This window comes from Chryseobacterium sp. D764 (assembly GCF_019317325.1).
Classification (GTDB): domain Bacteria; phylum Bacteroidota; class Bacteroidia; order Flavobacteriales; family Weeksellaceae; genus Chryseobacterium.
The window spans coordinates 4,710,073-4,767,743 of record NZ_CP079219.1; the positions used below are offsets into that span (position 1 = coordinate 4,710,073).

At 37.0% G+C, this 57,671-nt stretch carries 39 protein-coding genes (2 of these 39 only partly in view); 22 read left to right on the top strand and 17 right to left on the bottom strand.

The window, feature by feature from the left end:
- Positions 1-643: the start of an OmpA family protein gene (locus tag KYG33_RS21485; RefSeq protein WP_077415367.1), read on the bottom strand. 686 nt of this gene lie to the left of the window's left edge; 643 of the gene's 1,329 nt are visible here — the first part of the coding sequence; the start codon lies at positions 641-643; its stop codon lies beyond the left edge, outside the window.
- A 118-nt stretch (positions 644-761) separates the two neighbouring features.
- Positions 762-2,237: a proline--tRNA ligase gene (proS, locus tag KYG33_RS21490; protein WP_077415886.1), complete on the bottom strand. Its 1,476-nt coding sequence runs from the start codon at positions 2,235-2,237 to the stop codon at positions 762-764.
- 144 nt (positions 2,238-2,381) lie between these two features.
- Here proS and KYG33_RS21495 point away from each other — a divergent pair, with 144 nt between their 5' ends.
- A complete protein-coding gene (locus KYG33_RS21495; protein WP_077415365.1) occupies positions 2,382-3,485 on the top strand; it encodes a prolyl-tRNA synthetase in 1,104 nt (367 codons plus the stop codon).
- 29 nt (positions 3,486-3,514) lie between these two features.
- Positions 3,515-4,924, top strand: a complete 1,410-nt coding sequence (locus KYG33_RS21500) for an OmpP1/FadL family transporter (RefSeq protein WP_180565464.1) — start codon at positions 3,515-3,517, stop codon at positions 4,922-4,924.
- Between the two features lie 57 nt (positions 4,925-4,981).
- Here the strand turns inward: KYG33_RS21500 and KYG33_RS21505 are convergent, their stop codons facing one another.
- Entirely contained in the window at positions 4,982-5,707 is a 726-nt protein-coding gene (locus KYG33_RS21505) for a ZIP family metal transporter (protein WP_219073278.1), read from the bottom strand.
- Positions 5,708-5,709: 2 nt separating this feature from the next.
- Positions 5,710-6,435: a class I SAM-dependent DNA methyltransferase gene (locus KYG33_RS21510; protein ID WP_219072390.1), complete on the bottom strand. Its 726-nt coding sequence runs from the start codon at positions 6,433-6,435 to the stop codon at positions 5,710-5,712.
- A gap of 137 nt (positions 6,436-6,572) precedes the next feature.
- Between KYG33_RS21510 and KYG33_RS21515 the strand changes: the two genes are divergently transcribed.
- Positions 6,573-7,739, top strand: coding sequence for a class I SAM-dependent RNA methyltransferase (locus KYG33_RS21515; RefSeq protein WP_077415356.1), 1,167 nt, complete (start codon positions 6,573-6,575; stop codon positions 7,737-7,739).
- A gap of 254 nt (positions 7,740-7,993) precedes the next feature.
- Here KYG33_RS21515 and KYG33_RS21520 read toward each other — a convergent pair whose 3' ends face one another.
- Together KYG33_RS21520 and KYG33_RS21525 are read right to left on the bottom strand one after the other, a co-directional pair.
- Entirely contained in the window at positions 7,994-8,800 is an 807-nt protein-coding gene (locus KYG33_RS21520) for a helix-turn-helix domain-containing protein (protein WP_219072391.1), read from the bottom strand.
- Positions 8,801-8,839: 39 nt separating this feature from the next.
- The gene (locus KYG33_RS21525) at positions 8,840-9,853 is read right to left on the bottom strand and encodes an SDR family NAD(P)-dependent oxidoreductase (RefSeq protein ID WP_219072392.1); all 1,014 of its coding nucleotides are present in this window, start codon (positions 9,851-9,853) and stop codon (positions 8,840-8,842) included.
- A gap of 207 nt (positions 9,854-10,060) precedes the next feature.
- Between KYG33_RS21525 and KYG33_RS21530 the strand changes: the two genes are divergently transcribed.
- A complete protein-coding gene (locus KYG33_RS21530) occupies positions 10,061-11,065 on the top strand; it encodes a glycosyltransferase (protein WP_180565470.1) in 1,005 nt (334 codons plus the stop codon).
- Positions 11,066-11,669: 604 nt separating this feature from the next.
- Here the strand turns inward: KYG33_RS21530 and KYG33_RS21535 are convergent.
- Positions 11,670-12,899, bottom strand: coding sequence for an aminotransferase class I/II-fold pyridoxal phosphate-dependent enzyme (locus KYG33_RS21535; RefSeq protein WP_077415348.1), 1,230 nt, complete (start codon positions 12,897-12,899; stop codon positions 11,670-11,672).
- 157 nt (positions 12,900-13,056) lie between these two features.
- On the opposite strand from KYG33_RS21535, the gene KYG33_RS21540 reads away from it, so the two are divergent.
- Entirely contained in the window at positions 13,057-13,515 is a 459-nt protein-coding gene (locus tag KYG33_RS21540; RefSeq protein WP_105684683.1) for an Lrp/AsnC family transcriptional regulator, read from the top strand.
- 14 nt (positions 13,516-13,529) lie between these two features.
- On the opposite strand, the gene KYG33_RS21545 is transcribed toward KYG33_RS21540, so the two are convergent.
- The 5 genes from KYG33_RS21545 to KYG33_RS21565 all read right to left on the bottom strand — a co-directional run bounded on the left by KYG33_RS21545 (position 13,530) and on the right by KYG33_RS21565 (position 21,127).
- Positions 13,530-14,261 (bottom strand): hypothetical protein, encoded by a 732-nt coding sequence (locus KYG33_RS21545; RefSeq protein ID WP_219072393.1) that lies wholly within the window; start codon positions 14,259-14,261, stop codon positions 13,530-13,532.
- A gap of 18 nt (positions 14,262-14,279) precedes the next feature.
- Positions 14,280-15,383 carry a serine hydrolase domain-containing protein gene (locus tag KYG33_RS21550; protein WP_219072394.1) on the bottom strand — a complete coding sequence of 368 codons (1,104 nt, stop codon included), beginning with the start codon at positions 15,381-15,383 and terminating at the stop codon, positions 14,280-14,282.
- Between the two features lie 218 nt (positions 15,384-15,601).
- The gene (locus KYG33_RS21555) at positions 15,602-16,630 is read right to left on the bottom strand and encodes a bestrophin family protein (protein WP_077415340.1); all 1,029 of its coding nucleotides are present in this window, start codon (positions 16,628-16,630) and stop codon (positions 15,602-15,604) included.
- Positions 16,631-16,837: 207 nt separating this feature from the next.
- Entirely contained in the window at positions 16,838-18,910 is a 2,073-nt protein-coding gene (locus tag KYG33_RS21560; RefSeq protein WP_077415338.1) for a thiamine pyrophosphate-dependent enzyme, read from the bottom strand.
- A 75-nt stretch (positions 18,911-18,985) separates the two neighbouring features.
- Positions 18,986-21,127: a S8 family peptidase gene (locus KYG33_RS21565; protein ID WP_077415336.1), complete on the bottom strand. Its 2,142-nt coding sequence runs from the start codon at positions 21,125-21,127 to the stop codon at positions 18,986-18,988.
- Between the two features lie 262 nt (positions 21,128-21,389).
- On the opposite strand from KYG33_RS21565, the gene dnaE reads away from it, so the two are divergent.
- The 4 genes from dnaE (at position 21,390) to KYG33_RS21585 (ending at position 35,137) form a co-directional block, all read left to right on the top strand.
- Positions 21,390-26,057: a DNA polymerase III subunit alpha gene (gene dnaE, locus KYG33_RS21570; RefSeq protein ID WP_077415334.1), complete on the top strand. Its 4,668-nt coding sequence runs from the start codon at positions 21,390-21,392 to the stop codon at positions 26,055-26,057.
- 347 nt (positions 26,058-26,404) lie between these two features.
- Positions 26,405-29,683, top strand: coding sequence for a fibronectin type III domain-containing protein (locus tag KYG33_RS21575; protein WP_219072395.1), 3,279 nt, complete (start codon positions 26,405-26,407; stop codon positions 29,681-29,683).
- Between the two features lie 127 nt (positions 29,684-29,810).
- Positions 29,811-32,639 carry a T9SS type A sorting domain-containing protein gene (locus KYG33_RS21580; protein ID WP_219072396.1) on the top strand — a complete coding sequence of 943 codons (2,829 nt, stop codon included), beginning with the start codon at positions 29,811-29,813 and terminating at the stop codon, positions 32,637-32,639.
- 173 nt (positions 32,640-32,812) lie between these two features.
- Entirely contained in the window at positions 32,813-35,137 is a 2,325-nt protein-coding gene (locus KYG33_RS21585; protein WP_077415328.1) for a GEVED domain-containing protein, read from the top strand.
- Between the two features lie 180 nt (positions 35,138-35,317).
- Here KYG33_RS21585 and KYG33_RS21590 read toward each other — a convergent pair whose 3' ends face one another.
- Both KYG33_RS21590 and KYG33_RS21595 read right to left on the bottom strand, forming a co-directional pair.
- Positions 35,318-35,476 carry a hypothetical protein gene (locus tag KYG33_RS21590; RefSeq protein WP_175627214.1) on the bottom strand — a complete coding sequence of 53 codons (159 nt, stop codon included), beginning with the start codon at positions 35,474-35,476 and terminating at the stop codon, positions 35,318-35,320.
- A gap of 43 nt (positions 35,477-35,519) precedes the next feature.
- Entirely contained in the window at positions 35,520-36,347 is an 828-nt protein-coding gene (locus KYG33_RS21595) for an ion transporter (protein ID WP_077415326.1), read from the bottom strand.
- 249 nt (positions 36,348-36,596) lie between these two features.
- Here KYG33_RS21595 and KYG33_RS21600 point away from each other — a divergent pair, with 249 nt between their 5' ends.
- The 3 genes from KYG33_RS21600 to KYG33_RS21610 all read left to right on the top strand — a co-directional run bounded on the left by KYG33_RS21600 (position 36,597) and on the right by KYG33_RS21610 (position 39,451).
- Positions 36,597-37,445 (top strand): hypothetical protein, encoded by an 849-nt coding sequence (locus KYG33_RS21600; protein ID WP_257468862.1) that lies wholly within the window; start codon positions 36,597-36,599, stop codon positions 37,443-37,445.
- 129 nt (positions 37,446-37,574) lie between these two features.
- A complete protein-coding gene (locus tag KYG33_RS21605) occupies positions 37,575-38,672 on the top strand; it encodes a Nif3-like dinuclear metal center hexameric protein (RefSeq protein WP_077415322.1) in 1,098 nt (365 codons plus the stop codon).
- Positions 38,673-38,674: 2 nt separating this feature from the next.
- Entirely contained in the window at positions 38,675-39,451 is a 777-nt protein-coding gene (locus KYG33_RS21610; RefSeq protein WP_077415320.1) for a zinc ribbon domain-containing protein, read from the top strand.
- Positions 39,452-39,773: 322 nt separating this feature from the next.
- Here the strand turns inward: KYG33_RS21610 and KYG33_RS21615 are convergent, their stop codons facing one another.
- Positions 39,774-41,552: an AMP-dependent synthetase/ligase gene (locus KYG33_RS21615; RefSeq protein ID WP_077415318.1), complete on the bottom strand. Its 1,779-nt coding sequence runs from the start codon at positions 41,550-41,552 to the stop codon at positions 39,774-39,776.
- A gap of 357 nt (positions 41,553-41,909) precedes the next feature.
- Between KYG33_RS21615 and KYG33_RS21620 the strand changes: the two genes are divergently transcribed.
- Together KYG33_RS21620 and KYG33_RS21625 are read left to right on the top strand one after the other, a co-directional pair.
- Positions 41,910-43,049, top strand: a complete 1,140-nt coding sequence (locus tag KYG33_RS21620; RefSeq protein WP_077415316.1) for an acyl-CoA dehydrogenase — start codon at positions 41,910-41,912, stop codon at positions 43,047-43,049.
- Positions 43,050-43,071: 22 nt separating this feature from the next.
- A complete protein-coding gene (locus KYG33_RS21625) occupies positions 43,072-43,437 on the top strand; it encodes a hypothetical protein (RefSeq protein ID WP_077415314.1) in 366 nt (121 codons plus the stop codon).
- Positions 43,438-43,700: 263 nt separating this feature from the next.
- Here the strand turns inward: KYG33_RS21625 and KYG33_RS21630 are convergent, their stop codons facing one another.
- On the bottom strand, positions 43,701-44,645 hold the full coding sequence (locus tag KYG33_RS21630; protein WP_219072398.1) for a hypothetical protein: 945 nt from the start codon (positions 44,643-44,645) through the stop codon (positions 43,701-43,703).
- 392 nt (positions 44,646-45,037) lie between these two features.
- Positions 45,038-46,633 carry a peptide chain release factor 3 gene (locus tag KYG33_RS21635; protein WP_219072399.1) on the bottom strand — a complete coding sequence of 532 codons (1,596 nt, stop codon included), beginning with the start codon at positions 46,631-46,633 and terminating at the stop codon, positions 45,038-45,040.
- A gap of 290 nt (positions 46,634-46,923) precedes the next feature.
- Here KYG33_RS21635 and KYG33_RS21640 point away from each other — a divergent pair, with 290 nt between their 5' ends.
- From KYG33_RS21640 to KYG33_RS21675, 8 genes are all read left to right on the top strand, one after another.
- A complete protein-coding gene (locus tag KYG33_RS21640; protein WP_219072400.1) occupies positions 46,924-47,754 on the top strand; it encodes a CPBP family intramembrane glutamic endopeptidase in 831 nt (276 codons plus the stop codon).
- Between the two features lie 29 nt (positions 47,755-47,783).
- Positions 47,784-48,371 (top strand): RdgB/HAM1 family non-canonical purine NTP pyrophosphatase, encoded by a 588-nt coding sequence (gene rdgB / locus KYG33_RS21645; RefSeq protein WP_411267033.1) that lies wholly within the window; start codon positions 47,784-47,786, stop codon positions 48,369-48,371.
- Positions 48,372-48,439: 68 nt separating this feature from the next.
- The gene (locus KYG33_RS21650) at positions 48,440-49,354 is read left to right on the top strand and encodes a ribonuclease Z (protein ID WP_077415302.1); all 915 of its coding nucleotides are present in this window, start codon (positions 48,440-48,442) and stop codon (positions 49,352-49,354) included.
- A 7-nt stretch (positions 49,355-49,361) separates the two neighbouring features.
- The gene (locus KYG33_RS21655) at positions 49,362-50,132 is read left to right on the top strand and encodes a DUF2400 domain-containing protein (protein ID WP_410500282.1); all 771 of its coding nucleotides are present in this window, start codon (positions 49,362-49,364) and stop codon (positions 50,130-50,132) included.
- An 11-nt stretch (positions 50,133-50,143) separates the two neighbouring features.
- The gene (locus KYG33_RS21660) at positions 50,144-50,698 is read left to right on the top strand and encodes a DUF1003 domain-containing protein (RefSeq protein WP_077415300.1); all 555 of its coding nucleotides are present in this window, start codon (positions 50,144-50,146) and stop codon (positions 50,696-50,698) included.
- A gap of 204 nt (positions 50,699-50,902) precedes the next feature.
- Positions 50,903-53,263, top strand: coding sequence for a choice-of-anchor L domain-containing protein (locus KYG33_RS21665; RefSeq protein ID WP_180565478.1), 2,361 nt, complete (start codon positions 50,903-50,905; stop codon positions 53,261-53,263).
- A 168-nt stretch (positions 53,264-53,431) separates the two neighbouring features.
- A complete protein-coding gene (locus KYG33_RS21670; RefSeq protein WP_219072401.1) occupies positions 53,432-57,016 on the top strand; it encodes a choice-of-anchor L domain-containing protein in 3,585 nt (1,194 codons plus the stop codon).
- Between the two features lie 276 nt (positions 57,017-57,292).
- Positions 57,293-57,671, top strand: the 5' end (the start) of a protein-coding gene (locus tag KYG33_RS21675; RefSeq protein ID WP_077415294.1) for a choice-of-anchor L domain-containing protein. Its footprint extends 1,979 nt past the window's final position; 379 of the gene's 2,358 nt are visible here — the first part of the coding sequence; the start codon lies at positions 57,293-57,295; its stop codon lies off the right edge, out of view.

Here is a 57,671-nt window from a genome sequence, read left to right on the forward strand (position 1 = left end):
CGTTAAATTGTTCTCTTATTTCTCTTGCTCCTTCAGAAACATTTTCTCTTGCTGTAGCAACACCTTCTGCGATGTTATCTTTAGCAGTAGAAGTTACCGAAGAAACTGTTTCTTTCGCCTGGCCAAACCAATTTTCAGCTCCTAATCCAAAGGAAGCCAAAGAAAGACCTGCTGGCAATAAGGAAGAAATAATGCCTTTCTGATCGTTCAGCAAGCTGGAAATACCTGAAGCACCTAAATTATTGTCTGCCGCATATTTTCCAACCGTGCCTACCGTAGCTCCAGTCACCAGGTTTAACAAAGAACCTGCAGAGGTATTGCTTACTCCTGAAAAACTGGCAATGGAATTTACCAATCCGCTTATTTTATCTCCAAAAATTGAAGACAACAAGTTAGAAATAATAGGGTTGCTAGATGAACCACCTAATAAATTTCCTAAAATTCCACTTGAAGAGGCTTGTGTAATAGCTTCCACAACGCCAGGCTTATCTGCACTATTGGCTAATCCACCTACTACAGCAGGTAATAATCCACCAATTGCTTTAGAAATACCGGATTCACTTTCTCCAAACTGCGAAGCAGCCTGTGAAACTAAAGCGGGACCTAATTGTCCTTTAATTAAATCAATGACATTTAAAGACATAATAATAAATTTTTTTGATTAATGTTGAGATAAATTTAAACAAAAATCCGTCCAAATGTCACTTTTTTTTGAATATTTCTTTAAAAATTAACGATTTTTTTCTAAATCATTAAAATTTTTAATAAGCTTTTGCGAATAATACACGTCTCTTAGAAGGTTTTCCTGAAATCAAAGACATTCCTTCTTCTATATCATCATCTAAAGGAATACATCTGATTGTTGCCTTTGTTTCATCCTTGATCTGTTCCTCTTCTTCAGCCGTACCATCCCAGTGAGCATAGATGAAACCTCCTTTCTCTTCCAGAACTGTTTTGAACTCTTCATAAGTATCAACTTTCGTCATATTATTTTTTCTGAATTCAAATGCTTTATTATAAAGGTCCTGCTGAATAGTTTTTAATAACTCTTCAATATAAGAATCCAGACCTTCAATAGAACGAACTTCTTTCGTCAGATTATCTCTTCTCGCGATTTCCACAGATTTATTTTCCAGATCTCTTGGTCCCATTGCGATTCTAACAGGAACTCCTTTCAATTCATATTCTGCAAATTTCCATCCTGGTTTGTTCTGAGTATCATTATCAAATTTCACAGAAATACCTTTAGCTCTCAGTTTAGCCTGAATATCCAAAGCTACTTCACTGATTTGCTCTAGCTGCTCTTCTCCTTTAAAGATCGGAACAATCACTACCTGAATAGGTGCCAGAGTAGGTGGCAATACCAATCCGAAATCATCAGAGTGCGTCATAATCAAAGCTCCCATCAAACGAGTTGATGTTCCCCATGATGTAGCCCATGCATGTTCTATTTTTCCTTCTTTATTAGTGAATTTTACGTCAAATGCTTTTGCAAAATTCTGCCCTAAGAAGTGAGATGTTCCTGCCTGTAAAGCTTTTCCATCCTGCATTAAAGCTTCAATACAATAGGTTTCATCAGCTCCTGCAAATCTTTCAGATGGAGTTTTCAACCCTTGAATTACCGGCATTGCCATAAAGTTTTCTGCAAAATCTGCATATACTTTATTCATCTTTTCTGCTTCTTCAACAGCTTCATCTTTCGTAGCGTGAGCGGTGTGGCCTTCCTGCCATAAGAATTCTGCCGTTCTTAAGAAAAGACGTGTTCTCATTTCCCAACGAACAACATTCGCCCATTGGTTGATCAATATCGGTAAGTCTCTGTAAGACTGAATCCAGTTTTTGTAGGTATTCCAGATAATTGCTTCCGAAGTAGGACGAACGATAAGTTCTTCTTCCAATTTTGCATCCGGATCCACGATCAGTTTAGATGGATTGTCCGGATCTGTTTTTAATCTGTAGTGGGTAACAACAGCACATTCTTTTGCAAAACCTTCTGCATTTTTTTCCTCAGCCTCAAACAAGCTCTTGGGCACAAAAAGCGGGAAGTATGCGTTAACGTGACCTGTTTCTTTGAATTTTCTATCCATTTCATCACGCATTTTTTCCCAGATCGCATAGCCATACGGTTTGATCACCATACATCCACGCACGCCTGAGTTTTCAGCTAAATCAGCTTTTACAACCAGCTCATTATACCATTTGCTGTAATCTTCGCTTCTTGAGGTTAATTTTGCCATTATTTTTTTTAATTTTTTTAACTTTTGTACATTATTGTTATCTAAAAATAAAAATCTATTTTTGATAGATTTTTTTACCAGTATTTTGGTACATTTTTGGTACAGATTGCAAATATAATTTAAATTAAAAATTTTTACGTTATCATGAAAAGAAATATACATAAAAATTTGCTTGGTCTGCTAAGATCCAAAGGGGTGTTGGCTATATCAGGCGGATTATTACTTGTGTCTTGTGGTGCTCAGATGGGAGGGTATAGCGAGACGGATGGGGTGTATTACGACCCCAATAAGGATACGCTACCTGAAGGAGTTATCATCAATGATAGCGGAAACAGAGTAGGAGAATACTATGACTATTATCAGGATTCCAATGTTATTCAAAATGCACAGACGAATTCCCGAGAACAGCAAAACAGATATAATGACTGGAGCAATACCAATCCGAATTGGAACTCCAACGCTACAGATTCAGACTGGGGACTTTATGCAGGTTCTCAAACCAACTATTATGACAACTCATGGGGATCTCCTTGGGGATGGTATGGTGGTTATAGCCCGTATTGGGGTTGGGGTATGAACCGTGGCTGGGGCTGGGGTGCTAGTATGTCCTGGGGGTGGGGCGGATCATTCGGCTGGGGCTGGGGAGGCTCTTACGGATGGGGAAGCCCATACTGGGGATATGGTGGATATTACGATCCATTCTGGGGCGGTTACGGAAACCCTTACTGGGGATACGGAGGCGGTTACTGGGGTGGTGGCTACTACAACAGACCAGTGTATAGAAGAAGCGGTGCTAGTGGAGGAGGATTCCAGAATACAGGTGTAGCAAACGCAGTATACAGAACCAATACGGCTAATTCAGGCTTCAGAAATACTAATGGCGGTTTCAGAAACGGAAATAATGGCGGTTTCAGAGATTCTAATTCAAATGGCGGTTTCAGAAATAGTAATGGAGGATTTAGAAACACAGATAATGGTGGCTTCAGAAATTCCAACTCAAATGGCGGTTTCAGAAATACACAGTCCAATGGTGGATTCCGTAATACAGCACCACAGACAAGACCTAACTATAATTATCAGCAACCACAGCCTAGAAACAACAATAGTGGAGGCTTCAGATCTAATGATTCAGGAGGTTTCAGATCTAGTGGCGGCTTCAACTCCGGTGGCGGCGGCTTCAGAGGCGGTTCTTCTGGCGGCGGTGGCGGAATGAGATCCGGAGGCGGAGGAAGAGGTGGATTCAGATAATTTTCAAACGAATAAACTATTAAAAAATAATGTTAAAAAAATCTTTAGTATTAATGAGTATTTCTGCTGCATTTTATGCACAGGCTCAGGATGTTTCTGTGATAAGAAATACCGTGGATGTTTACTCAAGTACTCCTATGGTGGGATCGGCTAAGTTCAATGCAATGGCTGGATCTAATGGTGCGCTAGGTGGTGATGCAAACTCTTTGCTTACCAACCCGGCAGGTTTAGGGGTAGCTATTTCAGGAGAGGTTTCAGGAACTTTATCTATTTTAGGCAATAAAAACAGCAGCTCTTTAGCTGGATCTACCATAGACTATAGCAAAACTAAGGGAGACCTTGGAAATGCAGGCGGGATCATTGCTTTCCCACTGATGACAGAAACCGGATGGAAGTTTATTAATATCGGTATTAATTTCTCCAATCAGTCTCTTGATAATGTCATTCAGTCACCGGGTAATAACAATGTTGTCTACGCCTTTGATAAAGATGATATAACCAAGGATGCTGCATTGGCAGGACATATATATGAAAGATATGGTAATCTGTCAAAGATGAGCTTTGGGGTAGGAGCCAATTATAATCATAATTTATATTTAGGGGCGGGTTTCAATTTTTTCAATGCTTCAGTTGATCAATATGATACTTTATTTTACCGAAATCTTGCCAATAATTCTACGGAAGGATTCAGTAAGCAGGATACTCCTTATACAGAAAGATCTTCAGGTTTTTCTGCTTCATTAGGGGTGATCGGAAAACTAAGTCCTAATTTCAGAGTGGGAGCATCCCTTGAGACTCCTACATTCTGGACAATAGACAGAAATTATTATTTCTATAACGATCCTGTTTACGGGGACGATATGGGTGCTGAAAACAGAAAGTTTACTTCACCGCTTAAAGCAACAGTGAGTGCTGCATTTGTAGCAAGTAAAAACTTCTCTTTGAACGTAGATTATACCCTTGGACTTACAAAGCCTGATTATAAAGTATACGGCGGTGCAGAAAGATCATTAAATGATTTCTTTAAAGAGAATTACAAAAACCTTTCTGAAGTAAGAGTAGGAGCTGAGTACAGAGTACAGCAGTTCAGACTGAGAGGAGGTTATGCTTACCAGTCAAGTCCTTTTGATGCACTTACGATCAGTAGATTTAATGATGCAGGAAGCGTAGGAGATCAATCATACAGCAACATGATGCTAAGCGATAGAAATACGCTTTCTTTCGGTATCGGGTATGATTTCAAATCTTTCTATGTAGATGCATCTTATCAGAATATCTCATCTAAGTATACTAACCCTTTTATGAGAGGATATATGGACGGAAATTCTGATTCATCTTATTATTCTGCTAACAACATTTTTGAAAGTGATGCATATGCAGCAAGTGAGGTTAAAAATAACAGAAATAATTTCTTCCTTACAGTAGGATGGAAGTTCTAAGCTTTACATAAGCTATATACAATAAAAAAGCTCCGGATTCCGGAGCTTTTTTATTTTTTAATGAGAATGGGCAACAGGATGTTGGTGGAAGAGATGCATCATTAATGCAAGTGAAACTCCTAAAACAACCAGTCCGATCTTTACCCAGTCAATATTGTGATTTTTATTGCTTTCAAAAATGATCACTGATGAAATATGAAGGAAAATTCCCCCTACGATAGCCAGAAAATAGGGCTGAAGATCAGGATTGAAATAGTTTCCTAGCAACATTCCCATTGGAGAAGCCAGAGCAAATAAGGCTACAATGAGAATAGAGGGGTACGATGAAGAACTTTTTGATTCTCCTTTTCTGTTAAATAAAAATGCTCCCAGAATAAATGAAATAGGGAGATTGTGAAACACAATTCCCCAAAGATAAGGAGACATCTCGTGTTCTTCATTGGCAAGAGGAATTCCTTCAATGAAAGCATGAATAAACAATCCTACCATTAAAGCAGCAGGAAGAATATTATGTTCATTATGATGGTGGAAATGTCCATGTTCAAAACCTTTGGTAAGAGCCTCCAGAATCATCTGTAGAAGAACTCCTGCGATTACAAATATCCCAAGATTATTGCTCCCTGCAGAAGTGTAAACCTGTGGGAAAACCTCGTTGAGACAGATTGTAATCAAAAAACCGGCACTTAGTATCAGTAGATTTTTGGCCAGTTTTTCTTTTTTACCAAAGTGTTTTCCCAGAAATACTCCTGTTATTACACTTAGAATCAGTAAAAGTACTGTTATCATTATTTTTTCTTAAATAAATTGATACAACGCGGGGAATTTTCTTTATTAAATTCATTCAGCTGATAATCTCCCCAGATTTTTATTCTTTCAAAACCACATTCCGAAGCATAGTTGTGAATAGCTTCCAATGTATGAAGCTTTACCTTTTCAAAGAAATGAAACGGCTTACCATCAGCTTCAAAACGGATATCTTTGATGACATGTCTGCCTTCGATTTTTTTCAGGATTTTAAAGTCTATATTATCGCGGGTGATTGCTGTTTCCGGTACTAAAGTATTTCTTACATATTCTTCATTCAGATAATCCAGTACAAAATATCCTCCGGGATTCAATGCATTGTAAACAGACTGGAATACCTTTTTATCATCATTTTCATTGTCAAAATACCCAAAACTTGTAAATAAATTGAATACAGCATCCATAGGGTCTGCATCAATTGGATTTCTCATATCATGAACTTCAAAAATCAAGGTTTGATTTTCATACTGTTTGTCAGACTCTATGCTTTGTCTAGAAAGGTCAAGACCCAAAACATCATACCCTAATTTATTAAGAAAAACAGAGTGTCTTCCCTTTCCGCAGGCAAGATCTATGATTTTCGACTGAGGCGGCAACTGAAGGTCCGCTGTGAGCTTTTTAATGAAGTTTTCAGCTTCAGTATAGTCTCTGTTGCTATAAAGCAAATGATAATAAGGGGTATCAAACCAAGATTCAAACCATTCCATAATGCAAAAATAACTAAATTTGTGCGGTTAAAAGCAAAGTATTTTACAACATTAAGAGATTGAAAATTTCAATTGGACAAGGAATTGGATAGCTAATCTTTTAATTATTAAAGCTTTAAATCTTTTAATTCATACTTATGGATACAGAAAATATTAAAATACAGATAAAGACATTCTTCGGATTGGAGCAGATTCTGGCAGAAGAAATCAAAAAATTGGGTGGTAGGAATGTTGAAATTAAAAACAGGGCAGTAAATTGTGAAGGAGATCTTGGTTTTCTTTACAAGATCAATTACTCTGCGAGAACAGCATTGAAAATACTGGTTCCGATTCATGAGTTCAAAGCTTTTAATCAACATCAGTTCTACGATAGATTGTTCAAATTTGAATGGGAAAACTTCATGAATGTTGATCAGTCTTTCTCTATTGATGCTACAGTAAACTCTGAAACATTCAAGCATTCTCAGTTTGTGACTTTAAAAATGAAGGATGCGATCGTGGATTATTTCCAGGAAAAATTCAAAAGACGTCCGAATGTGGAAACAAGAAATCCGGATATCAAATTCCATCTTCATATTGACAGAGAATTGGTGATGATTTCAATGGACTCTTCCGGTGATCCTTTATTTAAGAGAGGGTACAGAAGAGAGCAGGGAGAAGCGCCTATCAATGAGGTTCTTGCAAGCGGAATGCTTCAGCTGGCAGGCTGGGACGGAAAAGGAAATTTCCTTGATCCTATGTGCGGTTCAGGAACATTATTGATTGAAGCAGCAATGATTGCGATGGATCTTCCGGCTCAGATCTTCAGAAAGAGATTCGGCTTCCAGAACTGGAATAACTATGATGCAGAATTGTTTTCGAAAATCAAAGAATTCAGAATTAACAGAGTAAGACAGTTTGATGGAAAAATTGTAGGGTATGACATTGATGGAAAAATGCTGAATGCTGCAGAAATGAATGTAGAAGCAGCAGAAATGGAAGATGTAATTGAGATCAAAAAACAGGATTTCTTTGATTCTAAGAAAGAATTGTTCCCTTTATTAATGGTATTCAATCCACCTTACGACGAGAGAATTTCCATCAATGACGATGATTTCTACAAGAAAATAGGAGATACTTTCAAGACCCATTATCCGAATACATTAGCATGGCTGATCTCTTCAGATCTTGAAGCCGTGAAGAAAATAGGGCTGCGTCCATCAAGAAAGATCAAACTTTTCAACGGAAAACTGGAAACGAGATTTTTACAGTACGAAATGTATGAGGGAACGAAGAAAGTACATAAACTGGAAGGTAATAATTAATAAATTTTGAGGTTAAAATGTCCTGGAATTTTCTAGATATATTTGATGTAGTTTTGGATGTGTTCGGTCTGTTTAGTTCCGGATCAAAACCGCCACGCTCAAAACCTAAAAGAAAGGCCCTAAATCATAATGCAATATCTCAAAAAAAGGAACTAAAAGATCCAGATACTTCACAGAAAAAATAACTGCAGTAGATTATCACTTTAACAAAATAAGAAGAGAGTATATCCATGTTGATATACTCTCTTCTTATTTTATCGTGCCAGTGAAGGTGCAAAGCCATACTGTTTTTTAAAGGCGTGCGAAAAATGCGACAGATCTTCAAAGCCTACTTCCAGGAAAATGTCAGAAGGTTTTTTATTCTTTTCAGACAAATGATAATAGGCGAGTTCAAGACGCTTTTGAGTAAGCCATCGCTGCGGTGTCGTTTGATAAATCTTTCTGAAATCACGGTTGAAAGTAGATAAGCTCCTGCCTGTAAGATATCCGAACCGTTCCAAAGGCATATTGAACATATAATTCTTTTCCATAAAATGAATAAGATCCACTTTTCCCGGTTCATCAAAATCAGCAAGGATATGATCTATATCCGGATCGATTTCCCTTAAAATACTGATGGCTTCAGTGATCTTTAAATGAGCGATATTCTCAGGAAAGGGCCCTTCAATTTCAAAATAAGGAATCAGAGAAGACAGACAGCTGTTCAGAAGAGGATGGCTGCTGAAACTGTGAATGCTGGATTCACGATATCCGGTCTTCCTCTGAAAATCAACAGAACTGTAAAAATCTTTCAGACGTTCTGTGGTAAGATGCATGGCTACTGCTTTATGAGGAAGCCCGTCTTTGGGATAATTAATGATTGTTGCCAGATGATTTTTTGGGATCAGAAAAATATCTCCAGCTTTGAAAATATAGGTTTTATCTGCCTGAATGATCTTTGTTTCTCCGGATATAAACCAGACCAGCATATGGTATTCAAAAACGGTTTCCGTTTTGAACAGCTTGTCATCATAGCTGGAAAGCTTGATATCCGGCGTGAGGTATTGTATCTGGAAATCCATTGTCAGAAGTTTTTCATTACAAATGTATTTAAAAAACAGCTATTGGGCATCAAACCGGAAACCCAGCATTTCTTCACTTAATTTCCATAAACGCTCAGCACTGTTTTTATCAATGGAATAGGGCTGTACGCCACGGATGGTTGCCGGTTCATCGAATCTGTGCTCAATTTGCCCTCTATCAATTTCCGCAATATCACAATTTTCACAATAAACACCTCCGATTTCATTAAGCTGAGGACTTACAGCACACCAGATGGTAGTAGCTGCCCCTTGTGGAACAGTTTTTAAACGGGCTTCAACCTCCGGTTTGATATTTCCGTTTTCATCATGCGTTCCAATCTGTTTAAAAAGTTCAACAGGTTCTTCTCTGCCCAGATCAGTCCCATATACAGAACCGGGATGAAGAGAGTAAGCTCTGATATTGAATTCTTTTCCTCTTTCATCAAGTTCCACAGCAAACAGATTACAGGCTGTTTTGGATTGTCCGTATCCGGATAGGGTATCGTAGTCTCTTTTCTCAAAATTAGGATCTTCAAAATCAAAAGGAGCCATCTGATGACCATAAGAAGAAACACTGATAACTCTTGCGCCATTTGCTTTTTTCAGAGCCGGCCATAATTTTGCAGTGAGGTGAAACTGCCCAAGGTAATTGGTGGCCAGCTGGGATTCAAAACCTCTGCTGTCTCTGCGGAGAGGAACCCACATGATCCCTGCGTTGTTAATAAGCAGATCAAGGCTTCTTCCTGATGCTGTAAATCTTTCTGCAAAAGCTTCAATCGAAGCAGGATTCATAAGATCCATTTCTTCAAGTTCAAAATTTTCAATTCCCGATAGATTTTTTCGTGCCTTTTCAATATCTCTTGCCGGAATAATTACCTGTGCTCCGGCTGAGATCAATACTTTTGTGGTTTCAAGACCAATTCCTGCATAACCGCCGGTGATGATCACCGTTTTTCCGGTAAGATCGATTCCTTTAATAACTTCCTGAGCTGTTGAATACGCATTAAACCCTGATTGAACGGGCTGTTGCAATGCATTGATAGTTGATTCCATTTTTTATTGTTTTAAATTTCTATAGCAAAATTAGAGTAGATTCCCCGTGTTTATTTTGTTTAAAATGTCAAATTTGTTGGCTCAGAATTTCATTTGTAAAATCTATACAGTAAAAAGGATAAATGGAACTTCGTTAATTTCTCTGAATAAGCTGTTAAACTGTTTGTAGGTTGTTCTGCGAATAAGTAATTTTGAAAAATTTTCAATTTGAAGCCTACTATTTCCATTGTCGTTGCCATTTACAACCGAAAAGATGAACTTTTTGAGCTGCTGACTTCTCTTACCCAACAGACGGATAAGGAGTTTGAGATCATTATTGTAGATGACGGTTCTCTGATCGACCTGAAACCTACTATCGAAAACTTTGAGCAGGGGCTGGATATTAAATATTTCAGAAAAGATAATTCAGGACCTGGATTGACAAGAAATTATGGAGCAGCAAGAGCAGCCAATGAATGGCTGGTGTTTGTAGACAGTGATGTCATCGTTGAAAAAGATTATATTGAACATATTAAAAATGATATTCTTACAATTCCCTGTGATGCATTTGGAGGTGCAGATAAGGCTCATAAAGGATTCAATCTTATGCAGAAGGCTATTTCCTATTCCATGACCTCTGTTTTTACTACCGGAGGAATCAGGGGAAGTAAAAAAGCTGTTTCTAAATTTCAGCCCAGAAGTTTTAACATGGGAGTGAAAAAGTCTGTTTTTGAAAAGGTAGGTGGATTTTCAGAAATGAGAATAGGAGAGGATCCGGATCTGTCTATGACGCTTTGGGAAAATGGATTTACTACTGCTTTTTTTGACAATATTGCTGTTTATCACAAGCGTAGAGTCGATTTTGGAAAATTCTCCAAGCAGGTCTATCAGTTTGGCTGTGCAAGACCAATCCTTAATCAGAGACATCCCAATTATGTAAAGATCTCGTTTGCATTTCCTACTTTATTTATGTTAGGATATGCAATGGGCTTTCTGGAGTATTTTATTATGCATAGAGGGATAATCCTTTCTTTTTATGGATTGTACACCTTTTTGGTGTTGTTTCACGCTTTATTACTGACTAAAAATATCAGCATTGCCGGTATGGCCGTTATTTCCACCTATATTCAAATGTTTTCTTACGGCTATGGATTCCTGAAATCCTGGATTCTGCTCAATGTTTTCAGAATGAAACCGGAGGATGCTTTTCCACATCATTATTATAAGAAATAGCAGGGATATTATCTGTAAAAGAAAGAACAATAAGAATAGGCTTTCGCCTATTTATCAAATCCATAAGATGTTCCAATGGCTTTAGCCAAAACCTAAAAGATTATACACAATGTTTGCTATTTCGGAGAGATCATGAGTTTGAATTTCCCAACCGTAAAAGACAGGTTATATACTTCTTCAGCAGAAATAAAAAGATCCGTAGTGATGTTCCGGATCTTTCGTTATTTTATTTACTCTCTTTCGGAAGTGTTTCATCCGTTTTTAAGACTCTTGGCAAAAAACTGTTTCAGTTCATTCTGTTTTACCTCAAACCCAGGTGATGTGGTTCCTGCTTTATAGACTGTGTAGGCATAATCTGTAAGCGTAACCTGGTAATTGTCATAGTCATGTATTCAATAAGTGAAAAGTATTTAATTGATAAACTATCTGAAGAGTATCGGCAAGCTCCCATTATTTGTAAGGGTACTTTACCTTATTAGATCTGCATGCTTAGGTGAGCCATCTTGGTCGTGCCCATAGAAAATGAACCACGTTTCAGACATGTTGATTCTTTAAAATAAAAAAGGCTGTTTCAATTTGAAACAGCCTTTTTACAATAATAAATTTAGGATATAGAAATGTTTTCATGGTGGTTAAGAACACCTACTTTCAGCATACACTCCTTCATTTTATGGTACGTTCTTTTAATATCGTGGTCAAGACCGATGGAGAATCTGATCAGTCCGTCTGAAATACCTATGGAAGCTCTTTCTTCTTCCGGAATTTCAGATGAGGTAGATTTTCCTGAGCATGAGAATAAGGTTTTATAGAACCCTAAGCTTACTGCAAGATAACCCAGGTTTTCTGTCTGCATCAGTTCCATCAGTTCATTGGCTTTTTCTGTGGTTCCGGCATCCAGCGTCAGTAATCCGCCGTATCCGTATTCTTCATGAAGCATGCTCTTCATTAATTCATGATTTTTATGGGATGGTAATCCAGGGTAAGATACCTTTAAGCCGTCTTTTTCAAATCTTTCAGCAAGATACATGGCATTGTGGCTATGCTGTTTGATTCTGATGTGCAATGTTCTCAGGTTTTTTAAAATGCTTGATGATCTTAAGCTGTCCATGGTAGGTCCCAGAAGCATACAAGCCCCGGAATTGACATTTTTGGTATCATCAATAAATGCCTGCGTTGCACAATATACACCTCCTACGGTATCACTGCTTCCGTTGATAAACTTCGTCAGACTATGAATCACAACATCTGCCCCGAATAATGTCGGAGAGATAGAAAGGGGAGAGAAGGTATTGTCTACAATCAGTTTCAGGTTGTGTTTTTTACAGATTTCAGAAAGTTTTCTAAGGTCTGCCACTTCAAGAAGCGGATTGCTCACACTTTCGCAGTAAATAACTTTAGTATTGGGAGTAATTGCTTTTTCTATAGACTCAAAATTATTAATATCAACAAAACTGGTTGCTACATTAAACTGAGGCATGAAGTTTTTAAGAAAAGCATAAGTTCCTCCGTAGATGGTTCTGCTTGAAATAATATGGTCTCCACTTTTGCATACCTGCATCAGAACGGAAGTGATAGCTCCCATTCCGGATGCTGTAACGTTGGCAGATTCCGTGTTTTCCATCTTGGCAAGAGCCTGAGCCAGATAAAGGTTCATAGGGGATGAATGTCTGGAATATAAATAGCATCCCTCCGCATTTCCTTCAAAAGTATCAAACATGGTCTTTGCAGAAAGGAATGTATAAGTAGAGCTATCTGAGATAGAAGGATTCACTCCTCCGAATTCACCAAAATACTGAAGATCCTGGATCTCGTTGGCTGCGTTAAAGTCTTCCATAAATATTGTTTTTATTTTATTGTTCCAATTTGCATTAATTTGCTAATTATTACAACATAAATTTGAATTTATAGAATATAAAACTGTAAAATATTGTTTATTTAGAAAAAATATTTAGTATCTTCGATATTATTAAACTTTTACCAAAAAAATATCTATGGAACTTGACGAAACCGACAAGAAACTCCTGTTTTTTCTACAGGAAGACTGCAAACAAACCACCAAAGAACTGTCCGGGAAGCTTGGATTATCTGTTACAGCTGTTTATGAACGTGTGAAAAAGCTTGAAAATGCAGGCGTCATTTCAAAATATGTAGCCTTGCTGGACAAAAGCAAAGTTAAGAAAAATTTTATCGTCCTGTGTCATGTCAAATTAAGCCAGCATAAAAAAGAATTTGTATTGCAGTTTGAAAAGGAGGTGATGGATCTGCAGGAGGTTACAGAATGTTTTCATGTAAGTGGAGATTATGATTATATCCTTAAAATAGGGGTGAAAGATATTGAAGATTACCGCAGCTTTATGCTGACGAAACTGACAACGCTTCAGCACATCGCAAGCACGCACAGTTCATTTATGATTTCCGAAGTAAAAAACACAACGGCGATCGTATTGTAGATTCTTAAGCCGGCTCAGATTGTTTTTTCATTAATAAAAAAATTAACTGTTTCCGGCTGCTGTATAAGTTGATCAACGTAAGTTTTCAGTGTTTCAGAAGTCAGATCGGTTGTATTGTTGATCTGCATGCTTCGTAAACTTCCGTCTTTCTGAGGGGCAATCAAAATGATATTGCCGTATTTCAGATGATAAAGTTTCATATTCACAATCGCAAAATCTTCCTTTTCAAGGGTGGTGAAGGCAGAGAAATCGATTCTGTTATTGGAAGTCTTTACAAATCCCTGTCCGATCACATCCGGAAAATTCCTGGAAACAATATTCATTTTACTTGAGTTATATTCTTTATCATCAATAAAATCTGTAAGAACCAGTATGGTGAAAAAGACTCTGTCCTTACTCTTAACCTTATGAGAATTTAAAGCACTCCAATTGTTTTCTACAAAGCTTGTATATACAATTCTTTTGTTCTGTAGTTTTAAGCCGAAAAAATTCCCCAGTGTTCCCACTCCTTTAAAACCGCCTTTCTGAATGCTGTCATAGATTGGATAGGGAAAAACACCATATGTAAAAGGTCCTGAATCTTTACCGGTTACTTTCAGTTCTTCTTCCATTCTTTTAAAATCCAAATCTTGATTCTGATTCTGAACTTTCAGCTGTTTATCTCTTACCTTTTGAATGTTTTCACTGGATTGTGCGAATGACAGGCTTGCAATGAAGGCCAAAGTAAGGGTTAAATGGAGTTTCATATTAATAGCTATTGGTTTTTATAAGTTCTTATTGGTTTCGGTTTCTTTTTGTGTTATTTTATCAATGAAATAATGAAGTCTTTTAATATCAGATCTGCCTTTGTTTTTATCATTCAAAAAACAAGTGGTTACGATCACCATTTTTAAATCAGGAATAACACAGATAAGCTGGCCGCCATAACCTGTTGCTACGAATGCCTGGTGGCCGTTGGTTTTTCTCCGCCACCAGTAATAACCATATCCGTTGGCATTGGGCATTACATCCCATGAATCCAGCTTTACCTGTTCAGAAGTAGATTCCTGAATCCATTTTTGAGAGACAATTTGTTTGCCGCCAAGCTTTCCGTTGTTAAGGATCATGGATCCAAACTTCAGCATATCATCTGGTTTCATAAAAAGCTCTGAGCCTGCCAAATTTCTGTTCATGGAATCTGTGTCCCATCGGGTAACATTCATTTTTAAAGGTTTAAAAAGATTTTCAGTGGCAAATTGTTTCAGATTGGTCTTTACAATTTTTGCCAATGCAGCACCAAAAAGATGAGACTCACCACTGTTATAGTTGAATACAGTACCCGGATATTCTTCGAAAGGCAGATCCAGAACAAACTTTACAGGATCACCGGAAAATGACATGGCCGTTGAAATTTTTGAATTCTCAATCCAGTCGAAACCACCCTGCATGGTCAGGATATTCTTTAATGTTAACGTATTTCTGATAGAATCATGAAGAACTTTCCCTTCAATATTGGAAATATTTTTAAAACTGCTTCTTGAAACATTGTATTCCGGAAGGATTTTTAAAACCGGAGTATTGAGATTGGGCAGTAAGTTTTTATCTTTTGCGATACCTGCCAGAACAGATACGATACTTTTGGTAACAGATTTTACGCTGAAGACAGTTTCTTTATTGGCTCCGTGAAAATACTGTTCATACATGATCCTGCTGTCCTGAGAAACGATAAAAGATCCCAAAGACGGAATACTGTCATTGATTTCCTTGGTGAATTTGTCTGTAAATTCTTTAGGTAATTCTTTGTTGAAAGCTGCCTGTGATTTTACTTTAGAACAGAATAAGGTAAGACATAAAATTGCCAAAACCTGCAGTACTTGCTTGGATCTCATTGTTTAAAAAGAAGGGATAAATTATTAGCTGGTGAAAGTATAAGTTAAAATCTGTCCGAAACAGAACCGTGATTCAATTTTGGACAGATTTCAGCTGATGTTTTCAATTCCTCTAAATTATGAAAAACAATGATCTTTTAAATATGTTTTAAAGAATATTTTTAATTTTTTTTTGAATGATTTTCAGGGTCTGACAGATGGCTCTTTTAAGAAAGAAATTAAACCAACACTCCGTTTTTAGAAGAAATAGGATCAGGGAGATCTGTTTCTCCGCTCATCTGAAGAAGGTCTATTTCAATCGTTCTGCAGATAGAAAGCATAGGTACATCAAACATCAATCCTGCAAATGGGTTTTCAGAATAGTCTCCCACCAGTTCCATAATGATGTAGATCCATCCGATAATGATACAGAACGGAATAGAAGTCCAGATTCCCCAATCGCCAAGTTTCGCAAACTCATTTACTAATCCTAGCGGAAGAAGCATGATAAAAAGAATATTAAAAACAAAGGCTGTGCTGGCAAATTGTCTTGGAGAAGGAAATTTTTTGATTCTTTCTGCCTGTCCCTGAAAATTATAGAATTCATTCAGAGCGTTCTGCAGCTGAGTTTGGTTGAATTCTGTAATAGCACCCATATTTTTAAGTTCATTGATGTCTTTTGCCTGTTGAGCAGTCAGGTAGGTAGCAAAGTTTTTATAATCATTCTTAAGATCATATTCTTCCTCCGAAAGGTATTTGTGGAGGAAAATAGGGGCTCTTCCGTAATCAGGGAATCCAGCTTTGATCAATCTGTTTCTTCTCAGATTGATATTCCCGAATTTCTTTTCTGTACTGATATGTTCCCATTCTGTAGGAACCAAAAGTTGTTCACGGAAAGTATACAACCATGCAATATGACGATAAACAATTCTTTTTTTACGGTCTTCAAGATCAAAAACGCCAATTCCTTCATTTTTGGTATCAAAAGCATACACCATAGAAGCAAATGAACGGCTTGAATTCACAATACCACCCCAGATTTTTCTGGCTTCCCAAAGTCTGTCATAAGCCTGGTTGTTTTTAAAACCCACAAGAAATGCCTCTGCTGTACCAATCAGTGCTACAGGAACCCAGGGAATTGTCATCCAGTGCCAGTTGAAGAAGTAAAAGAAAACAGCAATCAATGTACACCAGATAGAGATTAAGATAAGATGTATACCGGCCAGATTGAGAACCTGTTTATAATTGACGTATTTGGTTGTGATCATAAAGATAGATGTGTTTTGCGTGTAGAGACAAAATAAATACCAAACTATGATGGGTTTTGTTTTGTAATGCCTGTCAGGTAATGGATAATCAGGTTTTCTTGGTTTATAATAGTCTAGGGTTGAGAATGATAATCTTAAATAAATGTAGTGAAAAAATTGCATAAAAAAACCTCTAAAAATTTTTAGAGGTTTTAAGTTGATATAAAATTAATATTTCAGCATTTCTTCAATCTTATTGCTGAGCTTTTCAGCATTGGGAAGCATTTCTTTTTCCAGGATCAGATTGATTGGTACAGCAGGTACATCCAGTGATCCCATGGTTTCTACCGGTGCATCAAGATATTTGAAGCAGTTTTTGGAAATACGGTGGGCAAAAGCTTCTGCAAAAGAGTTATTAAGCTGTTCTTCAGTGAGAACGATACATTTTCCATGCGCTTTTACTCTTTCAAAAACAAGTTCTTCATCAAGAGGAATTAATGTTCTTAAATCAATCACCTCAATTCTTCCATTGAAATTCTTAGCGGCTTCTTTAGCCCAGTAAACACCCATTCCGTAAGTTACCACTAATAAAGTTCTGCCTTTTTCAGTTTCATCTTTATCTGCTTCGATGATTACTTTTCCTTTTCCAAACGGAAGTACATAGTCTTCAGCAGGTTCTATTGTTTTCGCATCTTCAGTTCCCGGAACTTTACTCCAGTATAATCCTTTGTGCTCCAGCATTACTACCGGATTCGGATCGTAATAAGCTGCTTTTAACAGACCTTTAAAGTCTGCTGCATTACTTGGATATGCTATTTTGATTCCTTTGATATTGGCTAAAATACTTTCAACACTTCCACTGTGGTAGGGACCACCGCCACCGTATGCTCCGATAGGAACACGGATGATATTGCTTACAGGGAATTTTCCACCACTTAAATAGTTGGATTTTGAAATCTCTGTAATTAGCTGGTTGATTCCCGGATAAATATAATCTGCAAACTGAACCTCAACGATTGGTTTTAATCCTACAGCACTCATTCCGGCTGTAGATCCAATGATATAAGCTTCCTGAATTGCTGTATTGAATACCCTTTTGCTTCCGAATTTCTTTCCTAAAGTTACTGTTTCACGGAAAACCCCACCGATTCTTTCTCCTACATCCTGTCCGTAAAGAAGAGCTTCAGGGTGTTTCCACATCAATTCCTGTATCGCGTGGATGGCAGCATCTACCATCACAATTTTTTCTCCGTTGGCAGGTTCACGTGTTCCTGTTTCCTCTGTAATCGGAGTAGGGGCAAAAACATGCTGCATTACAGATTCTGGCTTCGGGTCTTCAGCGTTTTTAGCTCTTTCAAAAGCTTCTTCAGCTTCCAGGCGGGCCTTTTTTGTGATCTGCTTTAAAAGATCTTCATCAGTACCTGTTTCCAGTAAATGTTTTCTAAGGATTTCTCCCGGATCTTTAGCTCTGTGTTTAGTTAAATCTTCTTCGTCTCTATAGAATTCTCTTCTTACTCCGGAAGTATGATGCCCGATTAAAACAGTTTTTGCACAAACGACTAAAGGTTTTCTTTCCGTTCTTACAAAATCTACAGCTTTTTTCATCGCTTCGAAACTTTCCACGAAATCTGTTCCGTCTACTCTCATTCTGCTTAATCCGGTGAATCCGGCAACAAAATCATAGGCATCGCAGGTTCTCGCTTCATCCTTCGTTACAGAAATTCCCCATTCATTATCCTGTACAAGGAAAATAATAGGAAGCTGATGTAAAGCGGCAAACTGTAAAGCCTCACTCACTTCACCTTCTGTAACAGAATTGTCTCCAAGGCTGCAGACAACAACAGGGTTATTTTCGAACTCCTGAAGATTGAAATCCTGTATGTATTTGATTCCCTGAGCTACTCCTGTAGTAGGAATGGTTTGCATTCCGGTTGCGGAACTCTGGTGAACAATTTTGGGTTTGTTTTCATCCCTGCTTGAAGGATGGGAATAATAAGATCTTCCTCCTGAAAAAGGATCATCAGCTTTAGCCAGTAATTGAAGCATCAATTGATAAGGCTCAAAACCAATTCCCAAAAGAATACTTTCGTCTCTGTAATAAGGAGAAACCCAGTCTTCTTTCTTTAGCTGATAAGCTGTTGCAAGCTGGATGGCTTCATGGCCTCTTGAAGTACTATGAACATATTTACAGATATTTCTGTTTTCTTCGTAAATATCGGCCATTGCTTTGGCCAGCATCATATGATTATACGCTTTGAGCAATATATCCTGAGAAACTTTTTCGTGAAGTGCATTTTCCATAGGAAGCAAATATACACAAAAAAACAAAATACTAACAACTGTTAGTATTTTGTATAAAATCTTTGTAGATATAGGTTATTCCTTGATCACTTTTTTAGAAATAACATCTTTGTCTGTTTTTACTTCAATGATGTAAATTCCTTTTGTATATGTGGATAAATCTATCTGTTCTTTATCATTGTTGATGATTCCGTTTTGTAGTTTTTTACCTGTAAGATCATATACATTGAAAGTAGATTTTTTAGGTGCTTTCAGGATGTTTGTAAAGTCCTTTGTAACTGTAGGTGCTATTGCCAGATTATTAAGAGGATTTGCAGCTTCTCTGGTTCCTAATAACTCGGTAAACCCTGTTGTGATAATAGAGTAGTTTTGAGGAGCATTTCCGCCTGCATTGTTTTTAAGTATTCCTTTATTTGTGATCTCTATTTTATAAGTTCTTCCAGCAACCGGAGTATCAATCACAACCTGTTCAACATTATCTACGGTATTATCTCCTTTAGTAGCCGGAGTCATTGGGTTGTTGGCATCCAGTTTCCATGGGTAATAAACAGTATTGGTAGTAGTGTCTGTGATTTTTAGATCCAGGTCATTAATCAGTTTGGAACCTCTGTTATTGTAAATATTATTCCATTGATTGGTAAAGTTGGTGAACTCAGGATCTACCCATGATATGGTAACTTTTAACGGCTCTGAACCTGATGCTTTTACTGTTTTTACATTGGCAACTCCGCTGTTTAATGTTTCATCATTAAAGATAATACTGTTGTTGGATTTCCCTACAAGAAGTTCTGCTCCTTTTTTTGCATCAATAAATCCCCAGCCAAATTGTGGGTCAGGGCCTATATTTCCTGCTTCTTTTGCTGAGTGTACCATTAAGGTTTTTGCCGATGCAGCATTTAATAAACTTCCGGAAAATAGTTGTTTGTTAATCTGTATCCAAAGTCCAATAATACCTGTCACAACAGGTGCAGAATAAGAAGTTCCGTCTCCTATATCGATCTTGCTGCCTCCTGTAGCATTATTGTCTGTCCATGCACTGGCAACACTTGTTCCTACAGCGGTAATATCCGGTTTGATACCTCCGTCGTCTCTTGGTCCGGCACTGCTGTAAGAGGAATGAATAACATCTGAAGAACTTGTGTATCTTCCGTCATTAGTTGTAATTCTATCTGCTGCTGCTACAACGATAATGTTTTTTCCGAGAGACCCAATCCCTATACAGTCATATCCCTGTGCACAATTGTTTTGAGGTAATGTATCAGTTGCTGTGAATTCAACTAAATTTCCCGAATTATCTTTATAATACTTTTTATAAGTGCTTGTATCAGCGCTAGGCCCTTCACCAAATGAGTTTCCTGCAGATTTTACGATGATATATGAGGGGTTGTTGTATACAATCTGGTCATAGTCACGATCATTCGTATGATAAGTTCCCTGAGCATCAAAGGTATTATTTGGGCTTGAAAACGCCCCATTCCATACCCATGAAGGTTCATTATTAATCAGCTGGGGGTCAGCCCATCCCTGATTGGTTCCGTAAGAATGATTGGAAATGTTAGGTTGAGCCGTTGTAATTTTTTGAAATACTGTTTTTGGGGTAGTTTCGCCGTCCAGAACAGAAGTTCCAAAAGCATAGGCATCTATAGTAGAATTAGGTGCAATTCCTTTGAAATTAACCTGTCTTGTTGTACCATTCGTAAATGTTACGGTATATGGGTAATCTTTTGCTCCTATAAAACTGGAAACAGCTGTTGCGTGGTCGCCATAATTGACAGTGCTGCTTTCTTTATTCGTTATTCTATTCGGTAAATTGTTAAAAAAAACGTGACCAGCAAATACTCTTGCTACACCGGATGAGGTACTTCCGTCGAAAATAGTGAACTTAATACCTTCGCCGTTAAAAGATCCCGTTAAACCTGTAATAGTTCCTCCCTGTAAAAAATCAGAATTGGAGTTTTTAATCTGATCCATGTCATGAGCTTGAAAAAAATAGGGTCTGTTATCAGGTAAAAACCCTGCCAGATTGGTTCTTTGCTGCTCAATCTCTTTTAAAACTTCAGGAGTTTTGTTAGAGCCATATCGTTTAGATACATAAGAATCAAACCTTTCATTGTTGTCTATTCTTTGGCGTTCTAATTGACTGTTTAATTCTTCATTGTTTTGCGCACTTGCTAATGTAATAATCAATGTGCTGATTAAAAGTAATTGTTTCTTCATTTTTGAGTAATAAATTGTAAAAATTATAGTTAATCAAATTTATAGCAAAAAACTGATAACTAGTTAGTTTTGGTAGATAATTCTAATTTTTTTAATAATATTTTAATATTTTATTTCATTCTTGTTTGAGTTGTTTATTTTTTTAATAAAATGTAATGATTTTGTTATTGTGAATAGGGTTTATTCTTTATGTTTAGTATAAACTAATTGGAAAAAATGGAGTAACTTTACATTCTCTTTTATAAAAAAGTTAGAACATTATATGTATTTAATTTTTGACACAGAAACAACAGGTTTACCAAAAAATTTCAACGCTCCGCTTTCAGATTCGGAAAACTGGCCAAGAATGGTTCAGATAGCATGGCAGGTACACGATGATGACGGAAATTTAGTTGAAAACCAGGATTATATAATAAAACCTGAAGGATATGATATTCCCTTCAATGCAGCCCGTATTCACGGAATTACAACGAAAATTGCCAATGAAGAAGGCCGTGACCTTGAAGAAGTTTTAAATGAATTTGCTGAAGTCTTAGATAGAGTAAGAGTCGTTTCCGGACACAATGTGGAATTCGATTACAATATCGTTGGAGCAGAATTTTACAGAAAAAATCTTAAAGATAATCTACAGGAAAAACCCAAAGCGGATACCATGATTTTGGGAACCGACTTCTGTCAGCTAGGCGGAGGAAGGGGAGGGAGATATAAATCTCCGAAACTTGAAGAACTTTATGAAAAGCTTTATGGAAGCAAATTTGATGAGGCACATAATGCTGCTGCCGACGTAAATGCTACGGCAAGAGCTTTTTTTGAAATGATAAGAATTGGAGTTGTTCCCGCGGAAACATTAAAGATTTCTGAGGATCAGCTGGCGTATTTCAAGAGCCTTTATCCCGATCCGATAAAACCTTTCAATATTGTTATCAGAAGGCAGGTTGCAGATTTTCATAATAAGAAAAAGCAGCAGGATTTCGGAAGTGTTGATGAAATTGATCTGGGTAAATATTTCAATTTTGACAATCACAGTGTTTTCTCAACATTAATGGCGACTTCCAGCATTAATGATTTAATTAAAAAAGCTACGGATGACAATTTCCCTGCCGTTGGAATGGTGGATTTGGGAAATATGATGGGTGCCTTTAAATTTGTTTCAGCAATTGAAGGTGCAAATAGTGACCGCGCAAAAAAACATAAAGAATATTTAGCAAAAAAACAGGAAGCAGAAGAAAACGGAGAAGAATTTAATGAGGCTGAGCCTGTTTCAGAGCCTTTAGTTCCTGTTGTAGGCTGTGAATTTTATATTTCAGACCGTTACGAACAGAAGCAGTTTACCAAAGATGATCCTGACAGAAGAACGCAGGTGGTTTTATTAGCGAAAGATTTTGAAGGATATAAAAACCTGGCAAAACTTTCAAGTATCGGATTCTTAAAAGGATTTTATTTTGGAGTTCCAAGGATCAGCCGTGAATTGATTGCTGAATATAAAAAGGGTTTAATTGCTCTGACTTCCGGAATTCTGGGAGATATTCCGGATGCTATTTTAAATACCGGTGAGCAAAAAGGGGAGGAGCTTTTCAAATGGTGGAAAGATACTTTTGAAGATGACTTTTATGTTCAGATTCAAAATCATAAACTACCTGAAGAAGAGCATTTAAATGATGTTTTACTGCATTTTGCAGATAAATATAATGTTAAGATTTTAGCCCAGAACGAAACTTTTTATACCAATAAAGACGATTCTAATATTCAGGATATTGTAAGCTGTATTAAAGACGGAGAAAAATTGACAACTCCTGTCGGAAAAGGCTTTGGAAAGAGAAGAGGATTAGCTACAGGAGAATATTACATCAAAAATTCTGATGAAATAAAAGAAACTTTTTTAGCGTATCCTGATGCTTTTGATGCTTATGAAGAATTCACTGCGAAATTTAAGCCTTATACATTAAAAAGAGATGTTTTACTTCCAAAATTCGATATTCCGGAAGAATTTATTCATGCTGAAGATGATATTGATGGAGGGAAACGTGGTGAAATGGCATATTTGACGCATTTAACATATGAAGGAGCGAAAAAAAGATATGCAGATACCGGAATTACAGCCGAAATTAAAGAACGTTTAGATTTTGAACTGGAAGTAGTTGCTAACACAGGGTATCCAGGTTATTTCCTGATTGTGCAGGATTTTTGTAATGAAGCAAGAAAAATGGGGGTTTGGGTTGGTCCCGGCCGTGGTTCTGCTGCAGGTTCTGCCGTAGCATATTGTACAGGAATTACCAATGTGGATCCTATTAAATATGATTTGCTTTTTGAAAGATTTTTGAATCCGGAAAGGGTTTCCATGCCGGATATTGATATTGACTTTGATGATGAAGGCCGTGATAAAATTATCAAATGGGTAGTTGAAAAATACGGTAAAAATCAGGTCGCACAGATTATTACGTACTCTGTTTTAGGAGGAAAATCTGCGATTAAAGATGCGGGAAGAGTGCTTGATGTTCCGATTCCGGATACAAATAATATTGCAAAATTAATTCCGCCAAGCCCGGGAATGAATATTGCAAAAGCTTTATCTAAATATGATAAATTAAAACCGGAAGAACAGATGCTTGTTGATGAAATGAGATATGTTCTGAATAGCCCGGATGATGCCCGTCATGACGTACTTTCGAGTGCGAAAAAAATGGAAGGCTGTATCAGGAATACAGGTATTCATGCCTGTGGGGTGATTATTACCCCAGAAGATGTAAGTAATCTTGTACCCGTAACTATTGCTGCAAAAGATGCGGATATTCTGGTTTCACAGTTTGATAACTCCGTGGCGGAAAGTGCAGGTCTTCTGAAAATGGATTTCCTTGGGTTGAGGACGTTGACGATCATTAAAGATGCATTGAAACTGGTAAAAGCAAGACATGGCTTAGACATTGATCCGGATCTTATTCCGCTTGATGATACGAAGACCTATCAATTATTTAAAGAAGGAAGGACAGTAGGGATTTTCCAGTACGAAAGTCCCGGAATGCAAAAATACATGAGGGAGCTTAAACCAACGGTTTTTGCTGACCTTATTGCAATGAATGCCCTGTATCGTCCGGGGCCGATTAAATATATTCCAAATTTCATTAATAGAAAGCACGGAATTGAAGAGATCGTTTATGACCTACCGGAAACAGAAGAGTATTTAAGAGAAACATACGGGATTACCGTTTATCAGGAGCAGGTAATGCTTTTGTCCCAGAAGCTGGCTAATTTTACAAAAGGTGAAGCTGATACTTTGAGAAAAGCGATGGGTAAAAAGCAGATCGATGTCCTTAATAAAATGTACCCGAAATTCATTGAAGGAGGTAGAAAAAATAACCTGAATGAAGAAAGGTTGGAGAAAATCTGGAATGACTGGAAAGCCTTTGCGGAATATGCCTTCAATAAATCTCACTCCACTTGTTACGCATTTATTGCTTACCAGACAGCCTATCTGAAAGCCAATTATCCTGCAGAATATATGGCGAGTGTGATGAGTAATAACATTAACAATACGGATTCAATTACCATGTTTATGGAGGATTGCAAAAGTATGGGAGTAGATGTATTAGGACCGGATGTGAATGAATCTCAATATAAATTCTCTGTAAACGAAAAAGGACAGATCCGTTTTGGGTTGGGAGCAATCAAAGGGATTGGAGAAGGTCCGAGTGAAGGAATTACACGGGAAAGAACGAACGGAAGATTCAAAAATATTTATGATTTTTTTGAAAGAATTCTGCCTTCGCAAATGAATAAAAGAGTAGCGGAAAGTTTGGTGCTTGCAGGAGCTTTTGATGAATTGGATTCTTTCCACAGAGGTCAATATTTTGATATTGATATGGCCGGAAGAACGAATCTTGAAAGATTGATCAGATACGGACAAAGTTTCCAGGAGAGTAAAAATGAGATGGAACATTCTCTTTTTGCGGATTTTGCAGAGGAAGTTCAGATTGAGCAGCCGAAACTGGCACCCTGCCCGGAATGGCCAAACATGCATAAACTTAATAAAGAAAAAGAAACGATCGGATTTTATCTTTCTGCACATCCGCTGGATGAATTTAAATACCAATATCAGTTTATGCAGGGGCAGCTTTCCAAAAAGTCAGTGTTGGAGAAGGATGAGGAAAAAGCAGTTATAGATGAAGCTCCTATTCTTGAAAAAGACTCTATTGATGAGGTTGCGGATCTTGTGGAAATTGTTTCTGATGACATCGTTGCCGGTGAAGAGGAAGAAGTTATAGAAGAAGTTACAAAAAAAGCTGAACCGAAAGGAGTTTTTCATTTTTTGAATCTTGATGAAGTGGATGCCTATAAAGAGCAGGCTTTTGCAAATAAACAGGAGGAACTTTTTGAAGAAAAGAAAAAAGACTGGAAAACCTTACAAAAAGAACGAGAAAACGGCGGTGGTGGAAAAGAATATACTGTTGCCGGTCTGATTACGGAATATGTGGTGAAAGATGGTTTCAGGAGCGGCGAAAAAGTAGCTTTTGTTACCCTGGAAGATTATTCGGGATCGTATTCATTCAGATTGGGAGACAGGGATTATATGAGGCTGAAGGAAAAGCTGGAGGTACAGAGGTTTGTTATTTTCAAAATAAAATTTGCTCAGGTGAAGGATGGAAGAGTCTTTGTTAATGTAAATGATGTGATAGAACTGCAGGAAGCATTTGAAAGGTTTGCTAAGAGTATATCTCTGGTCATGGATGTTATGGATGTAAGAGCTGAAGATCTGGACTTTTTCAGAACAGTACTTGATAGAAATAAAGGAAATCAAAAGCTGAAGTTCTTTATCAAAAATCTTGAGGATGATTCCCATATCGAAGTACAGTCTATGAAGCATTCGGTAGATCTGAATGGAGACTTGATTAAAGAAATCCAGCTTCTTAATAAATATGAATTTTATTTAAATTAGAAAAAAATATATAATAATATAGAGAGTGGTCAAAAGCCACTCTTTTTTTTGTTTACATATTGAGAGTATTGATGAAAATTTATAAATAGTTTTTTGTGTTAAATAGAAAAATTTTCTGAAGTCTATTTTAATGATATAGTAATTTAAATAATTGATTGTTAGTGTTTTGGTATTTTTCAACATATTGCGAAATAATTATTAAATTAAATAAACGTTTGATTTTATTATATTTTAATGATGTTTTTTATGTGTTTTTGTTTAATGTTTTGTGATAATTTTTGATTTTTAATTTAAAATATAAATTAATATTTATACATTTACCGTCCTAACTTTTATTATTACTATTTATGAAGAGATTACTACTTTCGTGTTTAGCCTTCCTGAGTATGGGAGTCTATGCACAAACTAATGTCGCCAACTATACTTTTTCAAAAAGTAGCGGGATGACGTACACCTCAATCACGGGGGGAACAAAATTATTTCCTACCGGAACTAATACAACTTATGATAATGAGGTGTCGGCAGCAATTCCTTTATCTTCTCCCTTTACTTTCGGTGGTGTTGCAATGACAACATGTTACGTGAGTGCAAATGGGTTTATAGCTTTTGGAGCTGCACCTTCGGGGACAAACTATACACCGATGTCGAGTCTGGGATCAACGACAGGGGCGATTTCTGCTTTTGGGCAGGATGGAGGTTTTTCATCATCAGATGCAACACAGCCGATTGGAAATCATGAAGTTCGATATGAAGATCTCGGAACTGAATTTGTTGTACAATGGCAGGATCATGCTAATTACAGCAATAGATCTACTGAAAGATTAAATTTTCAGATTCGTTTGGTGTATGCTACCGGTGAAATCAAAATTATATATGGAAACTGTACGGATCCAGGAACCAGTACCTCAAATAGCACTCCTCATGTAGGAATAAGAGGAAATAGTACTACCTATGCATCCAATGTAAATTCTCTGATGATTGGCAATGTGCCGTCTGGAACTACTTGTGATTGGTCTAAAGCTGTTACGGGTAGTGCTAATAACAGTACTATGCTTTTTTCCAGTACAACAAATGCAAGTGTTAAAATCCCGGCTGGTCTGCAGTATACATGGGTACCTGGTACGCAGGCACCGGTAAGAACTTTTGCTGCTGCAACTGCAATTACCAATAATGCTGCAACGGTAAATTGGACTGCTCCAACGGGTGCAACAGCCTACAATGTTCAGTACAGAGCAGTTGGAAGCTGTGATTGGACTAATCTTGTTGGTAATCCTGTTTCTGCTGCTACTGCTACCATTACGGGGCTTACTCAGAATACAACCTATCAGGTGCAGGTACAGGCTTTAAATGGTGCAGTACAATCTGTATACTCCCATATTCCAAATGCAGCCGGAACAGGAAGTGGGTATGCATCTACAGGATCTTTTACAACTACACCTAACTGTGTAAGTACTGTAACCGGCCTTTCTTCTTCTGCCTTAACTCCTGAATCTGCAACCATAAGCTGGACAGCTTCAACAACGCCTCCAGGTAATGGATATGAATATTATTATTCTACATCTTCAACTACGCCAATTTCAACAGTTACTCCATCAGGTTCTGTTGGTGCCGGGGTTTTAACAGCAGATTTATCAGGTTTAACTCCTTCAACTCAGTATTATTATTGGGTGAGAGGAAACTGTAATGGAACTGATAAAGGGGTGTGGTCAAGTTCAGCCAACTTCACAACTTTAGGTCTTTGTCCGACAGTTACAGCTCCGGCATCTAGTGCTACAGGAGTAAGTGTAACGCCTACAATAACATGGAATGCAATAAATGGAGCAACTGGTTACAAACTAAAAGTTGGAACAACTTCAGGGGGAAACGATATTTTAGACATGGATATCGCTGGCGGTACTAATAGTTCTTATACATTAGCTGCACCTTTAAATTTTGCTACCACTTACTATTACTCTGTTACTGCGTATACAGCGAATATTACAGGGCCGGCTACAGCATGTACAGTAAGATCTTTCCAAACAGTATGTAATTCAGTAAACCTGCCATATACTTTAGATTTTGAAAGTGTTACAACACCTGCTTTACCAATGTGTACAACTGTTATTAATAGTGGTTCAGGAAATTTATGGAAAACAGCTACAGCTCCAACTGGGTTTACCGGGAAAGTGCTTAACTATTCATATAACAGCAGTAATGCTGCCAATACGTGGTTCTTTACACAAGGGTTAAATCTTACAGCCGGAGTTAGCTATAGAATCAAATATAAATATGCAAATGCAACCGGAACAACACAATATCCTGAAAAAGTAAAAGTTGCTTACGGATCTTCGGCTACAAGTGCAGCGATGACAAATACTTTAGCTGATCATGCAAATATTACCGGTGGAACTGCTACAAATACTTTTGTAGATTTTACGCCAAATGCAACAGGGGTTTATTATTTTGGATTCCAGGCTTATTCTCTTGCTGATATGAATCAAATCTATGTGGATGATATCAATATAGATGTTACACCTACTTGTTCAGAGCCATCAGCAGTTGCTGTTTCAGCAATTACAACAAACGGAGCAAGTATTTCATGGACTGCACCAGCTACAGCTCCTGGAAGTGGTTATGAATATTATTATTCAACAAACAGTACAGCTCCTACAGCCTCTACTACAGCTTTAGGAAACAGTACTACAACTTCAGCTCCTTTATCCGGATTGTCTCCTTCTACTACTTATTATGTATGGGTGAGATCTGTTTGTAGTTCTTCTGATAAGAGTGTATGGAGTATTGTTGCTACATTTAATACTCTTTGTGGAATTGTTATGGCACCTTTTACTCAAAACTTTGATAGTGGAGCAGCGCCAAACTGTTGGAATAATGTAAACCCTACAGCAACAGGTACAGATGCAAACCTTTTCTGGAAGTTCTCAGGAAATGGAGATTATGGTGCAAGTCCGGCTAATAACGGAAAAGCTGCAGGAACATATGCATGGGTAGATGCAAGCTCACCATATGCGGGAGCGGGTACAAATACTGTACAATTGGTTACTCCTTCTGTAAATTTAACAGGATTAACGGCTCCTCTTGTTTCTTTTGATTGGTTTAAAAACCATTCTATGTCAACCAGTACTACAGTTTCACCTTCTAGTTATGATAATAATAAACTTACTGTAGAGGTAAACGATGGAAATGGCTGGGTAGTGATCTTTAGTGATAATACCAACTTAAATCAATGGAGAACAGTTGCTGTTCCTTTAGCGGCTTCCTATATTGGAGCAACTATTCAGGTGAGATTTACTGTAGATAAAAACGTAAATGGTAACGGATATTTCTATGATGATCTTCTTTTAGATAATGTTGAAGTAAAACAAAATCCTAATTTGGCAACTTCTGAAACTGTCGCAAAAGACCATAAGATTAATGTATATCCTAATCCGTTTACTGAGACCTTAACAATTTCTGATGTATCCAAGGTACAATCTGTTTCAATCGTTGATGTTTCCGGAAGATTGATTAAAACAATTGAGAAACCATCTTCTGAACTTCAATTGAGAGATCTGAAAGAAGGATTGTATTTAGTAGTCTTGAATATGAAAGACGGATCTAAACAAACCGTTAAAGCAATTAAAAGATAAAATGTATTAATTATATAATATAAAACGACAGCTGTTTGGCTGTCGTTTTTTTTTATTTTAAATGTTTTAAAAGAACGTTTAAAATTATTGTAAATTCGTAGACGTATTAATAACCAAAAACTTATACATGAAGAAAATCTTATTTGTATGCTTACTGATGATAAGCATCGTATTAAGTGCTCAAATCAAGCTGGGTGGAAATAGTACGGCTACCGGGAATGCTCCGGTCAATAGTGGCTATAGCTATTCCTATTCTCAGCAGATTTATAAAAAACAGGAAATCAATGCTGATACAGCAGGTAATATTACAGGGCTTAAGTTTTACTTAGCACCTTCTGCAAATCCCTCTTATTTATCAAATTGGGTGGTTTATTTGGGACATACCACAAAAAACTCTTTAAATTATCAAATTGGGTGGATTCCTGTTGGGGAAATGACTCAGGTTTATTCAGGTACAGTTACTAATGTGAATGGAGTTTTAGAAGTGACATTTACCACTCCTTTTCCATATGATAATGTGAGGAATTTAGTTGTTGCAGTAGATGAAAACGGATTTAATTCCAATGCTGCAAATCCTTTTTTTGTATATAATTCTACAGAGCAGGCTCTTTATACAGAGAGTAATACGGTCAATCCGGATCCGGCAAATCCTCCAAATGGACATTTTTTACCTTATAGACCTGTGGTCAGTCTTATGGGGTTAGTTCCTAATCCATTACCGGATTGTCCAATAATAAATTATCCTTCAGACAATGCTTCGTCTGTACCGGTTTCACCAAATATTACGTGGGCTGCTGTACAGGGAGCGACAGGTTATAAGGTTTCTATAGGGACTACTCCGGGAGGCACAGACGTGGTTAATCAGCAATCGGTTGCTACAACAAATTTTACTCCCTCATCTCCACTTTTAACAAGTACAGTTTATTATCTTAAAGTAACAGCAGTGGCATCAGCAGGAGAATCCTCCGGTTGTGTTAATCAGAAATTTACGACAGTACCAGCTATACCTTCCAATGATGAGTGTATCAATGCTATAAATCTTACTGTAAATCCAGATACGAATTGTGTGAGTTTTACCTCTGGGACTACTGTGATGTCAACTGTATCGTCTCCTGCATCATCATGTGGTACGAGTACTGGTGACGTATGGTATAAGTTTACAGCTACTTCTTCTACACATACAGTTAATCTGAAGGAGGTAACCTCTGTACCATTAGGAGGTGGGTATGTTTATTTTCAGGTTTTAAAAGGTGATTGCGGTAATCTGACAAGTATATTATGTTCAGGTTCTGGATGTGGTTATGTGACAAGTGCATCATGTCCTGCTTCTGTTGTTAATAACCTTACAGTAGGAGAAACCTATTATATAAAAGTATTTAGTGGATCAGGCTATTCATCTCATAAATTTGATATATGTGTAGGAACGCTGCCGCCATCACCATCCAATGATAATTGCATTGATGCTATAAATGTTCCTGTGAATTCTGGGGCGGATTGTACAATTGTTACTTCCGGAACGACTTTATTATCAAATACTTCTCCAACACCAGGTTGTGCCTCTGGACTTGGATATGATGTATGGTATAAATTTACAGCTACCGGAACTAGGCATCGAATTAAATTAATTAATAAAGTTCCTGTAGGATTACCAAATCCTTCTGGAGGGTTACAGATTAGAGTTTTTAAAGGTAATTGTAATAATTTTGTATGTAGTGCAGCAGGTGGTTCTTTGGTGCTTGTTAATAATCTTACAGTAGGAGAAACTTATTATGTAAGAGTGGTAGATTATAATCAGATACAGGGATCGGGTTTTAACTTTCAGATATGTATACAAACAGATTTGACACCAGCTCCTGCAAATGATGAATGCGTAAATGCCGTAACTGTGAACGTTAATCCTGATTTGAACTGTACGGCTGTAACTTCTGGGACAACTTTAGGAGCTTCTGCTTCCAATGTGCCGGGGTCAGTATGTAATGGAGCTCCTGATGATGATGTGTGGTTTAAATTTACCGCGACAGCAACCGTTCATCAGATAAGTTTGAGAAATGTTGTAGGAGATGGGATAAATGGTAATGGAGATGCATCTGGTCTTTTTGAGGTTTTTAAAGGTAGCTGCGGAAACTTAACAAAAATTGTTTGTAGTAATGCTTTTACAGGTAATAATAATATTTATAATGTTTCAGATCTTACAATAGGCGAAACTTATTATGTAAGAGTATTCAGTCTTTTGGACTTTGGCTACGCTATAAACTTTGATATATGCGTAGGAATAGTATCTCCTCCTGCGAATGATGATTGTTCAGGCGCTTTGCCGGTGTCCGTATATCCTTATAGTTATACACAGGCTGATGCCCAGCATACTACTAATAATAACGGATTTACTATACCTTGTTATAATGTTGGAAAAATGAATAATGGAACATGGTTTACTTTTATAGGCGATGGTAGTAATTATAGGATTAATGTTGCAGTACCTGTGGGAAGTCAATTTAGATTTCCAGGAATTGCATTATATACGGGAAGTTGTGGAAATTTAACTTGTCTGAAGTCTAAAATTGCAGATTCTGCTAATCTTCCGTTGACAATAGAATTTTCTACTGTTGCAGGAACTGTATATTATGTGAATGTTGGAAGTGGATCGCGGGATACTGATTTTGTAGAAGATGTTTTTACTATTAATATTAAAAATGATGTTGTTCTTAGTACTTATGACATTTCCAAAACTGAAGAAAGTATTGGGGCATACCCAAATCCATTTACAGGTGTTCTGAATATTTCAAAAGCAGATAAGGTAAAATCAGTTTCCATTCTGGATTCTTCCGGAAGGTTGGTTAAAACTATCGATACTCCTTCTTCTTCACTTCACTTAGAAGATCTGAAAGAAGGATTGTATTTAGTAGTCTTGAATATGAAAGACGGATCTAAACAAACCGTTAAAGCAATTAAAAGATAAATAATTTCTTAAAGAAATAAGAAAAAGAGGCTGCTCAATTTGAGTAGCCTCTCTTTTTATAAGTGGAATTATCTTTTATAAAAGGAAAACTTTAATTCATTGTGATATAATTAAAAAAATATTTTTTTTATTGTTGATTTTCACTAGATTTGAGTAACTAATACTGTTTTTATATGAGAAATTTTTTACTTGTTGGTTTCTTAATGGCCGGCTTTTTATCCTCCGCACAGACTTACTGTACGCCTGCGTTTGCAAGCGGGTGTAGCGGAGGAGATGTGATAGATTCCTTTGCAATTCCAGGCGCTGGATTTGATCATCCTAATACAGGTTGTTCTACTGATGCGTATGGAGATTACACTTCTATGACGATCAACCTTAGTGCAGGTTTGAGTTATGACTTTAGTGTTAAACATGGGTACAGTGATCAGAATGTACGTGTTTGGATAGACTTTAATAACGATGGTACTTTTGATGATGCAGCTCCGGAACTTGTAGCTTCTGCGAGTAGTACTCAAGTAGGAGCGGACAATATTACCTCAGGGCTTATCGCAATTCCTTCTACCGTTACTCCTGGTACTTACAGAATGAGAGTGGGTGACAGGTTCTCCAGTGACCCTATTCCTTGTAATACAGACGGCTATGGAGAAGCTCATGATTATACGGTAGTAATTGGTGCAGTTCCAACTTGTTTTGCTCCTTCTGCTTTAACGGTATCTGCCGTTACAGCAAATTCAGCTCAGGTGGGATGGACCGCTCCGGCTTCTGCTCCAGGCAGCGGTTATGAATATTATTATTCAACTTCCAGTACATATCCTACTGCTGCTACAGTGGTTTCCGGAACAAGCAGTGGATTAAGTACTGGTCTTTCTTCACTGGCACCGGCTACAACTTATCATGTATGGGTACGTTCTGTATGCAGTACTTCAAATAAGAGTGCATGGTCTCAAATGGCAACATTTATGACATCCTGTGTTTCTGTAGGAGTACCATATGCGTTGGACTTCGAAAGCATAACCCCACCTGATCTTCCAAATTGTACCTCAGTAGTCAATGACGGTTCAGGAAATATGTGGGAGACCGGTGATCTGGATGCTCAAGGATTTACAGGAAATGTTCTTCAGTATTCTTATGACTATGCCAATAATGCTGATACCTGGTTTTTCACCAACGGTATTAACCTTACTGCAGGAGTTACCTACAGAATTAAATATAAATATGCAAATGCAGAAGGAACTGTATATGCTGAAAAATTGAAAATAGCTTACGGAACTTCAGCTACCGGTGCGGGAATGACCAATACATTAGCAGATCACTCAAATATTGTTACCAGTACAGCAACCAGTGCATTTGTGAATTTCACACCAACAGCCACAGGAGTTTATTATTTTGGGTTCCAGGCATATTCTGACGCTAATATGAACCAGTTGTATGTGGATGATATTAATATAGATGTAGCGCCAGCTTGTAGTGAGCCTAATGCATTAGTTATGTCTAATATTACTGCCGGAGGAGCTACGGTTTCCTGGACGGCAGCTACTCCTGTACCTGCAAGCGGATATGACATTTATTACAGCACAACCAATACAGCGCCTACAGCTACAAGTACACCTAATTTTACAGGAGTTACAACAACTACTTATAATATTCCAAGTTTGGCTCCTTCCACTGTTTATTATGTATGGGTAAGATCTGCATGTAGTGCTGCAAGCAAAAGTATATGGAGTGATTCTGCTACATTTACAACATTGTGCTCAAGTGCGAACCTTCCTTATGCTATAGACTTTGAAAGTGTTACTGTTCCTGAACTTCCAGGCTGTACAATGAATGTTAACGCAGGAGCTGGGAATAATTGGGAAACAGTAGATCCGCCTTCTGATAGCCAGGGATTTACTACCAATGTATTAAGTTATCATTATAACTCTTCCAATCCTGGCAATACGTGGTTCTTTACCCAAGGTTTGAACCTGACAGCGGGAACACAATATACAATTGGCTATAAGTACGGTAATAACTCATCTACCTATGTTGAAAAATTGAAAGTTGCTTATGGAACTTCACCTGACGCATCGGCTATGACAGGCTCTATAGCAGATTATCCTTCAATTAATGATGAAATGGCCCATACAGAATCTATAACGTTTACAGTTCCTGCAACAGGTGTGTATTACTTTGGATTTAATGCTTATTCAGATCCGGATCAGTATAATCTGTATATAGATGATATTAGTATTAACAATGCGAACCTGGCAACAGCTGAAGTTGCTCTGGCAAAAAATACTATTCAGGTTTATCCTAATCCATTTACAGATGTATTGAACATTTCTGATGTGAAAAACGTGAAAAATGTATCTGTAACGGATGCAACAGGAAGATTATTGAAAACTATTGCAAACCCTGAATCTGTGATTCATTTAAGAGATTTAATGCAAGGTGTTTATTTAATTACAATGGAAATGAAAGATGGATCTAAACAGACTATCAAGGCCATTAAAAAATAATTTATCATTTAAATAAAAAGAAAGGGATGGGTCATTGATGATCCGTCCTTTTTATTGTATTTACTTTGAAAATTAATAGATCAAAAGAAAGATGAGCGAAATATTTCACTCATCTTTTTATTTTGTCATATGACTCGATGTTATATAAATCATTATGAATTACCCATTACTTATTACTCATTATTTATTAGGTACCGGCTGAATCTCTCCCTTATTCATAAGGTCAAAAATAGTAGGGAAGAACATTGCTAATATAAAGTAGACGATGATCATCAGCACCACCAGTGCAAAAAGAATGATCACTAAACTATTCGGTTTGTTTTTCTTTTTTGGTTCCATGATTTTGTGGTATTTGGTGAATAAATTATGTTGATATCCAATATCAAGCTAATTTCTTGCCACATTTCTTACAATACCTCGCATCATCATCAATATCTTCGTTACCGCATCGTTCACAGATCAGTTCCAGGTTTTGTCTCTTGTTTCTCATTTCTGCCGTTACAATACCGGTAGGAACAGCAATAATAGAATAACCGGCCAGCATCAGAACAACCGCAAAAAACTTTCCTAAAGGCGTGATTGGGGATACATCACCATATCCTACAGTAGTTACAGTAACTACTGCCCAATAGATAGACTGCGGTATGGTTTCAAATCCCTGCCTTCCGCCTTCCACCATAAACATCAGTGATCCTACAATAACTGAGAATATAATCAGGAATAAAAGGAAAATGTAAATCTTTCTCGAGCTGTTTTTCAGAGCCCGTACAATAAGGTAGCCGTCATTCATAAAATCCAGCAAATTGAAAATCCTGAAAATTCTCAACATTCTAAGCATTCTGAAAATCAGAAAATATTTAGTGATGGGAAAGAAAAAGCTGAGGAAAAAAGGAACCAGTGCGAGAAAATCTATAACTCCGAAAAAACTGAAAATATAACTTCGCTTATTCTTTACCACTGCAATACGCATAGAATACTCAAGAGTGAAAAAAATAGAAATCACCCACTCCAGAATCAGGAAGGTATAATGAAACTTTTTATCAAGCTTAGGTACACTTTCCATCATAATGATGGCTGTACTTGCAAGAATTAAAGATAATAAGATGATATCGAACAGTTTTCCGAGTCTGGTATCGGAACGATAAATTATCCGGTAAAGGAATCTTTTCCAAAGATTGTCTTCAGGAACAAGATTATGTTCTCTTTCCATTTATATAGGTTATTTCACAGCGAAGTTAGTAATTTCTATAGAGTATAGGGTAAAGATATGATTGTTAAAAGAATCTTGCAAATGTTAAAAATATTTTCATCATTAAAAAGTGAATTATATACACTTAATTTAATGATTTTCAATATATTATATTAAACAAAATACGAATAAAATATGACATATAAAAATTTATTTTTTAACATAATATTAATCCAAGTTTGTAATTTTATTCAACAAAAGCTTTATATCATGAGAAAAAATTTAACCTTATTTATTCTGTTTTTCATAAGCAGTTTTATACATGCTCAGGTTGGGATTAATACTTCAACACCAAATGGTGCTTCAGTACTGGATATAGTCTCCAACCAGAAAGGGATTCTCATTCCTCGTCTTACAGATACTGACCGGGATACATACCTGGCTGATAATAATGCTTCTACAGTGCCCCCTGCAGGTGTTGTAAATGCTAACCTTACTGCAGGAACCCTTATTTTTAATACGACAACAAATAACTTCCAGTATTGGGATGGTACCCTCTGGAGACAGCTTTTTGTTCCTACATCTTCTCAGGCTGGTAACGATGGTGTCGTTAAAATAAATTCTGGAAACGCAAATGTAAAACCCTCATTCAGTTTAAGTGCAGCAGGGAGCGGGTATGGGCCAAGACAACAGGTGCTTTATGCCACACCGCTGGTCTTTGCGGCAAGTCCTACTACAAGCTGGCCGGAAACCACAGTTCCATTTCCGGGAGTTACCTCGAATATCTATATTTCAGCTACTGGTAAATGGAGGGAAAACGAAATTAACGGACAGGTCCATGTCTGGAGAGCTATCGCGACTATTACTCCCGGGTCCAACTCTTCAGGATCTGTAAAGGCTACTTTTAAAAATCCTGACTCCGGTTTTGAAATTAACTCTATCCAGTTGGTACCAAGTGGTTCCAGTGGAACAGGTAACATTCTTACATTTTATTTCTATACTATTGCCGATCCTGCGAGTCTTGATCCGGGAAGAGGCTATCAGCTTTTTATGGAGGCCGATTTAAGTTGTAGCGTGGTCATAGAATCCTTTACAAGAGTATCTCTCTTCAAAGATTAACAGTCTTATTTAATTTTTTTTATATCAAATTCAACCGGCCCATGAAAGCCGGTTTTTTATTGCAGCAGAAATATTCTTTGGAATTTTAGTAAAATTAATATCTTCGCTGTAACCGTAAAATATAAATTAATGAAGCTAAAAACTGTAATAGCAAAGATTGAAGAGGAAATAAGTATCAGACAGGCAGAAGATTTTGATAATGTAGGCTTGTTGTGTGGTGTTTATGATCGTGATGTATCTGGGATTCTGGTTTGTCATGATGCTCTGGAAAATGTTGTAGACGAGGCAGTTGAGAGAAACTGCAATCTGATAGTATGCTTTCACCCCATTATATTTTCCGGACTCAAATCTTTAACAGGGAAAAACTATGTAGAAAGAGCCGTTTTAAAGGCTATTGAAAATAAAGTGGCTATCTATGCCATTCATACGGCATTTGATAATGATTTCTTTGGGGTCAATTATGGAATTTGCAGACAGTTGGGATTAAAGAATATGAAAATCCTTCAGCCGAAAGAAAATAATTTAAAACAACTGACGGTTTTTGTTCCGAAAGAGTATTCCGAAAAAGTAAGAGAAGCTATGTTCTCAGCGGGAGCAGGAAATATCGGTTTCTATGATGAATGCAGCTTTACGGTGAATGGTAACGGAACATTCAGGCCGGTAGAAGGAGCAAACCCTTTTTCAGGACAGAAGGGTGTTCGTGAAAATGCAGATGAAGATATGATCTCTGTAATTTTTGAAGGCTTTAAACAAGGTCAGATTGTGAGCGCTATGAAAGCCGCACATCCTTACGAAGAAGTGGCTCATCAGATCTACAGTCTGGATAATAAAAACCAACATGCCGGACTGGGAATGTATGGTGACCTGGAAGAAGAAATGGATGAAAAAGATTTCCTGGGGTTTGTAAAAGAAAAGTTTGGTCTTGAAGTGATAAAACATTCCTCTTTCAACAATAAAAAAATCAAAAGGGTAGGGGTTCTGGGTGGTTCCGGAGCAAGTGGAATAAGATCTGCTGCTTCCAGAAAATGTGATGCTTATCTTACCGGAGATCTTAAATATCACGACTATTTTTTAGCAGAGTCTAAAATGCTGATTTGTGATATTGGGCATTATGAGTCAGAACAATTTGTTGCTCAACAATTATTTGAAATTTTATCACAAAAATTTAGTACATTTGCAATTTCAAAATCTATTGAAAAAACCAACCCAGTAAATTATTTCATTTAAATATGGCAAAAACCAACGATATTTCAGTTGAAGAAAAATTAAGAGCTTTATACGATTTACAGATCATTGATTCAAGATTGGATGAAATCCGAAATACTAGAGGAGAATTGCCAATTGAAGTTGAAGATCTTGAAATCGAGATTGAAGGTCTTGAAAAAAGAGCTGAAAAATTTCATGCTGACATCAAAGATCAGGACGATCAGATCAAAACAAAGCATGAAGTTATTAACCATGCTAAAACTTTAATTGAGAAGTACAAATCTCAGCAGGATAATGTAAGAAACAACAAAGAGTTTGAAGCATTAGGAAAGGAAATGGAATTCCAGGATCTGGAAATTCAGCTTGCTGAAAAAAGAATTAAAGAATTTGGAGTTAAAATTGCTCACAAAAACGAAACTTTAAGTGAACTGAATACTAAGATCGACGATTTGAAAAACCACTTGAAATTCAAGAAAGAAGAATTAGAAGGTCTTATCTCTGAAACTCAGAAAGAAGAAGAATATCTTTTAGAGCAATCTAAAGAATTTGCAGGTAAAATCGATGAGAGACTATTGGCTTCTTACAACAGAATCAGAACAAATTCTATCAACGGTCTTGCTGTAGTAGGATTAGAAAGAGGAGCTCCAAAAGGATCTTTCTTTACAATCCCTCCTCAAAAGCAAATGGAAATTGCTCAGAGAAAGAAAATTATTATTGATGAGCATTCAGGGAAAATCCTTGTTGATGACGAATTGGTAATGGAAGAAAACGAAAGAATGAAATCTGTAATTAAATTCTAATTATTGATTTTAAATCATACAAAAGCTGTTTCAGAAATGAAACAGCTTTTTTTATACATTCAACAGCTAATGCGTTTTTAAGATGGTGTAATTTTTACGGTGTCTTTGTCATTCTGCAGGAATCTAGACATGCAATGAGTCTCAATAAAGCTTAGATTCCACGCTTCACTCTGAATGACAACTCTAACTCTAATAAAAAGAATTCTAATGAGACAGTCAATAGGAACGGGCTTTAGCCCGTTTAATTAAAAAAATAGATCTTCCTATTGGCTTTAGCCAAAACATAAAAAAAACCGCTTCAAAATGAAGCGGTTGATATTATTTATTCCTGATGATCATACATCTTATTATATAAGGCTATAAACTTCTCTTTTACTGCTTTTCTTTTCAGCTTCAATGTCGGAGTAAGCAATCCGCTTTCAATGCTCCATACTTCAGGAGTAAGTTCAATCTTTTTGATTTTCTCCCAGTTTCCAAGATGTTCGTTGATTCCTTCGATTTCCTTTTCAATTCTTTGCTTCAGCTCAGCACTTTTTGCAATCTCTTCCGGGGTAGAACCAATATTCAGATTGTTTCTCATAGCCCAGCTTTTTGCAAATTCAAAATCAGGCTGTACCAAAGCACATGGCATTTTTTCACCATCACCTACCACCATGATCTGCTCTATAAATTTAGAAGCCTTTGCTAAATTTTCAATCGTCTGAGGGGCAATATATTTTCCGCCGGATGTCTTGAACATTTCTTTCTTACGGTCAGTGATCTGTAAAAATCCGTCACTATCAATATGTCCGATATCTCCGGTCTTGAAAAACCCGTCTTCTGTAAAAGCTTCTTTGGTCATTTCTTCGTTTTGGAAATATCCTTTGAAAACAGAAGGCCCTTTTACTGTAATTTCACCATCTTCCTGGATTTTTACTTTTAAATTATCCAATGGAATACCTACTGTTCCCACTCTCATTTTCTCAAAGCTGTTTACAGAAATTACAGGCGAAGTTTCCGTTAAACCATAACCTTCCAAAATTGGAATTCCCGCATTTTGAAACATTAAGTTAAGTCTTGTAGACAATGCCGCAGATCCTGAAACCAACGTCACAATTTCACCACCTAAACCTTCTCTCCATTTAGAAAATACCAGTTTGTCTGCGATGATTTCCTGAAGTCCGGATGGTTTTGAGATTACTTTCTTCTTGCTGATCAGGTTCAAAGCCCAGAAGAAAATTTTTGATTTCAATCCTCCGGCAGAAGACCCTGTATTGTAAATTTTATCATATACCTTTTCTACCAGTCTTGGAACGACAGTCATATAATGAGGCTTCACTTCTTTTACGTTTTCACCCATTTTCTCGATGCTTTCAGCAAAATAAAGAGAAAAACCGTTGTATTGATAGAGATAGAACAGCATTCTTTCAAAGATATGGCAGATGGGCAGGAAGCTTAATGCCCTTGTTTCCTTATAATCTAAGCTCTTTTTCTTTGGAATTCTTGGAATAGATCCCAATACGTTTGAAACAATATTGTTGTGGGTAAGCATTACTCCTTTAGGTCTCCCGGTAGTTCCGGAAGTATAAATAATAGTGGCAAGATCCTCTGTATTGATGGCATTGGAAAGGTCATCCACTTCAATTTGTGTAGATTCATCTTTACCCAGATCAAGGATTTCTCTCCAGTTGGCAGCGCCACTGATGTTGTCAAAAGTAAATATTCCCTGTAGACTTGGGATATTATGTTTTACTTTCATTACCTTAGTCAACAGTTCTTTATCAGAAACAAAACAGTATTGAATTTCGGCATTGTTGAAGATAAATTCGTAATCTTCAGGTGAAATACTTGGATAAACAGGTACAGAAACAACTCCGATCTGAGAAAGCCCAAAGTCCATAATAGCCCATTCTGTACGGGAATTGGTTGTAATCAAAGCGATTTTATCACCCGGTTTTATACCAAGCTTCAATAATCCTCTGGATATCTTATTTCCCTCATTAATAAACTCCTGAGTAGAAGTTTTTTTCCACTCACCCTGATATTTCGTTACAAACATATCCGTTTTAGGATATTTTTCTAAAGCGTAGTGTGGAATATCGAATAATCTCTTGATCGTCATGATTTTTTACGTAATTTATAAAGAAATTTAAATATAAGCATTTTTTTTAATTGAAAACATTTGAATGTAATAATTAGAAACTAGTTAAATGCTTACCATAATATATTGAATCAAAAAGGAGGCCGGAAGCCCTGAAAAGGGGATTTTATATTTTGAACTGATCATTTGTGAATGTTTACGGTTCTGAACGTATCCGGTATTGTTTTTATCTTTAATCATTTTGAATCCCAAAACACGCATTCACTGGCCTTAAACTCGCTCTAACTTCCATTTTCTGTGCCTTTTTCCTGCTTTCAATTTAATTTTTTCAGATTTGCTTAAAAAGTGTAAATTTACGGCTATCTAATTATTTTTTTTATGGACTTTAATTTATCGGAAGAACAGCTGATGATTCAGCAGGCAGCAAGAGATTTTGCACAAAATGAACTATTACCTGGAGTGATTGAAAGAGACCGTGACCAGAAATTTCCTGCAGAACAGGTGAAGAAAATGGGAGAAATGGGACTTTTAGGAATGATGGTAGATCCACAATACGGCGGTGCAGGTATGGACAGCGTTTCTTATGTGCTGGCAATGGAGGAGATTGCAAAAGTGGATGCTTCTGCAGCTGTTGTAATGTCTGTAAACAACTCATTAGTTTGTGCCGGTCTTGAAAAATTTGCTTCTGAAGAACAGAAAGTAAAATATCTTACTCCACTGGCTAGCGGACAGGTAATTGGAGCTTTTGCATTATCTGAGCCTGAAGCTGGTTCTGATGCAACTTCTCAGAAAACAACTGCTGAAGACAAAGGAGATTATTATCTTTTAAACGGGATCAAAAACTGGATCACCAATGGTGGAACAGCTTCTTATTATATTGTAATTGCACAGACAGATCCTGAGAAAAAACACAAAGGGATCAATGCTTTCATCGTAGAAAGAGGATGGGAAGGATTTGAAATCGGACCAAAAGAAGACAAATTAGGAATCAGAGGAAGTGATACACACTCTTTGATCTTTAACAATGTAAAAGTTCCAAAAGAAAACAGAATTGGTGTTGACGGATTCGGGTTCAACTTTGCTATGGCTGTGTTGAACGGAGGAAGAATCGGTATTGCTTCTCAGGCTTTAGGTATTGCTTCAGGAGCTTACGAGCTGGCATTGAAGTATGCTAAAACAAGAAAAGCTTTCAAAACTGAAATCATCAACCACCAGGCTATTGCATTCAAATTAGCTGATATGGCTACGCAGATAACAGCAGCAAGAATGTTATGTTTCAAAGCAGCATGTGAAAAAGATGCAGGAAAAGATATCTCTGAAAGTGGAGCTATGGCAAAATTATACTCTTCTCAGGTAGCAATGGATACTACTATTGAAGCAGTACAGATCCACGGTGGATACGGATACGTGAAAGAATACCACGTAGAAAGATTCATGAGAGATGCTAAAATCACTCAGATCTACGAAGGAACTTCTGAAATTCAGAAAATCGTGATCTCAAGAAGCATTGCAAAATAACATTTTATAAAACACACTACCTATGAAAAAATCTTTGTGGATCACCCTCGGTGTTGTACTGTTGTTACTAGGCGTATTTGTCTGGTATAAGTACTATTTTGTTTTCGGAGAAGGAGTAAAATCCGGATACCTGAACTATGCCATGAAAAAAGGCTATGTCTTCAAAACCTATGAAGGTAAACTGATTCAGGAAGGCTTTGGGAGAGGAAAAACAGGAACAATTACAAGCTACGAGTTTGAGTTTTCTGTAGATGATCCTGAGATTTTCAAACAATTGGAAACCAATAGCGGTAAAAGCTTTGATCTGCATTACAAAGAATACAACGGTGCTCTCCCATGGAGAGGAAATACAAAGTTTGTCGTAGACAAAGTAGTGAACATGAAATAAAAACAAATAAGGCTCTCAATTGAGGGCCTTATTTTACACCAAATCACAAAATATTAATATATGAAATAAAAATTTCCGGTTTTGTGGGGAATCCTGTATAATAACGAAGATTCACTATTTTTATTTACTTAAAGTTAAGAGGATTTTTCTTAATAAACAAGCTGTTTTTATTAATGTTATAAAATTAAGCATAAGAATTAACCTTACCCTCTAAACCTCATTAAAAAAATATTAAAAATCCACCATGAAGATGGATTTTAAATCTAGTGAGAGTCGTTATGAGGAATGTTTTTATTTTTCTTTTTATAAAAGTAATATCCAATACCGGCAATAAGGAATAAAGGCCACAACGGAAGAATAAACAGGAAAATAGAAGTAATCACCTCCCAGCCTGATTCAATGGCTGCCAATGATTTTCCACCGAAAGTTTGAGGCTCTTTTTCTGTTTGAGCCTTATCACTGATATTTATATTGATCGTACAGATCGTATTGTCTGCATAATTACGCCCTGAAACCTGAATATCCTTAGTGTCTATGTCTCCAACATTGCTGTTGATAGCATCCATTAAACCATCAAAATGCTGGATCGGAACTTTGATATCAAGACTGTATATTTTTTGATTTTCTCCATAAGGACTGGCAGATTCCACGTAAGAAAGATTTTCGCTTTTGATGTAGCCGTTATTTTTATGGGCTTCTTCTCTGATGATTTCCTTCACCGTTTCTGCATTCTCTGCTTTTATGACAAGATATCCTGATTTTACCATTTTATCTTTTGGCATATACAGTTCATAACTGTCATTTTTAGGCTTGTCTTTATAAATGATTTTGGTTTCTTTAATAACCTTTGGAGCCGGAGCTTTTACAGCAATTTTTTCAGACTTTTTCTCCGTTGAATCCTTTTTCTCTATTTTGGATTCCAGTTTTGTATTGGCAATTTTATCAGATAAAGAATCTACCATTTTGGAGGTCTTTTCTATTTTTTGATGAATATCGTTCCTGGTATCCTCAAAATCTTTTATTTTAATACTGGCAGAATCCATTACCTGGTCGGCTGCTTTACTGGCATTGTCAATGGTTTCTGCAGTTACTGTAGCTGCGCTGTCTGCTGAATGAATTGCTTCGTGAAGGCTCTCCTGAGTAGTTTCTCCTTTTTTACACATAATGAAAGTGCCTGATACAGCAACGAGTAATATGAACTTTTTCATAACATTAATTTTTTTGATGAAGTAAAATTAGGAGGGAAGTTCTTGTAAAGATTGTAAATAGAATGTATTGTGCTGGTAAAATTATAACTGTTATATTTTCAGGGGTTTGTGTTTGTTTTACAAAAGATTTACAAAGCGTTTCTGAGTTTTAATAGTATAAGAAGCTGAGATATGCTCTCTAAAGAAGTATTTAATAATACAACTTTATTACTTATGAATTAGATTCCTACGGAATGACAAAATGCATGGATAAATTTAGCGTTCTGTTTGTCATTCCGTAGGAATCCAGATATAATAATCTCACCTCCTTCATAAAAATGATTATATAGTAAGAAATAAAAAATCCGTAGAAAATTTCTACGGATCTATATTGTAAGCGATTTGTCTTTTAATTAATGTTCCTGAAATTCACTAATGAAATGTAATTTCACATTTGGGAATTTCTCCTGCGTCATATGAATTGTGAAAGAAGAATCTGCCAAGAATACTAATTGATTGTATTTATCTCTTGCCAGGAATCTCTGCTTTAATCTTGCAAATTCTTTGAACTCTTCAGATTTTTCATCTGCTTCTACCCAGCATGCTTTGTGCATGGATAGAGGTTCATAAGTACATTTTGCACCATATTCATGTTCCAGACGGTATTGGATAACCTCATACTGAAGAGCTCCCACTGTTCCGATGATCTTTCTGTTATTCATCTCAAGTGTAAATAGCTGTGCAACCCCTTCATCCATCAGCTGATCAATACCTTTTGCCAGTTGTTTGGCTTTTAATGGGTCATTGTTGTTGATATAACGGAAATGTTCAGGAGAGAAGCTTGGAATTCCTTTGAAGCTTAATTTTTCTCCACCGGTTAATGTATCTCCGATTCTGAAACTTCCGGTATCATGTAAACCCACGATATCACCAGGGAAACTTTCTTCCACTACTTCTTTTTTATCAGCAAAGAATGCGTTGGGAGAAGAAAACTTCATTTTTTTACCTTCTCTTACCAACAAATAATTTTCGTTTCTCTTGAATGTTCCTGAAACAATCTTTACGAAGGCAAGTCTGTCTCTGTGCTTAGGATCCATATTCGCATGGATTTTGAAAACAAATCCTGTGAAAGTGCTTTCTTCAGGCTTTACCAGACGGGTATCACTTTCTTTTGGCTGTGGCATTGGTGCAATATCAATGAAAGCATCCAGTAATTCACGAACCCCAAAGTTATTTAAAGCTGAACCGAAGAATACAGGCTGAAGATCACCTTTCATATAATCATCACGGTTAAACTCTGGGTAAACAGACTGAATAAGGTCAAGTTCTTCTCTTAAAGCTTTTGCTGCTTTTTCACCAATTACCTCATCTATAGAAGTATCATTGATGTCATCAAACTTGATAGAATCTCCAACTTTCTGTTTTTTCTCTTCCAGAAATAACTGAATGTTGTCTTCCCAGATATTATAAATTCCCTGGAAGTCACTTCCCATACCAATTGGTAAAGAAAGCGGGCAAACCGTTAATCCTAATTTTTGTTCTACTTCATCCAACAAATCGAAAGCATCTTTACCCTCACGGTCTAGTTTATTGATGAAAACCAACATAGGAATGTTTCTCATTCTGCAAACCTTAACGAGTTTCTCAGTCTGTTCCTCAACCCCTTTTGCAACGTCGATCACAACGATTACTGAGTCTACAGCAGTTAATGTTCTGTAAGTATCCTCTGCGAAGTCTTTGTGACCGGGAGTATCGAGAATGTTGATTTTGTGGTCTCTATATTCAAAAGCCAATACGGAAGTCGCTACAGAGATCCCTCTCTGTCTTTCAATTTCCATAAAGTCGGAGGTAGCTCCTTTTTTTATTTTGTTGGATTTTACCGCACCCGCTTCCTGAATAGCACCCCCGAAAAGAAGTAGCTTTTCCGTAAGAGTTGTTTTTCCGGCATCCGGGTGGGAAATGATCCCGAAGGTCTTTCTTTTTTGTATTTCTTTGATTAAGTCTGACATATCGTATTTTGAAGTTGCAAAAATCGTGATTTTTTGCGAGGTTTTCAAATTATATTACGACAATGTTGGTTAGGTTGGAGAGAAGAGATTGAGAGTTTGGGGCAGTAAGTAATTTTATCATATGAGCTGCAAATTTGTTTATTGCAGTCTCAATCCCCTGGAATGGAGATTCTGTATTCGTTTTGTGAGGTTCATGGATAAAGGAACGAAAATAAGAAAATCCTTTTTTAGTTGCCTGTAGCAGTCAAAAAAATTATCTTTGTTTTTAATAAACTTTTTACAGAGAAAGGATGGAAAATAGCAAATATCCGAAGTTTACGTTCACATGGTTTGGCGGTGTTGTTTTGGTGGTTGGATTATTCGTAGGAACAATGGCTGTTTCTTTATTCAGTACTTTTTGGAAAGTTGTTTTCAGGGAAAATATTGAGCTTAAAGACTGGTTTCTTATGGTTGCGAATTCTGTAGGATTCCTTACGGCTATTGCCTTTTTTGATTTTTTCATTGTAAGACGTACCACCCAAAAGAAGCTTAACTTCAATTTATCATCCGCTAATTTCTCTACCTATCTTCTTATTTTTCCAATGATGGCGGGAATGATGTTTATTTCAGAATTTATTGCCGCTCAGATTCCTACTACAGGACCTTTTTTTGGTGATTTTTATGAATATTTTACTCAGTTGATGAGCCAGCTTACTGATAATCCTGTTGTAATGATTATCATGACGGTGATTATGGCTCCCATTTTTGAGGAAATTATATTCAGAGGAATTATCCAGAAAGGATTGGTTAATAAAGGAGTAGAACCATGGAAAGCAATTTTGTATGCTTCCATTATTTTTGGAGTGGTTCACGGAAATCCATGGCAGTTTATCAGCGCAGTGATGCTGGGCTGTGTGCTGGGATTGGTATACCATAAAACAAAATCTTTACTGATGCCCATACTGTTGCATGCGTTTAATAATTTAACCCTTTCGCTGTTGGTACTTTATGGTAAAGATGAAAGTTTTTCAAAAGTTCTTCATGTTTCAGAATGGCTTGTACTGGCCGTAGGAATTGTACTTTTCTCTTTATTCTATTATCTTTTTATGAAAAAGTATAAAGTACATTATGCTGAAATGTAATTAACCAAGCTAAAAAAGTAAAATTGAAAATGAATATAGAAATGGAATTATTAGTAGCCACACACAACGAACATAAAAAAGAAGAAATTCAACAGATCCTGGGAAGTGACTGCGTTGTGAAAAGTCTTACCGATTATAATATTAACGAAGAAATTGTGGAAGATGGAGATTCCTTTCATGCCAATGCCCTGATCAAGGCAAAATACTGCTTTGAAAAAACAGGTGTTCCAAGTTTAGGAGATGACAGCGGTCTGGTAGTGGAATCTTTGGATGGAAGACCGGGAATTTTCTCTGCCCGCTATGCCGGAGATCACGATTTTGCGAAAAATATTGAAAAGGTGCTGGAAGAAATGCAGGGAATAGAAAACAGAAAAGCTTATTTTGTTACCGTTCTGTGCTACTATGATGAAAAAGGAGCTCAGTATTTTGAAGGTAGAGTACATGGAAATTTACTGACAGAAAATAAAGGTTTTAAAGGCTTCGGATATGATCCTATTTTTGTTCCGGCGGGTCATGACAGAACCTTTGCAGAGATGAATCCGGAAGATAAAAACAAAATCAGCCACCGCAAGCAGGCCTTAGATTTATTTATGGATTTTTTAAAAGTGACTGATTAAGTTTAAATATCAGGGTGAACGACCCATTTAGATTTTCTGTCGTACATTTGTTATAATAAATTATTGGTTTGAGTACTTATTTAACAATATTAGGTTTCAATTCAGCGATTCCGACCATCAATACATCACCCACAGCCCAGCTGCTGGAAATGGAAGAAAGACTCTTCCTTATTGATTGTGGAGAAGGAACACAGGTACAGCTGAGAAAAGCAAAAGCAAGATTTTCAAAAATCAATCATATTTTTATCTCTCATCTTCATGGAGATCACTGTTTTGGGCTTCCGGGACTTATTGCCTCTTTCCGTCTTTTAGGAAGAGATACTCCGCTGCATGTCTATGGCCCGAAAGGGATTAAGAAGATGCTGGAAACTATTTTTCAGATTACGGAAACCCACCGCGGTTTTGAGGTAGTTTATCATGAACTGGATAAAGATTATTCTGAAAAAATATATGAAGACAACAGAGTAGAAGTATATACCATTCCATTGGATCACAGAATTTACTGTAATGGTTACCTTTTTAAGGAAAAGCCAAAAGACAGGCATCTTAATATGAAGGAAATTGCGAAATACAACGAGATTGAAACCTGTGATTATCATAATATAAAAGCAGGGAAAGATTTTGTACTGAGCGATGGATATGTGCTAAAAAACGAAATTCTGACTCTTGAGCCTGTTCCGCCGGTATCTTATGCATTTTGCAGTGATACCCGTTACCTTGAAAGTGTTATTCCGATTATTAAAAATGCAACGGTTCTCTACCATGAATCTACATTTTTACATGATTTGAAGGAAATGGCTGATTATACAGGGCATACTACGGCATTAGAAGCGGCAACGATTGCTCAGAAAGCGCAGGTTGAAAAATTGATCTTAGGACATTTTTCCAACAGATATGGTGATCTGACTGTATTTACCGATGAAGCAAGAAATATTTTCCCCAATACATTTTTACCAAAAGCATTGGAAAGTGTAAAGATTTAAAATGAATATGCTGAAATTTGAAGAACTCAGAGATTTTCTCAACGAAAAGGCAGATCAGTATAATACTCCCGATTTTATTGAAAATGATCCCATACAGATTCCTCATCGTTTTTCTTTAAAACAGGACATTGAAATTGCAGGATTTCTGGCAGCTACAATTTCCTGGGGGAACAGAAAGTCAATCATTAATTCTGCGGACAAGATGCTTGATATTATGGGAAATTCTCCCTATGATTTTGTGATGAATTATTCAGAAAAAGATCTGGAAGATATTCAGGATAAAAGCATTCACAGAACTTTCAATGGGCAGGATTTTTCCTATTTTATCAAACAGTTCAACAGGATTTATAAAGAAAATGAAAGCCTGGAAAATCTGTTTGAGGTAAAAGAACCGGAGAATAATTTTCTCCACGCCATAGAACGATTCAGGAGTGGATTTCTTGAAACAGAAAAACACAGAAGCCATAAACATATCAGCTCGCCTTACAAAAACTCTTCTGCCAAAAGGATTATTATGTTTTTAAGGTGGATGGTACGTAAAGATAAAAGAGGGGTAGATTTTGGAATCTGGGAAAATATAGATCAGAAATATCTTTCCATTCCTTTGGATGTGCATACCGGAAATATCTCCAGAAAACTGGGATTGGTTTCCAGAACACAAAATGACTGGAAAACAGTAGAAGAACTGGATGCTGCCATCAGGAAATTTGATGAAACAGATCCTGCAAAATATGATTTTGCCTTGTTTGGATTAGGCGTTACTAAAGAACTGTTGTAAAAATATAAAGGATGAAAAAATATAACGAAAAAACAGAAGTTCTTGAAAAAATAGCAGACAGTATTACATCATGGATAGGGTCTATTCAGTCTCTGATTGTACATACTCTATTGTTTCTTACTTCGTTTGTGCTTCCGATGCTGCATATCGTAGATTTTGATAAGATGCTTCTGATTCTTACTACAGTGCTTTCTCTGGAAGCTATTTATCTGGCTATTTTTATCCAGATGTCGGTTAATAAAAGTCACGAGAAAATTGAAGATATCCAAGTGGATATTGAAGAGATCAGTGAAGATATTGAAGACATTCAGGAGGATATCGAAGAAATCAGTGAGGATATTGAAGAGATCAGCGAAGACATTGAAGAGATTAATGAGGATATAGAAGATATTCAGGAAGATATTGAAGAGATTAATGAAGAAGAGGAAGAAGAAGATCACAATGAAAGAGCAAAAAATGTAATATTGAGGAGTAATGTCAACTCTAATAAGAATGAAATAAAAGCTTTAAAAGATATTATCTCTCAGTTGAAAAATGAAATTGAGCAATTGAAAAAAGAAGAATAGCTGCAACTGAATCATAGCAATGAAATATCAACAGATCAATACAATTGATCTGTTTTTTTGTGAATTTTTGTTATAAAATGATTTGCGAAAAACGTAATAATAAGAAAAAAATATTATGAATCTAGGTGTTTACTTGAAAAATAGTAACATTAAAGGCTGATTTGTTATTGATATTTTTGCTACATTTGAACAAATGAAAACAAAATGTTAATCTATAGACTAAAAAACTATTTTTTCCTTTTTTCTTTTTTATTGATTTCAGTTTCTGCATTTTCTCAATCGAGACCAGTCAGAAAATCAGAAAAGATAAAGCCTTCTGCTGCCAGTCTTAGGGCTGGAGCATTCATTGATGTGAATGTACCTCCTTACACCCCTTCAAACTATACACCCGAGCAATTGGTGAAGAATATTTTGATCAATGGTGGTACCAATTGTACAACAGCCAATGTGACCAATGTTACAGTATCTCCTAATCATGATGTGACTAATAACAACAGATTTTGGGGATATTTTCATAAAGGTACAACAAGTTTTCCTTTCACTGATGGTATTGTTCTGACTACAGGATATGCTTCGGAAGCAGGTAATAACTATGTGGCAGCTGTGGGACAATCAGTAGGAACAGGAAGTGATGCTGATCTTGTGGCAGCTACCGGAGCTAATGTTAGCTTAACGGATGCTGTAGCACTTGAATTTGATTTTGTACCCAATTCCAATCAGGTAAAATTTAATTATATATTCGTTTCTGATGAATATACTTCCAACTATCCTTGTACGGGATATTCTGATGCTTTTGCGCTATTATTAAAGAAAGTTGGAGATCCTACCTATACTAATCTTGCCATATTACCGGGAGGTGCAGGACCTGTAAGTGCAACCAATATTGTTCCTGCAGGAAATGGATTCAGTTGTGGTCCTATCAATGCAACTTATTTTGGAGCTTTGGCGAATCCGCATCTGGTTATTAATTATTTTGGGAGAACAACTCCTTTAACAGCCGTGGCAGATGTAATTCCTGGACAGACCTATCACTTTAAAATGGTATTGGCAGATGCAAAGGATCCTTCTCATGACTCTGCTGTTTTCTTGGAAGGTGGATCTTTTGATGTCGGAATTAAAATTGTAGATGAAGCCGGAGCAGTTTTGCCAGGCAGCATTAATATGTGTGACAATACACCAAAGCAATTGAAAGCTCAGGTAGCAGCCATTCCGGGAATGACGTATCAGTGGTATAAAGATGGAGTTGCCATTCCGGGAGCAACCAGCGCCATTTATATTGCTACCCAACCAGGAGTATATACTGTAAAAGTAATGGTTCCGGGCAATCAGTGTCCTAGTGAAGCAACTATTACCATTGTTGGAGGAACGAGCCCTACGGTACAGAATGCTGAACTTAAGCTTTGTACAACACCTTCGCTCAGTACCTTTAATTTAGAAACAGCAAAACCTCTCATCAGTACAACGCAGGGAGCGGTATTCCGTTTTTATGCCAATCAGGCTGATGCACAGGCTCAAAATAATAGTTACATTACCAATCTGACAACCTACAGCGGAACAGATGGACAGATATTATATGTACTGGTTTCCAATGGAGCTTTCTGTAGTAAAATTGCAACCTTAACCTTAAGAAAAGAAGAAACCCCAACAGCATTAATTACAGCTCCTAGATTAAAAATCTGTGCGGGTGAATCTGTATTATTAACAGCTACCGGTGGAGTGACCTACCAGTGGAGCGATTCTGCAGCTACTACTGGCGGAATAAGAACTGTAAGCCCTACCCAGACAACAACGTATACCGTATATGCTATAGGAGCACAGGGATGTAAATCTCTTCAGCCGGCACGTATTACAATAGAAGTAGTACCAGCTATTGTTTCAAACTTAAAAGGAGGACATATCTGCCAGGGAGATAAAATAATCCTGGATGCAGGTTCAGGACCTGGATACAGCTATCAGTGGAGTAATGGTGAAACAGGTCAGAGTATTACTGTATCTACTCCGGGAGAATATTCAGTAATGATAAGCAATGGGGTATGTTCAAAAGAATTTAAAACACAAGTTATTAAAGCAGTGATTCCTGAAGTAATAAAAGTGGATTATAATGATAATGGAACAATGATTGTTACAGCAAGTAATCCAAGTAATGGTATTCTGGAATATTCAGTGGATAACGGAGTTACATGGCAGGCTTCAAATGTATTTAACAATGTCCCTAAAAATAAAGTCATTTCAATCAGGGTGAGAGTTAAATTTACAAGCTGCGTAGGTTTCCTTGAATTCTTTACATTCGTTATGAAAAATGTAATTACTCCAAATGGGGATAATATTAATGATATTATAGATTTCAGCGGAGTGGTCAACTATAAAGATTTCAGCGGACAGGTTTTTGACCGATACGGAAGAGAAGTCTTCAAAGCAGCGAAGATCAATCCATATTGGGATGGATATTTCCAGGGGAAAAAGCTTCCTACCTCCACATACTGGTATCAGATAACCTTTGAAGATCCTGCGAGTAAAGAAGTTACGGTGAAAACAGGATGGATATTACTTAAAAATATAGAATAATTAAAATTATAATCGAAAGACTGACTATTTTGTCAGTCTTTTTTTATTATATTAAAATAAATAGAGTTGATATCTTAACATAAATAAATTTGCGTTAGTAATAATGTAAATTGTGTTAACATGAATTTCAATCAAAAAAAATAGTATTTTTGTTTAAAATAATATAAAATGTTAAATAGGAGGAGAGGAAATTTATTTTTAGCGTTATTTTTAGTTTTCATAGGCAACTTTATTTTGGCTCAAAATAGAGGAAGGGTAGAAATTGCGAGAAAGCCCAGTGCTGCTTCCTTGAGAGCAGGTGCTTTTATAGATGTGAATGCACCAAGTTATCCGGAATCAGGCTATCCTATAACCCAGCTAATAAATGATGTTCTTATATCAGGAGGTACTACCTGTACCAGTTCAAGTGTAAGCAACGTAACCGTGTCTCCAAATTTACCCGCTACCAATCAGAATAGAAGCTGGGGGTATTTTAATAAATCAAATACCAATTTTCCGTTCAGTAAAGGAATTATACTTTCTACCGGATATGCCAATAAAGCAGGGAATACTCTTCAGGGAACTTTAAGTGATGACCTTGGAACCGGAGGAGATGTAGATCTGGCGAACGCTTTGGGAATCGGTAATAACAACCTAACCAATGCTACCTCTATAGAATTTGACTTTGTGGCAGCTTCTACTGAAATTACTTTCAGATATTTATTTGCTTCGAAAGAATATCAACAAAACTTTCCATGTACCATTACAGATGGTTTCGCCCTATTATTAAAGAAAGCATCTGATCCTAATTATACCAACCTTGCAGTGCTTCCGGGAGGAGCAGGAGCTGTAAGTGTTACCAATATTCACCCGCAGTATCAAAACTGCGGACCTAAAAATGAAGCCTATTACGGAGGAACAAATACCGCTCAGATTGAAACCAATTTTAACGGACGTACCATTCCTCTTACAGCAAAGGCAACCGTAATTCCGGGGGAAACGTATCATTTTAAAATCGTTCTTGCCGACTATCAGGATCCCAATTTTGATTCTGCAGTATTTTTGGAAGCAGGATCTTTTGATATTGGAGTGAAAATTCTGGACCCGGCCGGAGTACAGCTGCCTGGATCTGTAAATATGTGTGACAATACACCACAAACGTTTACGGCTTCTGTTCAGGGACCCAATATAACCTATCAGTGGTATTTGGGAACAAACCCAATTGCCGGAGCTACCAATGCAAGTTATACGGCAACCCAACCAGGAGTATATACTGTTAAGGTTTTTATTCAGGGGAATACCTGCCCGGGAGAAGCTACTATTACAGTGGTAGGCGGAACATCCCCTACAGTACAGAATGCTACATTAACGGCCTGTTATGCTGCCGGAAATGCTACATTTAATTTAACATCAGCACAGGCTTCAATAAGTACGACTCCGGGAGCTGTGTTTTCTTATTATACCACATTAGCGGACGCTAATGCAGGGAATACAAATACAATTCCTAACCCAGCGGCTCATCAGAGTGCAGGCGGAACGGTGTATGTAAGAGTAGCAAACGGTTTCTGTGCAAAAGTAGCACAACTCCAATTGGTGAAAGCACCACAAATGATACCTACTATTGCTCCACCGGCAGTACTTACCTGTGCTAGCTCTCAAACTACACTGGATGCATCAGCTTCCGTTTATCCGGCAGGCGCTACATTCAACTGGACAACTACAGGAGGAAATATTGTTTCAGGGGGAACTACCCTAAATCCTGTTATCAATGCTGCAGGAACTTATACTTTAACGATAACAAAAATATATCAGCCAGGTAATATTAGCTGTACAGCAGTGGGCAATGTGACTGTAACGGGAAACAGTGCTCCACCGGTTACGGGACTTACCGCAAGCAAAATAAAAATCTGTAAAGGTCAATCAGCAACACTTACCGCTTCAGGTGGTGCTACCTATAACTGGGGTAACGGTCTTACCGGAAACGGAAGTACACAGATTGTTTCTCCTACGGTTACAACTACTTATACTGTAACAGCAGTAGGTGCTAATGGTTGTGTCTCTCAAAACCCAGCCACTATAACAATTGAAGTATCAGAACCTTTTACCGCACAAAATGCAATACTACATAAATGTTATCAGACAGGATTAACTTATAATCTTACCGAAGCACAGCCTCAGATCACAACTACTGCAGGAGTTACTTTTACTTATTACGTAAACCAGGCTGATGCCAATGCTGCTAACGGAAACTTTATTGTAACACCTACAACATATACACCACCGGGAGGAAGCCAGACTATTTATGTATTGGCAAGCAACGGAGGTTGTAGCTATGTAGTATCTCTGCAATTATTAAGCACAGCGCAGACTACCCTTACAATTGCAACGCCACAAACAATTACCTGCACAACTCCTCAGATTACCATTAATGCTTCGGCATCTGTAGTACCTGCAGGATCTACTATTGCCTGGACAACAACCGGAGGAACCATTGTGTCCGGAGGGAATACACTTACCCCTGTTGTAAGTGCTGGTGGAACGTATACTCTAACGGTTACTAACGTGTCACAACCAGGAAACCTGAGCTGTACCTATACTTCAACAGTAACAGTACAGGAAGATAAAGTAAAACCGGTTGCTGCTCTTGTTTCGTCAGTACCTCGTATTTGTATAGGTGAATCTGTAACATTAACAGCTTCGGGAGGGGTAACCTATAACTGGGGCAATGGTCTTACCGGAAACGGAAGTACTCAGGTGGTTTCACCTACAACAACAACGGTATATACTGTTTTTGCTGTTGGAGCTAACGGATGTATTTCTGCAACACCAGCAACAGTAACTGTTCAGGTAGGCCCACCTATAGCGGGACTTACAGCATCAAAATTAAAAATTTGTGAAGGCGAATCTGTAACATTAACAGCTACGGGAGGTATTACTTATAACTGGATAGGACTTACCGGAAACGGAAATACTCAGGTCGTTACTCCTACCGTAACAACAGAATATTCAGTATTTGCATTGGGAGGAAACGGATGTAGCTCTGTGAATCCGGCTAAAGTTACTATTGAAGTAGTCCCTGCAATTGTTTCTACATTGAAGGATGTATTTGTTTGCGCCGGAGATAAAGGAACTCTTGATGCAGGTCCGGGACCAAATTATACTTATTTATGGAATACAGGAGCAACCACTCAAACGATAACAACTAATATTGCCGGCGCTTATTCTGTGATCATCAGTAATGGAGTTTGTTCCAAAACGTTCTCTGCTCAGTTGATTAATCCTGACCTGCCACAGTTTACCAATGTAGTATATGATAATCATATTCTTACCCTTACGGCAAGCAATCCCACAGGAGGTACTTTAGAATACTCAATAGATGGTGGGCTGACGTGGCAGCCGTCGAATATATTTACCGGTATCCTGAATAATACAATGTATTCTCTTATGGTAAGAGTAAAAGGTGCTAAATGCGGTACTTCACTGGACTATTTTACATTCGTTATCAGCAATGCCATTACCCCTAATATGGATGGTGTAAATGATACCATAGATTTCACAGGAATCAGTGGATATAAAGATTTTGGAGCTTCAATCTTTGACAGATATGGAGCCGAGGTATTCAAAGCCACGAAAGGAGATGTTATTTGGACAGGATCTTTAAAAGGAATCAACCTGTCTACAGGGACATATTGGTATAGAGTACAGTGGGAAAACCCGGCCAGTAAGAAAATGGAGCAACGCTCAGGCTGGATTCTCTTGAAAAACAGAAACTAGAATTTAATAAAATAAAAAATAGACAATAAAATCTTTCAGGAATGAAAGATTTTGTTGTTTTATGCCATAAACGTTATCGCGTTTTGTGAATTATTTTAATGAGAGAATAAATATGTTAAAACAATTTGTAAGACGATACTACCACATTCTTTATAGGAGGGCTAATTAACGAAAGTTTACTTTAAAAGGTTCATGTTTTGTTTTTTTATAGTAAAAAATATAAATATGTATGTGAGATATTTAAAAAAAAATTAAATTTGTTGAAACAAAAATATTATGAGAAGATATCTACCGCTTTGTTTATTTTTTTTAGTCATCTCGACTTTTTTATTTTCACAAGATCTGCCACCCAGGAAACACGTAAAGGAAACCCCTACGGCATTATCCAGAAGGGCAGGAGTTTTTATTGATGTAAATGCTCCACAGTATGCTGAAACAAGTTACACGATAGAGAAAATGGTAAAAGATGTATTGATCTCATCCGGGACCAATACCTGCCTTACTCCCAATGTAAGTAATGTGAAGATCACTCCTAATCATGCTGCAAGTGATGCAGACAGAGCTTGGGGGTACTTTCATAAAGCAACAACCAATTTCCCTTTTAAAGACGGGCTTATTCTTTCCACAGGTTATGCAAGAAGAGCTGGTAACAGTT

What these genes read in the sequence shown, in the direction of transcription:
- KYG33_RS21535 (WP_077415348.1), bottom strand. Translation starts at nt 12,899, where the DNA reads ATGGAAGACTTTAACGCAGCCAACGAGATCCAGGATCTTCAGTATTTT.
- KYG33_RS21510 (WP_219072390.1), bottom strand. Translation starts at nt 6,435, where the DNA reads ATGGAATGGTTTGAATCTTGGTTTGATACCCCTTATTATCATTTGCTT.
- KYG33_RS21520 (WP_219072391.1), bottom strand. Translation starts at nt 8,800, where the DNA reads ATGGATTTCCAGATACAATACCTCACGCCGGATATCAAGCTTTCCAGC.
- KYG33_RS21585 (WP_077415328.1), top strand. Translation starts at nt 32,813, where the DNA reads ATGAGAAATTTTTTACTTGTTGGTTTCTTAATGGCCGGCTTTTTATCC.
- KYG33_RS21630 (WP_219072398.1), bottom strand. Translation starts at nt 44,645, where the DNA reads ATGAAAAAGTTCATATTACTCGTTGCTGTATCAGGCACTTTCATTATG.
- KYG33_RS21575 (WP_219072395.1), top strand. Translation starts at nt 26,405, where the DNA reads ATGAAGAGATTACTACTTTCGTGTTTAGCCTTCCTGAGTATGGGAGTC.
- KYG33_RS21545 (WP_219072393.1), bottom strand. Translation starts at nt 14,261, where the DNA reads ATGAAACTCCATTTAACCCTTACTTTGGCCTTCATTGCAAGCCTGTCA.
- KYG33_RS21495 (WP_077415365.1), top strand. Translation starts at nt 2,382, where the DNA reads ATGAAAAGAAATATACATAAAAATTTGCTTGGTCTGCTAAGATCCAAA.
- KYG33_RS21615 (WP_077415318.1), bottom strand. Translation starts at nt 41,552, where the DNA reads ATGACGATCAAGAGATTATTCGATATTCCACACTACGCTTTAGAAAAA.
- KYG33_RS21565 (WP_077415336.1), bottom strand. Translation starts at nt 21,127, where the DNA reads ATGAAGAAACAATTACTTTTAATCAGCACATTGATTATTACATTAGCA.
- KYG33_RS21580 (WP_219072396.1), top strand. Translation starts at nt 29,811, where the DNA reads ATGAAGAAAATCTTATTTGTATGCTTACTGATGATAAGCATCGTATTA.
- KYG33_RS21555 (WP_077415340.1), bottom strand. Translation starts at nt 16,630, where the DNA reads ATGATCACAACCAAATACGTCAATTATAAACAGGTTCTCAATCTGGCC.
- KYG33_RS21660 (WP_077415300.1), top strand. Translation starts at nt 50,144, where the DNA reads ATGAAAAAATATAACGAAAAAACAGAAGTTCTTGAAAAAATAGCAGAC.
- KYG33_RS21665 (WP_180565478.1), top strand. Translation starts at nt 50,903, where the DNA reads ATGTTAATCTATAGACTAAAAAACTATTTTTTCCTTTTTTCTTTTTTA.
- KYG33_RS21550 (WP_219072394.1), bottom strand. Translation starts at nt 15,383, where the DNA reads ATGAGATCCAAGCAAGTACTGCAGGTTTTGGCAATTTTATGTCTTACC.
- KYG33_RS21620 (WP_077415316.1), top strand. Translation starts at nt 41,910, where the DNA reads ATGGACTTTAATTTATCGGAAGAACAGCTGATGATTCAGCAGGCAGCA.
- KYG33_RS21670 (WP_219072401.1), top strand. Translation starts at nt 53,432, where the DNA reads ATGTTAAATAGGAGGAGAGGAAATTTATTTTTAGCGTTATTTTTAGTT.
- dnaE (WP_077415334.1), top strand. Translation starts at nt 21,390, where the DNA reads ATGTATTTAATTTTTGACACAGAAACAACAGGTTTACCAAAAAATTTC.
- KYG33_RS21515 (WP_077415356.1), top strand. Translation starts at nt 6,573, where the DNA reads ATGGATACAGAAAATATTAAAATACAGATAAAGACATTCTTCGGATTG.
- rdgB (WP_411267033.1), top strand. Translation starts at nt 47,784, where the DNA reads ATGAATATAGAAATGGAATTATTAGTAGCCACACACAACGAACATAAA.
- KYG33_RS21610 (WP_077415320.1), top strand. Translation starts at nt 38,675, where the DNA reads ATGGCAAAAACCAACGATATTTCAGTTGAAGAAAAATTAAGAGCTTTA.
- KYG33_RS21655 (WP_410500282.1), top strand. Translation starts at nt 49,362, where the DNA reads ATGCTGAAATTTGAAGAACTCAGAGATTTTCTCAACGAAAAGGCAGAT.
- KYG33_RS21590 (WP_175627214.1), bottom strand. Translation starts at nt 35,476, where the DNA reads ATGGAACCAAAAAAGAAAAACAAACCGAATAGTTTAGTGATCATTCTT.
- KYG33_RS21605 (WP_077415322.1), top strand. Translation starts at nt 37,575, where the DNA reads ATGAAGCTAAAAACTGTAATAGCAAAGATTGAAGAGGAAATAAGTATC.
- proS (WP_077415886.1), bottom strand. Translation starts at nt 2,237, where the DNA reads ATGGCAAAATTAACCTCAAGAAGCGAAGATTACAGCAAATGGTATAAT.
- KYG33_RS21625 (WP_077415314.1), top strand. Translation starts at nt 43,072, where the DNA reads ATGAAAAAATCTTTGTGGATCACCCTCGGTGTTGTACTGTTGTTACTA.
- KYG33_RS21595 (WP_077415326.1), bottom strand. Translation starts at nt 36,347, where the DNA reads ATGGAAAGAGAACATAATCTTGTTCCTGAAGACAATCTTTGGAAAAGA.
- KYG33_RS21500 (WP_180565464.1), top strand. Translation starts at nt 3,515, where the DNA reads ATGTTAAAAAAATCTTTAGTATTAATGAGTATTTCTGCTGCATTTTAT.
- KYG33_RS21635 (WP_219072399.1), bottom strand. Translation starts at nt 46,633, where the DNA reads ATGTCAGACTTAATCAAAGAAATACAAAAAAGAAAGACCTTCGGGATC.
- KYG33_RS21525 (WP_219072392.1), bottom strand. Translation starts at nt 9,853, where the DNA reads ATGGAATCAACTATCAATGCATTGCAACAGCCCGTTCAATCAGGGTTT.
- KYG33_RS21540 (WP_105684683.1), top strand. Translation starts at nt 13,057, where the DNA reads ATGGAACTTGACGAAACCGACAAGAAACTCCTGTTTTTTCTACAGGAA.
- KYG33_RS21560 (WP_077415338.1), bottom strand. Translation starts at nt 18,910, where the DNA reads ATGGAAAATGCACTTCACGAAAAAGTTTCTCAGGATATATTGCTCAAA.
- KYG33_RS21600 (WP_257468862.1), top strand. Translation starts at nt 36,597, where the DNA reads ATGAGAAAAAATTTAACCTTATTTATTCTGTTTTTCATAAGCAGTTTT.
- KYG33_RS21640 (WP_219072400.1), top strand. Translation starts at nt 46,924, where the DNA reads ATGGAAAATAGCAAATATCCGAAGTTTACGTTCACATGGTTTGGCGGT.